Source organism: Metamycoplasma subdolum (genome assembly GCF_033546815.1).
In the GTDB taxonomy this organism is placed as follows: domain Bacteria; phylum Bacillota_I; class Bacilli_A; order Mycoplasmatales; family Metamycoplasmataceae; genus Metamycoplasma; species Metamycoplasma subdolum.
This window is the reverse complement of record NZ_CP137846.1, coordinates 115,343-173,013: the sequence shown is the minus strand read 5'-3', so window position 1 is coordinate 173,013 and position 57,671 is coordinate 115,343. Positions and strand designations below refer to the sequence as shown.

Below are 57,671 nucleotides of genomic sequence, written 5' to 3'. Positions count from 1 at the left end.
GCAAAGCAATTAAAACAGCGCCAATACTAGTAATTAAACTAACTACAAGTGAGCCTCAAATTCCATATCCTTCACGAATATTGCTTGAAAAGAAAATTGTTTTTCAATTTACTTTCATAGCAGGGAAAGCTTTTTTCAGAATAAAACTAAACATGGCAACTAGTGCAATAATTGAAAAACAAGAAATAATGAAAATTATTATTTTCAAAGCCAAGTCTTTTTGCATACTTTTGCCAATTGTTTTGTTGTTCAAAATAAACCTCCTTTTTAAAAAAGCCCAAAAGCGTTAAAAAAACACTTTTGAGCTTATAAATTTGTCTTTAAGAGCAATACAAAAAAGAGCCATTTTGTTAATTAAAGTGCATCTTTTTTGTACCTTCGTTCTTTTCATACCTTATATAATATCAAAAAATAAATTTTTTGAAATTTTTACAAATATAAAAGCTAAAAATTTTTTAGCCTTTATATTTTTTTAGTAAATTTCTATTAAGAATTAAATTTTTAAACCGTAAGCTTCTTGGTTGCTTCCAACAGTTTTAAATTTCTTTAAAACATCTGGTTGGTCTTTGATTGAAGCAAATAATTCTGCATCACTTTTTGTTAAATCTTTTTGTAAGTCTTGTTGTTCTTTTGTTAATTCAACAAAGTCAAGTGATTTAATAAATGCTTGTACTTTTTCGCTTAGTAAAAATTTAACAAATTTAACTGAATCTTCGTTTGTTTTATCAAAAATGATGTTGAATGGTCTAGTTCATTTGTATGTTCCAGCAGTAACATTTTCCATTTTTGGTTCTCAAATTTCTGATTCACTAATTTTTACTTTAGCAAGTTTAACAGTGTCGTTTGCATTTTTAACACCAAAACCCAATGATACATAAGTAATACCAACTTTTTCTTTAACAACATTGAATGCTGCTGAGTTAGCTTCTGGAGTTAAGTTTTCTGCTTTTAGAGGTTTATGATTTTCGTATTCTTTTTCCTTAGCTTTTTGTTCTTCAGCGGTTCCTGTGAATGTGATTCCACCTAATTTAACAAGTTTGCTCATGAAGCCATCAGCGGTTCCTGATGCACCTTTCCCACCTTCACGGCCAAATACAACAGCATCGTCATCACCAGGAGCGTCCAAGTTAGCAACAAGTACTTTTCATTTAACTTTTTCACCATTATATGCTTTAGCAAGTTCTTTGATGTCAACAATAGGGGTTTCATCATTTTTGGTTTTATATCCATCAGGTAGGTGAATTGCAAGACCAATAGCATCAAGTGCTCATGTAACAGTTCTTAAATTTTTGTTTTCTCAACTTTTGCCATCAGCAGGGGTTTTGCTTGAACTTGTCATTCCAAATTGTTGTTCTGGAGTAGCTTTGTTCATTGATTTGAAACCACCACCTGAGCCGGTTGATTTATATTGTAAGTTTCCGCCTGAAAGTTCAGCAATTTTACTAATAATAGGAACAACAGAACTTGATCCTTGTCCTGCAATAGCTTGTGTAATTCCTGAATCTTCTCATTTTACTCCAGTCTCATTGCCTGGATTTGGTTTATCTCCGTCGCCACAACTTAAAGCAATTAGCGGCATTGAAATAACAATAGGGGTTGAAAGTAAACCTAATAAAATTTTAGATTTTTTCATAGTTTGTAAATTTTTCTCCTTCTTTTTACTCAGATTTTTTAGATCTAAGAATTTTGTGCATATCCTTTACACACCCCAAATATAACAAAAAAATAAAAAATAACAGATAAATTAATTAAAAAATACATAAAAATAAATGTTTTTTTGCTTAAAATCCAAACTTTTTGGTTATTTTTTAATCTAAAAATTGATTAGTTTTAATTTAAAAATAATGAATAAAACTTTAGTTTTAAAGAAGTATCAATTTTTGAATTAATCCTTAAAAATAATAGGATTTTTTGGTTTTAAAAGAAAAAACACACTATTAAGTGTGCTTTTGGTCAATCAAATGAAATGGTACGCCCTAGAGGATTCGAACCTCTGACCCACTGGTTAAAAGCCAGTTGCTCTACCTGCTGAGCTAAGGGCGCATATCTGGTGCCCGGGACTGGACTTGAACCAGCACGGCCATTACAGCCAACGGATTTTAAGTCCGCAGCGTCTACCATTCCGCCACCTGGGCTTAGTTAAATGCCTTATTATTATAATATATTTTTAAATTAATGATTTAATATTTTTCAAAAAACTTTGAAGATTTTTTTAATGATTTTTAGCAAGGAAAAAAATAAATAAAAACTTTGTTTTTTAAAGCTAAAAATTTGTAAATTTGTGCTTTATGGCGTTAGTTTTTTAAATTTCGAAATAGGACAAAAAAACTCAAAATTCAATTAATGAACTTTGAGTCTTTTTTTATAAGGATAATTAATTAAGGTATAAGGGAAGATAGAGGTTTATATTGAATTGAGAATTTTTTATATATCTTAAAAGTTTTTATTATTGGTTATTATTATATAAGTTTTGGCTTCTATAACAATTGCGATTGAAGTAAAGCGACTGCTTTAAATTGTCTTAAAGATTTAATCTCCGGCTTAAATAATTAAGAATTTTGAATTTAAAGTAGTCTGAGATTGTTTCTTTATAGTTAGAAACTAACTGTTTAATTAATTTTGATATTCGCAGCAACAACGCGTTTTATCATTAAAACTTTAACTAAAAAGACATAAATTAAATGTTATTGCTGCGGAATTGTATTGTTTTGTTTTAAATGTTTGATCTAAAGTTGTTTATTAAACTTTTTGTCCTTCAACAATTTTAGTTTTTAATAAAGCGTAGGCATTTTCTGCATCTTTTTTAGCTTGAATTGCTTTGTCTTCATCAGAAATACTTTTAGCTTTTTTTCAAGCTTTTTCATATTCATCTACATCTTTTTTAAGAACCTTAAATGTTCCTTTATTATATGTTGTAGGATCTAATGATGCTGCATCAACAATTTCAACATCTTTTAAAATTCCACTTGAAATTAAAGCATATTTTCTAACTGTTTTTAAATATTCATTAAGAAGGTCAACGTTGGTTTTTTTGGTTCCTTCTTTTCTTGCGACCTCTAAAGCAGCCTTAGCATCTTCAAGTTTTTTAAATTCAGCATCTTGAACTTTGCTTTCATCAGAAATTTTATTTAGTTCATTTCATACTGCTTCATATTTATCAACTTCTGATTTTAGAATTTGAAATGTTTTTTTATTGTAAGTAGAAGGATCATCTAAAGCGTCTTTAATTGTAACTGTTTCTGGATCTAAAATTCCATCTTTTATTTTAAACTTTGCAATAGTATTTTCTAATAATATAGATTTTAATCTATCAAGTTTTGGTGTGCCAAATCCACCATCAGTAAATTCAACAACATCAATTTTTGCTTTTAAAAATTCAAGTTTATTTGCTTCATATGTTGATTTTTTGATTACTAATTTTTTAATATTTGAATTTTCAAATGCACCATCACCAAGAGTTATATTTTCTGGCAATACTAATTCATCTACATTAAGATATGATAAGTTGTTATCTTCAATTGTGAGTGTAGCTTTTGGATTCATAATTACAAGTTTTTTTAAGTTTAAACTTGACTTTGAACTAATATATGCTGGACCAAGTCTACCTAATATTACATTTTCCATTTCTATGTATATGCTTTCAATAAATGTTGTTTTTCTAAATCTTAGAATATCAATTTTATTGATTTCTTGTCCGCCCATAGTTAAATTATTTTTAAATACTAATTTTGGCAATGTTGGATGTTCACCATTTAAATAGTCAAAATAATCCTTGCCTGAAGCTTTGATAGTTAATACTTGACCGCTATTTCTCATATATTCAGTAATAAATTTATCGCTATCTTCTCTATCTTTTGTACTAATTAGACCTTCTTTAGTACCAGTAACAATTTCAGCTTTTAAAGCATCAATTGCATTTTGCAAGGTTTGTTTTGCTGCTAAAGCTTTACTTTCTTCATTAACTGCTTTGGCAGTGTTAAGTGCAGATTCATAAGTAGTTTTTGCACTTAATCTAATAACTTTTTTACCTTTTTCAATAGTGTCAGCTGCTGGTTTATTTGGAATATTTAATACTTCTACTCCTGCAAGTAATGTATCAACTGAAGAGTTTTTAATTAATTCTCTTAAGGCATCTAAGTTTGGAGTTGAAACTTTTATTCCTTCAACTATTTTTGATTTTAAAGTATCAATTGCATTTTGTAAGGTTTGTTTTGCTGCTAAAGCTTTGCTTTCATCATTTACTTTATTTGCTTCAGCAAGTGCTGCTTCATATTTAGTAACTTCTGATTTTGCAATTTGTTTTTTACCTTTTTCAAGTTCGCTTGCTGCTTTAGGTGTATCAACTTGGTCAACGCCTACTAAAAGTTTGTCAACAGATGAATTTTTAATTAATTCTCTTAAGGCATCTAAGTTTGGAGTTGAAACTTTTATTCCTTCAACTATTTTTGATTTTAAAGTATCAATTGCATTTTGTAAGGTTTGTTTTGCTGCTAAAGCTTTGCTTTCATCATTTACTTTATTTGCTTCAGCAAGTGCTGCTTCATATTTAGTAACTTCTGATTTTGCAATTTGTTTTTTACCTTTTTCAAGTTCGCTTGCTGCTTTAGGTGTATCAACTTGGTCAACGCCTACTAAAAGTTTGTCAACAGATGAATTTTTAATTAATTCTCTTAAAGCATCTAAGTTTGGAGTTGAAACTTTTATTCCTTCAACTATTTTTGATTTTAAAGTATCAATTGCATTTTGTAAGGTTTGTTTTGCTGCTAAAGCTTTATCTTCTTCAGTTACTTCTTTTGCAGTATTAAGTGCTGCTTCATATTTAGTAACTTCTGATTTTGCAATTTGTTTTTTACCTTTTTCAAGTTCGCTTGCAGCTTTTGGCACATCAACTTGGTCAACACCAGCTAAAAGTTTGTCTACTGAAGAATTTTTAATTAATTCTTTTAGAGCATCTAAATTAGGGGTAGCAACTTTAGTACCAGCAACCATAGCTGATTCAACTGCAGTTTTAGCGGCTTTAAATTCAGCAAGTACTGCATCTGCTTGTGCTTCATCAGTTAAATTAAATGCTTTGTTGTAAGCATCTTCAAATAATTTGGCATCTGACTTTTTAAGACCTTTTTTGCCTTTTTCAATTTCACTTGCAACAGGGGCTGCGTCAGTTAAAATAACATTTTTAAACACGATGGTAGGGGTATTTTCTGAAATGTATGTTTTAAGGGCATCAAGCTTTGGAGTAGCTGTAGGTGAGCCGCCTTCAATAAATTCAATAGTTTTGATTTCTTTTGCTTGAGCAAGTGCATCTTTATGATTTAAATAAAGTGCTTTGCTAATAACTAATTTATTAATTGTTGCATTTTGGAATGCAGTGTAATTAATTTCTTTTACAGTTTCAGGTAATCTTAGTTCGCCAATATTTGATGAGGCAAAAAAGAACGCTGGTATTTTTGTAATTTTTCCAAGTTTAACTAATTTGCCAATGTTTGCGTGACTGAAAGCATTGCCTTTGTAATATTCACCTTCTGTATCAAAATCAGTTTGATTATCTGAGAAAATAAGTTCTTGAATTTGAGTATCTGCAAACATTTCAGAATGAATTCTATCAACGTTTTCTAAAAATCTAACAACTTCAAATTTAGAATTATATCCAAATCCCTGATATTCGCTTGCTTCAATTCTTGGACAAATTATTAATTCTTTAATATATTTAACGTCATTAAATACTCCTTGTCAAATAGAATTTCATTTGAATTTTTTATCTTTTTGATTATTTTGTGATCCTCTAATTCATTTTGGCAAGACAAATTTTTCAATTGTTCCACCTTTATAATCTTTAAGATATTTAGCACCATATGCTTTGACTAGCATTAAGTTACTTGAATCAACACCTAAATAAGTGTTAATAATTTCAATACTTTTTTCTAAATCTTGTAATGTATAAGGGGCATCTGCAGGAATAATTGGCCCTTCGTGAGTTCCTATTATAAATTTAGTTTTAAGATCTTGTATTGCTGCTTTTAATTTATCAAAAGCGTCTTTTGCTTTAACTTCATCATTTTGAGCAAGTTTTGCTTCATCAAGTACTTTTTTATAGGCTTCTTTATCGCTTCATAAAATAGCCTTAACACCTTTTTCAATTTCATCAGGGTTTGGTTTTGTGACAATAGTTTCTGATAAAATTTCAACTTCTTTTAAAATTACATTAATTTCTGCAGAATAAATTAAATCTTTTAATTGATTTTTTCAAGAACCAACGCCAGTAACAATTTCATCTTTTAATTTTTGGATTGCAGCTTGAAGTTTTGCAATTGTAGCATCTGCTTTTGATTCATCATTTACAGCAAGAGCTTCATTGTAAGCGGCAATATACTCTTCTTTTGCTAGTTTACGAACCACTTTTTTGCCCGATGCAACTTCTGAACTATTTGGTTTATTAGGTTGATCTAATACTTCTACATCTCTTAAGATTTCATTTACATCAGCTTCGGGACTAAGCAGTAAGGTATAAAGTTTTTTTAGATTTGGTTTTTTAACAGGTGATCCACCTTCAATAAATTCAATAGTAGCAATGTTAGCTTGTAAAATTTTGGCTTCATTTGCTTCATATGTTGATTTTTTAATAATTAATTTATTAATTGTTGCATTTTGGAATGCAGTTTTATCAATAGTAGTAACAGTTTCTGGTAATCTTAGTTCACCAATTTGTGCATTGTCAAATACTAGAGCACCAATAGTAGTAATCTTTCCTAATTTTACTAATTTGCCAATTTTTGCATTCTTGAATCATTTAATTTTATGAATTTCTGCGCCTGGTTTAGTGCTAAAGTCACCTTGATTTTCAGCAAAAATTACTTCGTCAATGTCGCAACCATCAAAAGTTTGTTGACCTAATAAATTAATATTGTCTAAGAAAATAACTCTCTTGAATTTTGATTTTTGAAATGATGCATAATAAATTGCATCAAATTTGTTAGTGAATACAACATCATCAACAAATGTTAAATCTCTTAATATCGCTTGGTGCACTTCATCAATTTCTCTTCCGCCAAGTTCATTTGGAATTACAAGTTTTGAAAGATGCATTTTACCGTTTTCTTCTTTCAAGTATTTATTTTCATTGTTAGTTGATAGTGTTGTTCCATCAACATTTAAATATTTTTCAAGAAGTTCAATGCTAGTTTGAAGTTCACCGTCAGTAAAGTAACCATCAAATTCTTTAGTGCCAACAACAATTTCGGCTTTAAAGGCATCAATTGCTAAGTTAAGTTTTGCAATAGCAGCATCAGCTTTGCTTTCATCTTTTACAGCTCTTGCTTCTGCAAGTGCCGCTTCATAAGTTGTAACAGCAGATTTTAGAACAACTTTTCAATCTTTATAAAGTGTGTCAGCACTTGGCTTAGAGGTTGAATCTAGAATTTTTGCTTTTCTACCTTTGTGTAAAATCTTATCTACAGTAGAATCATTAATTAAGTTTAAAAGTTTGTCAAGTTGAGGAGTTGCAGCTCCGCCACCAATTCATTCAATTTGATTAATATGTGCTTTTGCAAAAGCAGCAGAATTAGCTAAATATAGATCTTTTTTGATAATTAATTTATCAATTTTTGCATTTTTAAATCCATCAACATGAATTTTAGTTACAGTTTCAGGCAATCTAAGTTCATCAATTTCAGCATTAAAGAAAAAGTTTTCTGGTACTTGAGAAATTTTTCCAAGTTTAACAAGTTTTGAAATCTTTGCATTCATAAATGTTGAACGATCTTTTTCGGTGTAAGTTGTAAACTCTTGGTCATCTGAGAATGCAACTTCTAAGAATTTATGATTTATTGCAGGGTTAGCAATATCAAAAATACCATTTCCAGTTTTGTCAACATTTTTTAAGAAAACAACTCTCCTAACTTTTGATGATCCAAATACTAAGCTATATGTTTCTTCAATTTTTTCTTTAAAAATAACATCTTTAATTTTATCAGTTTCATAAAATAGATAAGAACCAATTTTTTTGATTTGTTTTCCATTAAGTGTTCCAGGAATAATTAATCTAGCAACTTCTTTTTTTATGTTTTGTAATGAAGTTCCAGACTTTTTAGTTAAAGTTCCTTCTTTATTAACTGTAAAGTATTTGTTTAAAATGTTTTCACTAATTGCTTCATCTTTTGGGTCAAATCATCCAAGTGGCATTTCTTTGGTTCCAACAACAATTGCTGCTTTTAAAGCTTTAACTGCATCTGAAAGTTCAGTTAATCCAGCTTTTGCTTTATCTTCTTCTGTGATTTTGTCAAGTTTGTTTCATACTTCAACAAATTTATCTTTTTCTATTTTTTGTATTTGTTTTAAACCGGTTGGAATAGTGGTTGGATCAGGTTTGCTAAGAACATCAACTACTTCAACACCTTCTAATAATTTGTCGGCAGTGTTATCGTTTAGTCAGTTTCTAAGTCTTCCTAAATCACCAACTAATTTCATCTTTCCGACTACGATTGCGTTTTTAAGGTTTTCAATTGCTTTTTTAAGTTTATCCAATGCTTGTTTAGCATTTGATTCGTCGTTTACTTTTTTAGCTTCATCTAAAGCTTTGTTAAATTCATCAACTGCTTTATTTGAAACTTGTTTTTTTCCTTCTTCAAGGTCTTCAGCCTTCTTAGGACTGTCAACTTGTTCTGCACCATCAAGGATGTCTGAAAGTTTTGTTTTAGAAATAAAATCTTTTAGAGCGTCCAAGTTTTGGGTGTTTCCACAACTTGCAGAAATTAATGCAACAGTAGGCACAATTGTCAATGTTGCGATCAATATTTTTTTGAGTTTCATTAATTTTTTTCCCTTCTTTTTTTCATATAAATTAGCTAAGGTCGTTAACTAATCGCAAGAGTTATAACAAATAATTAATCGCAAAAATAAAAAAAAAAAAAAAAACAGTTCAATTTACAACAAAAAAAGTGCTATTTTTGCTTTTTAAAATGTTTTTTTTGTTTTTGATTTGAGCCATTATTTTTAACCCTTATTTTAGTGAAAATAAGCTATTTTTTTATGATTAAACTAGCCAATTTTTTAAGTGTGAAATTTAGTGAAATTTGAGTGCAAAATTTTATTACTTATGCGTTAAATTTTTGGATTGAAAAAATAGTGTCTAAGTAAAAATAAGGTCTTATTTAAAGCAAAAATTGAAGAAAAGGCAAATAAAAAAAGCAGAAATTTCTGCCTTTAATAACTCTAAATTTATTAACGTCTGTTGTAGTATTCAACAATTAAAGCTTCGTTAATTTCTTTAGCAAATTCGTTTCTTTCTGGAAGACGGCTATAAGTTACCTTAAATCCATCTTTTTTTAGTCATGAACTTACAGTCATAGCTTCCATAGCATCTTTAACCTGAACATTGGCTTGAAGTGATGGTTTCATTTCAATTACATCACCTACTTTAATTTGCATTGAAGGGATGTTTGCTTTGTGCCCATTTAGTAGAAAATGATTGTGAACTACGAATTGTCTTGCTTGAGCACGGGTTCTTGCAAAACCTGCTCTAAAAACTAAGTTGTCTAGTCTTGATTCAATCATTTGTAACATGATGTGACCAGTAACACCAGTTTTTTTAGAAGCTTCTTTGTAAATCTTTTTGAATTGTCTTTCGTTAAGTCCATACATAAAACGAACTTTTTGTTTTTCATATAAGTGAAGTTGGTAGTCAGAAGGTTTTACTTTTTTGGCTCCGTGTTGTCCAGGTGCTGTAGTTCTTCCTTTTCCTTTAGTAAATTCTTTGTTATTTTCTAAAAGTGAAATACCATATCTTCTTGATTTTTTAAATATTGATTTTAAATATCTTGACATAATAAAAAAATATCCTTTCTTTAAAGCAAGGATTTTAGTTAATTCCTTACTATCTTTTTGCTTCTAATGATTTCGGCTTATAGCTTTCTTACTTTCAAATTTAAACAAAAGCAAACTTATATAGTAAATATTAACTTGCTAATCTTGCAATAACAATTTTACACTAAAACTTTTATTTTGAAAATAAAAGATTAATTGCTTTCTACTTTTGCTGCTTCTTTTTCTTTTGTTTCTGTGAAGTCTTTTTGATCAGTTTCTATTAAAGTAATAAATCTTGCAAAAAACTTTTTAAGTCTTTTGAAAATATTTTCTTTGGTTTTTTCAGTTTCAGTAACTTCAAAAATTAATTTATTTTCTTCAAATAGATATCTGATTAAAACAAACTCATTTTCTTCAAATGTTACTTTTGCTAAATAATAAAGTTTAGTATTAGCAAACTTTCTTAAATCATCTTTTTTGTTTACTTTAATTTTTGCAAGTTCATTTGTTAAAAATAATTTAGTTTCAAAGCCTTCAAGTTTGTTAATATCAAGTTTTAAAGTAAATATTTTAGTGTATAGTTTTTCTTCGCCTTTAACAATTTCTTCATAAATTTCATCAATTGTTTTATTTTGTGTTTTGATGTAATTTAAAATATCAGTTAAAACTGAAAGAGAAACCATTTGATCATATTTTCTGAAGTGTTTTTTGCCTAAAAATAGATGCCCTTCTTCGTCAACATAAATAATATTTTTATCTTTTAAAAGTTGAACTTTTTCGTCTTGAATAATTAATGATTGATTAGTTTCAATTTCATATTTTTGTTTAAAGTTTAAAAATATTTGCTTTAAAAGTCCAGGACCATAAATTACATGTTTAATAGGTTCAAATTCTTCATTTGTATTTTGATTGGTTAGAGCAAATGATAGATAAACTGCAAAAAGTTTGTTAAAACTTACTAAATTGTATTTTGGGAAAATTTTATTTCTATTTCATTCATAAAAATAAATTTTTTCTTGATCTTTTGAAAAGCGAACAATGTAATCTAATTTTTTGAAACAGAAAAAGTTTTTATATAGTTTTTCATAAGTTTCTTTTTTGTTTTTTTCTTTTAAAATCGTGTAATAAATATCATTTCTTCCAAGAATTTTTTGAACAAATCTTAGGTTAGTTATTGATGAAAAAACACCAATTTTGATTAATTTATTACCGCTTTTTTTGAAATTATAAGTTTCAACGCTAGTAGCATATTCATCAAGCAACTTTTTAGTATCTAAATAAATTGGTTCATCAATAAAAACTTTAATTGTTAAGGCGTTTTGTTTTTCATAATTTTCTAAAATTTTTGATAATTTATCATTTGTAAATCTTAAGCTATTATTTTCAATGAAACTTAATGCAAATTCAGAGTTTAAGTTGGAATATTCAGAAAAGTAAATTGTTGTTTGAATTGTTTCAGTTTTTTCTAAAGTAAATGATAAAAAGGATTTTGTAACAGGAATATCATCTTTAAAACGAAGAACTTTAATTCTTTGAGCGGCTAAAACTTCAGCAAAATAATCAAGAATTTTGTTTGAGTTCTTGCTTACTTTATCAGTTGCTAATAAAACATAATAAGTTTGAAGATCAATTTTGCTTTCTTTTAAAAAGTTAACAAATTGACTTGCTATTAGTTTTACTGTAACTTCGTTAAATGCGTTAAGTCCAAGGCCTTCTTTGGCAATTATTTTGCCTTCAAAAGTTTTAAAAAGATTAAAAAACGTTAAGTTAACATTTTTTAGTTCTTGTTCCTGCAACTTACGCAAGATTTTTTTAGAATTTGCATAATATTCTAATCAATTTTTAATATCAGTCATATTTAATATTTTAGTTTAATTAAATTTATCTTGCTTTAATTATTAAATCTTTTTTTAGTCTTCTGAAAATGAAAGATGATAAAGTTTTTCATAAAAACCTTTTTGAGCAAGTAAAGTGTGGTGTGTTCCTTTTTCAATAATTTGACCATCGTTTACTACCAAAATTAAATCTGAATTTACTATGGTTGAAAGTCTATGGGCAATAACAAATGAAGTTTTACCTTTCATTAAAGTCAGCATAGCTTCTTGTAGTTGTTTTTCAGTTCTTGTATCAACGTTTGAAGTTGCTTCATCTAGAATTAAAATGTTTTTATTAGCAAGAATTGCACGTGTAATTGCTAAAAGTTGTCTTTCACCTTGTGAAAGATTTGAACCACCTTCATTAATAATTTCTTGATATCCATTTTCTAGTTGAGAAATAAATTCATGAGCTTTTGAAAGTTTTGCCGCTTCATAAATTTCTTCATCAGTTGCGTCAAGTTTTGCATATCTTAAATTTTCTAAAATAGTTTCTTTAAATAAGAAAGTATCTTGTAAAACAATCGAAATTTGATCTCTTCAACTTTGTTCATTTATTTGAGTTGAAGAAAAATTGTCCATTAAAACTTCGCCACTATTTGGTACATAAAATTTAGATAAAAGATTTATGATGGTAGTTTTACCGGCCCCAGTTGGTCCAACGATTGCAATAACATCACCTTTTTTAGCTTTCAAGTTTGCATTTTTAAGTTGTAAAGTCGGGCTATTTGGATCATATGAGAAGTTTACATTTTTAAATTCAATATTTCCTTCAACTTTTTCAGGCATATTTGCTAATGTAGTTTGGTCTACTGGAGGTTTTAAATTAATTAAGAAAATTACTCTAATTGCTGATACTAACGTCATTTGAATTTGAGCCATATTTTCGATCATTCTAATAACTTGATTAGTTGTACGACGAACAAAAATTAAAAATGAAGTTAATGAACCAATTGTATAAGCAGTACCTCATCCAGTTCCAATATTAGTAATTAGGAAAATTGAACCAATAATAGTAACAACAAATTGTAAAATCATTGAAGCTGAAAAAGTGTAAGGATAAATTATTCCTGAAAATAAAGAAGCTTTGAAGTTAGATTTAAAAAGCTTTTTGTTTTTAATGTTAAATTCATCTTCAATATTTTTTGCTTGACCGTATGCTCTTATTAAATGTTGAGCAGCTAAGTTTTCTTCAATATAGCCATTAATGCTTGCAATTCTTGATTGTTGCTTACCAAAATGAGGAATGGCTTTAGCCATTAAAATTGCAACTAATAGATATAAAAGAATCATTATTCCTATTGAAATTAAGGTTAAATATAATGAACTATATAGCATAAAACCTAAGGTGGTTATTGATATAAAAAGAGTTTGGAAAACAGGACTTAAACAGGCAGTTAAACCATAAGAAATATTTTCAATATCGTTTGAAAAAATAGACATTAATTTTCCAGCATCTTGACTTTCAAAATAAGAAATTGGCATTTTCATTAAAGCTTTATACGCCTCATCTCGCATAATGAGCGTTGTAATTGCCCCAGATTTAGTTGAGAGCGTTGCCGAAACAAGAGTTATTATTTCTTGAATTAAATAAAAGCCAGCAACTAAACTGATTGCACCTCAAAATTTAAAGCCATCAAAATTATGCATTAAAAAGTCGGTGTTAATAAATTCATCTAGAACTAGTCCTATTCCATATGTTGAACCAGTTAAACAAATTGCAGATATAAAGTTTAAGAAAATAACTCAGAAAAATAATCCTTTTCTTTGATTTAAATAACTTAAAAGTTTTTTGAAACTATATTTCTTTGCTTTTTTAAGAATAGCAAAATGTTTGCGTCTTTCTTCAACGCTCATATCCTTAACTTTTTTCTTAGGATCGACAATAGTGTTATTTAAATCTTGAGATGAAGAAGAAAAAAGTTGTTCAATATCAATGTCTTGATTTTTGATCTTTTTACTCATTTTCACCTCCTAGTTGCGTTAATGCTATTTCTTGATAAAGTTTGTTTTTACGCATAAGTTCTTCATGCGTTCCAATATCTTCAATAATTCCGTGATGTAAAACGGCAATCTTATCTGCATTTAAGATTGAACTAATTTTTTGAGTAATGATAATTGTGGTGATTTTTTGCTTTGAAAATTCTTCCTTAATTTGATGTAAAACTTGACTTTCAGTTTTAGTATCAAGTGCACTTGTTGAGTCATCTAAAATTAATATTTTTGGACGTCTAATTACACCTTGAGCAATTGATAAACGTTGTTTTTGACCGCCAGATAAGTTAGCACCTTTTGGTTCAATTTTATGATCAAATTTATCATTAAATTTATTAATATATTCTCAAGCACAAGCAATTTTGCAAGCCTTTTCAATATCATCAAAATTTGCATCGTTTTTAGCAAAAAGTAAATTAGATTTGACCGTTCCACTTAAAATTACTGGCTTTTGATAAATATGGCTTATATTTGATCTTAATGAAGTAGTATCAATTTGTAAAATGTCGTGATCATCAATTAAAACTTGACCATCATGAGTTTTGAAATCTAAGCTCATAAGTTTAGCTATGGTTGATTTACCAGAACCAGTTGGACCAATAATTCCAAATACTTCCCCAGGGTTAACTGAAAAGTTAATATTTTCAATAATGTTTTTTTCAGCATGTTCAAAATATTTAAAAGTTACATTTTTAAATTCAATCTTGCCTGAAGTTACTTTTTTATCTGAGCTAATGAATTCAATATCAGGTTTTCTATCTAAAATTTCATAAATTCTTTTAGAAGAAACACGCCCTCTATAAATATTAAATAATACAAATGCTGTCATGATCATTCCGTGTGTTACAACCATGACATAATTAACAAAAATATTTACGTTTTTTATTTTATTTGAAATTAAAAGTGCACTTCCAACATTTCTCGAAGTAGCTCCTACAATCGCTACAACAAATAAAGTTGCAATGTTTGCAATTAACATAATTATTGAAAAAAGACCATTGAAACCAAATCATTCTTTTTGATTTAGTTTTGCAATGTTTAAACTTTCTTTGTAAAACTTTGCATGTTGATTTTTTTCAAGGTTATAAGATTTAATAACTTTAGCCCCTAAAATATTCTCTTGACTTTGAATATTAATATCATCTTGAGCTTTTTGTTCTTGAATAAATGCAGGAATGAGGATGCGTGAAAATATTCCCATAAAAATTAGAATTAAAGGAATTAAAACGGCAAAAATTATTGAAAGATGAAGATCGGTAATTAGTGCAAAAACTAGACCAATAACCAAATTAATTGGGCCAATTAACATCGTTCTTAAAAATGACATTATTGCAAATTGAATTCTTTGAATGTCAATGGTAAAACGAGTCATTATTTTAGCATGTGAAAAATCTTCAATATCTTTTTGTGACAAGGCTCCTAAATGCCTTCAAAGATAAAGTCTTATATCTCTTGAACCGACTGCTGATAAATAGTTTGCAAGATATGAAGCAGAAAGGGATGAACTAGTCGCAACGAACATTACCCCAACAAAAGCTGCTGAGACAATGCCAATTGCTGTTTTAGCATTTATGCTTTTTACTGTCCAAATTTTAAAAATATTGATATCAACTAGTTGACTTGGATTACCCGTAGCTGAAATTTGATATGCTATTTTAGTAATTTCACCAATCAAAACAGGCACTGTTAAAAATGCAATAACACTTATAACAGTTAACATACAAGTTAAAGCTGATAATCATTTAAATTTTGGTCTTAGTAGTTTAAATATTTTTATCATTTTGCCCTTTCTTATTTTTATAAAATATTAAATTTACTTAAATTTATTTGCTTCCTTTGCAATTAATAGTTCTTCATTTGCAGGAATAATATAAATTGGAATTAAGCTATCTTTTGAAGAAATTAAAGTTTCTTTTCCACGAGGTGCGTTTTGATTTTTTTCTTCATCAATTTTTAAATTAATTAATTTAATTTTTTCAATTACTTTGGTTCTTAAATTTTCTTGGTTTTCACCAACTCCAGCGGTAAAAACTAAAGCATCAATTTTTCCTTCAATTTTATTTAAATAATTAATTAAGTATTCACTAATTTTTGTGCAGTAAAGTTCAAACGCAAACTTGGCATCTTCATTGTCTTCGCTAATTTTTATATTAAGTTCTCTAAAATCAGATGTTAATTTTGAAACGCCGTAAAGTCCTGATTTTTTATTTACAATATCCATAACTTCATCGATAGTTAAGTTTTTGTGCTTCATAATATAAGGAATTAAAGATGGATCAAAATCGCCTGTTCTTGTTCCCATCATAATTCCAGTTAATGGAGTAAATCCCATTGAAGTTTCAATAGATTTTGAATTTTGAACAGCGCATAAACTTGCACCGTTTCCAATATGTAAAATTACTAAATTAACTGATTTTTTACCTAAAATTTCTTGCATTCTTTGAGTTACATATTGATAATTTAAGCCATGAAATCCATATTTTCTTAAATTAAGTTCTTCACAAAGTTTTGCATTCAAAGGATAAGTATATGCCAACTTAGGTAAAGTGGCGTGAAATGATGTGTCAAAATGAAGTGTGTGTTTTGCTTTTGAAAATAAGCTTTCAAATGCTTCAATTGCTTCTAAGGCACCAGGGTTGTGTACTGGAGCAAGATCAATTGCTTCTTGAAGATATTTAATGGTTTTGTCTGTTACTTCAACGGTTTCTCTAAGCTTCGGTCCACCGTTAACAATACGATAAGCGACATGTGAAATTTCATCAAAGTTTTTAATTACATTGTGTTCTTTTCATTGCTCTACCATCTTTTTTGTCGCAGCAAAAAAGTCTGAAAGTTTAAGTTTGTCTTCATAGACTTTGCCATTAAATTTTAAAGTAACAATTCCTTCAGGTAGTTTGATTTTTTCACAAATTCCATTTGCTTCTACTGAAAACTTATCATCAAATAAAGATCATTTTATTGAACTTGATCCTGCATTAATTATTAATATTTTTTTACTTTCTTTGTGCATAATAAACTAATTATAAAGTAAATAAAAATTATTAAAATTTTTAGTTTAATTGATTTTTGACATTAAAAAATCTTCAAAGTTTGAAACTAAATTAGTTTTTAAACAAGTTAAAGATTAAATATTTATTTTACATTTAAGAGTTTTTCTTATGTTTTTTAACTACATTTCTTAGTTTAACTAAATAATGAGCAAGGGTAGTTTTTGCTTTTATTTCCCCAATTTCTTTCATTTTTAAACTTAAATCATGTAATGAAAGATCAAGATTTTCTTCTTTGAGTCTAAAAAAGTCAACTTCATATTCATGAAAATGATTTAAAAGTTTATGTTCTCTTATATATTTAAGATTTTCAAGGAATTTAGCATTTGCAGTTGCAATTCTTTCTTGATTATAAAAGTCAAAATTTGCAAGTCTTTGAGATGAATTATTAATATCACGTTCTATTTTAATTTCTTCAAAATCCATATATGCTTGGAAAGCACCTATTGCTTTTAAAAAATCGCAGATATTTTCAATTTTCTTTAAGTAAAGAATAAATTGCGAATTTCTTTTTAATAGATGAAAATCAAAGTCATACTTTGAAAGAGATTCTTGTACTTCATAAGCTTTGTTTTCTTCCTGAAATCTTATTTCTAAGTGATATGAAGTTGATTTTGCATCACTGATTGAACCTGCAATTATAAAAATTCCGCTATAAAAATCAGTTTGTTTAATAATGTTTTCAAAATCAAATGTACTAACGTCAATTAAAAAAGAGTTTTTTCTAGGCTTAGAGTATGGAATATTTTCTTTGTTTAAGGCATTTTCTAAATAAGTAAAAATTTCTAAATTATTAATAGTAAGTTTAATTTTTTGATTTTGGATTTTGCATGTTTGAAAAATTCCAGCAAGTAAACTATGTCTTGCTTTTGGATTAAGTTTTCTGCTAATTATTTCGTTTTTAATAATTAAAGAAAATGATTTAGACATGCAAAATACCTCCCAAAAAATAAAAAAGCAACGCCCTATTTTCCCCTACGGTATCGTCGGCGCTGAAGGGCTTAACTGCTGAGTTCGGAATGGTATCAGGTGGAACCCCTTCGCTCTGGTTGCTTTAACTATTATAAACTAGAAATTTTAAATTTCACAAAAAAAATATTTTTTTAATCAAAGTTTTAAAAACTAGTTTTTAACGTTTTTTAACAATCATTGAACTTAAAGTTCCATATGCGTAATTGTTAAATGAAAGCATCACGAAATCGTTATAGGTTTTGATATTATGAACTTTTTTGATTTGTACTATTTCATAAGTAAAGATCGCCACATTAACAGTAATTATAGCGACTATTGCTACTGCTAATAATCTAGTCAAGGCATAAAGTGAATCAGGATTACCATCATTGTATAAAACTGCACAAACGATTAAAGCACTAACTACAAGCAATGGTGAAATTAAATCAAAAATGAATGCTTTTACATAAGCATCTTTTTTAGTCTTTTCAATGTTTGGATCTAAGTATCCATGTTTTGCAAAATCTTCATTAACTTCATTAATTAAGTTTTTATATTCAATACTATTTTCAGTGTATTTAAAAATCTCAGCAAGCTTTTGAATATATTCTTCTTTAGTTCAAGATTTCACTTTATCATAGTAACGATCTAAAAATCTTCTGTCTTTTACAGTTATTAATTTTGAACGATGTTTCAAACTATGAATATAGGCATAAAATGAATAAAAATCTCTGATTCAAGCTTTTTTGATTATATTTAAGAATATAAATGAAAAAACAGTAATTACAATTCCAGTGAGAACGCCGACTACAACGGCAATAATAATATCATTTACTATTGAAAGCACTTTTGTTGCAAAAATGTTTTTACTAATTACAGCAAAATAAATCAAAAGTGAAGTGGCAATTAAACAAGCAACCATAATCAGAACTCAAAATCAAAGAGAATTCATTTTTAATTTTTTCAAAATGGCAAGTTCTTTCTTTCTAGTTTTCACTTTCTCTCCTTATAATGTAAATTTTAAACTATAAATAAAATTTAAAAAAATTATAGTATAAAAAATGCTAAGCAATATTGATACAAAAATTGAAATATTATAAAAAAAGTATACAATAAAGTATCCAATAAAATTAGTTAGTTTCTTGTACTTGAAAAATAAAAAAGCCGCTTCATTTTTTTTAATGAAACGACATGTATTTGGATATGGTGCTCCAGACTGGACTCGAACCAGCATGGCTTTCACCGATTGATTTTGAGTCAATTGCGTCTACCATTCCGCCACTGGAGCAAAGCAAAATTATTATAATTCAAAAGTAAGTTTTTACCTTAAAAAGAAAAACAAACTTTTTTATTTACTATAATTCTAACTATGAAAATTAAATTAGAAAAGATATTTGAATTGCAACGCGAACTTGATGAATCCTTGAATGATAAAGTGAAAAGCATTGGTGATGAAAACATAGATGTTAAAAGAATTATTGCTCTCTTAGTTGAACTTGGTGAATTTGCTAATGAAGTAAAACTTTTTAAATATTGAAAAAAGCAAAAAGCACTTAGCTATGACAAGGTTTATGAAGAATGTGCCGATGTGCTTCATTTCATCAGCTCAATTGCAACCAAAAATAACGTAAAGAATGAAATAGAAATCTTAATTTTTAATAATGATTTTTCATTACAACTTGCTGAAGTGTATAAACTTTTTGTCCAACTTTTAGATAATAAAAATGAAGATTCAATTTTAAAAGCCTTTGGTGCATTCTTAGGACTTACTAAAATAGTGAATCTTGATTTGAAAAAGATAGAAGATGCTTATATAAGAAAAAATAAAATAAACCACGACCGAATTAAGAATAATTACTAGTCGTGGTTTTTTATTATTTTTTGGCTTGAACTGACATGTTTCTAAACATCTCGTTTAGTTCTATTAAGTTTTGTCTTGTTAGTTTTACAGGAGCTTGTTCTTTAATAGCCATTAAGTTTGACATAAGTTCGTTTAATGGCGTTACTACCAAGTAACCTGGTACATTATAAATATCTAAAGCTTCTTTATTGTCGCCAACTATTACCAATAAACTGTAGATTGGAATTCCTGCTGGAAGGTATTTTGAGAAAAGCTTAATGTTTTCATCAATTTTCATAATTGGACTTGGGAAAATTTTCTTCTTATTTCCTTCTTTTTTAACTCATTCGCGTTCTAAACAGTTACCTTCAATTTTTGCATCTGAAACTAAATGATAAAGAACGAAAATTCCATTTTTTGAAAGTAGTAAGGGTGCAATGTCGTGAATTTGACCTTCTTCAAATTTTAAAGTTTGTTTTGGCAAGTAAATTGCTTCATTGTATTTACCAAAATCAGTTAAAACTTGAACAAATTCACTATTTTTGCGTGCTTGTTCAGCAAGTCTTCTTTTCTTTGATTTTTTAGCTAAAACAACTATTACAATAATCATGATTAATAAAGCAACAAAACCTGCAATACCAATCCCGATTCATTTAATGTATTCTTGATTCATATTTGATGTCCTTATTTTTTTATTTCATTTTAATTATAGAGAAAATTTATTGTTATTTAAATTGTTTTTCAACTCTTTGTAATTTGGACAAAATCTTTGAACCATTTCTCAAAATTTTTTAGAATGATTGGGATGAAAGAAATGACACATTTCATGAACTACTACGTAGTTTATGATTTCAGGGCTAAAGAAGGCTAAACTCCTTGCAAAAGTAATTAATTTTTTCTTTATAAAATTAGTTCCTCAAGCCACTTTTTTAATATTGATTTTTATCTTAATTTCTTTAAGATGTATTTCCATTTTTTCATTATATTTTCAAACTAAATCAGTTAAAATTTTTTCAAGTTTAGGTAGTAAAAAATTTCAAATTGTTCCTTTGATTTTATCTTCATTAATGCAATTTAATCTAACTATTTTTTCATCAATTTTGAAATAAATTTGTCTTTGTTCTTTTTCAAAAATATAGTTAATTTTTTTGCCAAAATAATAAAAATATCTTTCTTCTTCAATGATGTCAAGTTTTGGTTTTTCAATCTTATTTAAGCTTAACAGAATTGATGAGTCTAAAAAATCTAAAACTTGCTTGGTTTCAAAGAGATCTTTTCTCACTCTAAGTTCAAAAATGTTGTCTTGAATTTTGAAGTAAGTATTAATGTTATTAGTAAAAATTACTTTCACAAAGTAATCTTTTCCATTAATTTTTCGAATAATTATTTTGTCAAACAAAGGCATAATTTAATTTTAACAAGTTAAAAATCTATTTTAAGTCTTTTGTAAAATAAATAATTTAAGAAAAATAATTAAAAACAAAGTTTTTGCTATAAAATAGAAATGCTAATTATTTATAAGCAATAAAGGAGAAAATGTGGCAAATATCAAATCAAAACAAAAAGCAATATTATCTAATCAAAAAGCTAATGCACGTAATTCAGCAATCAAATCTTCAGTAAAAACTGCGATTAAAAAAGCAAAAAAAGCAGCAGAAAACAAAGATCCTAAAACTGCAGATTTTGTTGCAAATGCTCACCACGAAATTGATAAAGCTGTTTCAAAAGGTGTTTTACATTTAAATAACGGAGCAAGAAAAGCTAGCCGTTTAGATGCATTTATTGCTAAAAATAAATAATTATTTCTTAAATCAAATTAAATAAAAATTAGCCATTTATTCAGGCTAATTTTATTTTTATTCTTTTCTTGTTGGATCAACTACTATATCTGAATTGTTATTGTTTTGTTCTTCACTTTTGCTTTTAATAGCAACACTTTCAGAATATTCATCATCAATTTCTTCTTGTGCTGCTCTTTTCTTATCTCTAACACTTGCAACAATTACCATTACAATGATTGAAATAACAATATAAATTACTCCAAAGATAATATCAACATCAGCAAAATTAAATGTTCCACGGTCAGCTCAAGGAATAAAAACAATATCTCTTACTCCCCCGAAAGCCGCTCTATCAATCATGTTTCCAAGTGATCCTGCAGCAATTAAAGCAAGGCCAGGAATGATTCAACGATACATTTTATCTCTAATTAATATTGAGGTTAAAATTGCACCCAAAACTATAATAATTGTTATTGCATGAAGTGCGGGAATTCCTAGGTTAAGTTCAAGCGTTGAACCTCTATGTAAAAGCGAACGAACGCCAAAAATAAATCCTCTATAAGTTACAACTAAATCGCCATCAGTCTTTTCATCATTTCATCTAAAAAGATAATGTTTTGTAAGTAAATCTATAAGTAGACATGTCACAAAAAATGCAAAGAAAATACCTAAATTTATAAGGATAGTTTGTCACCTATATTGCTTTCATCAAGCCTTTGAAAAAATCTTTTCTTTAGACATTGATTACCTCCTTGCAACGCATACAAATTTCATCATCTTTATTGAAGTCTTTTTCTTCAAAATGATTTCAACATCTTAAACATTTAAATGAGTCTTTTTTCTCAACTTTTAACTCATTTCCAAACGTTACTTTTGCTACCATTAAAAGTTTTTCTAAAGGTAAAGATTTAATGAATTTATCATCTGTTTTTACTGTAACAAAACATTCATTTGAACGTTTGATAGTTTGGGCTTTAATTTGTTCTTCAATTGCCTTGTAAATTTCGTCTTTTAAAGCAAAGAATGATTTTCATTTTTCTTCTTCAATAAAGGTTAATTTCCGATTTTTAACAAATGGTAAAAAGTGCACTGAGATTTCTTTATTTTCAACATTGAAATACTTATAAATTTCTTCAGTTGTTGTCGGTAAAATCGGAGCAAGTGCTTTAAGTAAAACTAAAATTGTTTGATAGAAAATATATTGAACTTGTCTTCTTTCGCAATCATCTTTTTTATTCAAATAAAGAATGTCTTTTGTAATAGAAATATAGTAACTACTCAAGTCAATAATAAAGTTATTTATATCCTTAATTACATTGATAAATTTATATTGTTCATAGTAACTTAAAATGTTAGTTTCAAGGTTCATTAGTCTTTCATAAATTAAGGCGTGAATTGAGTCCAATTTTTGAACCTTAAATTTAAAGTCACTAATACCACCTAACATAAATTTAATAGTGTTTCTAATCTTTCTATAAATTTCAACATTTTGTTGCAATATTTTTTCATCAATTGTTACGTCATTCGTATACTCGCTATTAGCAGCTCATAGTCTTAAAATATCACTTCCATATTTCTTGACAACTTCAAGTGGGTCAACAACATTGCCTTTAGATTTTGACATTTTTTGTCCTTTGCCATCAAGTACAAATCCATGTGAAAGTAAGGCTTTAAAAGGACTTTCTCCCCGTCAAACTACTGAGTTTATCAATGATGAGTTAAATCATCCGCGGTATTGATCACTTCCTTCTAAATAAAGATCAAAAGGGGCTTTAATTCCAGAAGGAGTTACACTAATTGATGTTGAACCAGAATCAAATCAAACATCCATAATATCGTTTTCTTTAGTGTAGTTTAAGCCTCTAAATTTTTCAGGTAAAAGTGAATCGGAATCTTTTTCGTATCAAACATTAGTACCTTCTTTTTCAACTAATTTGATTACATACTTAAAAATTTCATTTTCAATTACTGGTTTTTTATTTTCATCATAAAAGATAGTAATCGGAACACCTCAGCTTCTTTGTCTTGAAATACATCAAGTGTTTCTATTTTCAAGCATTAAACTTAATCTTTTTTTAGATCAATCGTTATAGGTTTTAACTTTCTTAAGTGCTTTTATAATATCTTTTTTAATTGAAGTTAAACTTACAAATCATTGAGGGGTTGCACGATACATTATAGGTTTATGTGTTCTTCAGTCGTGAGGATATTGGTGTTTGATTTTGCTAAATGAAAGTAAAAGGTTTTCTTCTAGTAATAATTTTGTGATTAATGGATTAGCATCGTCATAAAACATTCCTTTAAATTGAAGTCCATTTTCATTTAAATTTCCATCATCTTCAACGTGCATTATTTTTTTAAGGTTATATTTATTGCCAATAATAAAGTCGTCTTCACCAAAAAGTGGAGCAATATGAACAAGCCCAGTTCCCGCTTCTAATGTAACATGATGTCCTAAAACTACTGGACAAATATTTTTATTTAATGGGCTTTCATATTCTAAATTAAGTAAATCTTTGCCAGAAAATTCTGATATTATTTCAACATTTTCAAACTTAGCAGCAGTTTTAACAGATTCTAAAAGATCACTTGCGATTACAAAATTTCTTCCTTCAACAGAAATTTTTTTGTATTTAAATTTTTCACTAACTGCAACAGCTGAGTTTGCTAAAAGTGTTCAAGGCGTAGTTGTTCATATTAAAAGAAATTCATTTTTATGTACAATTTCATTACCTTTTTTAACTTTAAAAGCAACAATAACTGAAGGTGAAATATGGTCAGCATATTCCACTTCTGCTTCTGCTAAAGCTGATTGTGAAGATGGTGATCAGTAGATTGGTTTCAAGTCTTTATAGATAAGTTTATCCTTCACCATTTTTCAAAAAAGTTTAAGTTGTTTTGCTTCCATTTTTTTGTCAAGAGTAATATAAGTTTTTGAAAAATCAGTTAAAAGTGAAAGCTTTTTAAACTGTTCTTTTTGAATCTCAATTTGCTTAAGTGCATAGTCTTCAGCGTTTTTTCTAAGTTCAACAATTGAATAATCTTTGGCTTGCTTTTTAGCCTCAGAAAGCATCTTGTGTTCTATTGGAAGCCCATGTGTATCTCATCCTGCTTCAAAGGGTGAAAAATAACCTTGCATGGTTCTAAAACGAACAATAATATCTTTCAAAATTTTATTAAGTGCATGACCACAGTGAATTGAACCATTTGCATAAGGAGGGCCATCGTGAAGAATGAATGGTTTATTGTTTTTATTTCTTTTTAAAAGTTTCTTATATATTTTATTTTTCTCTCAAAATGCAACATATTGTTCGCCTTTAGTTGCAAGATCAGCCTTCATTGGAAAATCAGTTTGTGGCATTAGTAAGGTGTTTTTATAATCTTTTTTATTTTCTTCCATGCCTTGTACCTTTCTTATAAATTACTAGTAATATTTTATATTATTTAATAGAAATTAAAAGTATTTTTATTAATTTTTAGAATTAAAATTTTTAAATTAATTAATTGCTTTTTATTCAAATTTTATTCATTTTTATTACAATAAAATTTTTAAATTCCTTCTTAAAAAAAGAATAAATTTGAAATTTTAATAAAAAATTCTTGGAACACCAAGAACTTTATTTATCAATTGAATTATTTTTGAATATTCATGAAAAGATCAAACGCTTTTGTTACACCATCAGGTTCGCCAATCATAGTAATTATGTCATCTTCTTGTAAAACAAAATCACCATCAGGAATATAAGAACTTACACCTCTTTTAACTAAAACCATATTTACTTGATATTGACTTCTTACATTTATTTCTTTAATTTTAGTGTTAAAGAATTTTGGATTTTTAATGTTTACTGACCCTACAACGAATCCATCTTGTACTTCATGCAATGCCTGAGAATATTCTAAGAAAGAAGGATTTGCTACTAAAAGTGCTACCCTTTCTCCTGCCTCTTCTTCTGGCGAAATAATAGTAGAAACACCTATTTGTTTTAATACATTTGCATGTCTTTTGCTTGTTGCTCTTGCAATAATTTTTTTAACTCCAATTTCACTTAAAGCAGCAACTATTTCAATGTTATCTGAACTAGCAGCAATTACAACATCATAGTTATCAATATTAACAGCTTCAAGGGTTTTTCTTTCAGCAGTGTCAGCAACATAAATTTCATCAACATCATCTTTAAATTTAGATAAAACTTTTTCGTCTTTGTCAAGCAATGCAAGTCTTATTTTGTGTTCACGATCTGCTAGCAAAGCTTCAGTAATTGCAGATCCAAAACGTCCTACACCGATAATGCAAATTGTTCTAATTTTTTTCATTTTAAGCTCCCTTAATTACTATTTTATTTTACTATTATTTTCAGTTTTTTAATTATTTAATAATCTACTTTAATAAATATAAAATGAAGAATTTTGCGTTTTTTTATTTTTTTGTGTTTGTGGTATAATTTTTCATTATTATGAAAGCACAACTAATAAGACATAAACGTTCAAATCGCTTTTTTAATTTCTTTAAAAGGCTTGGCGTTATTAAATATATTTTTATTGTTTATATTCTTGTGATTCTAATTGCATCTTTACTTTTATATTGACCTATTAGTCATAACAAAGAATATTTAACTAAAAATAATTTAAAGGTTACTTACATGAACTGCTTCTTCTTGGCAGCTTCAGCTTTTAGCGACACTGGACTCACTACGATGCCCATTGCTTTTACTTTTAACATGTTTGGTCAAGCAGTAGTTGCAATCGCTATTTTAATTGGTGGACTTGGTGTCTTTACTTTAAAGTTCTACATCTTCACTACTCTTTTTAGTTTTAAACTAAACATCTTTAATAGCGAGCAGATCCAGAGTGAACGTGGCGGGGGAAATAATATTGGTGAAACTAAAAAGATCATAAAAGTTTCAATTACATTTCTTTTGATTGCACTTTTAGCCGGTTTTATTATCTTTAGTTTGATATTTTATACAAGTGGCGACGGACTTTTTAATAATAAGAAATACGAATTTGGTCCAAAATGAGAAGACGGAATGACTTTAAGTCAAAAAATTAAACCTGGTGAATTCAACCCTTATGAAATTGAAAGTCAAAATCCATATAAAAACTTTTCACTTTCATTTAGATATGGTGTCTTTCATACAATTTCTTCTTTAAATAACGCAGGATTTGACATTATTGGAAGTAAAAGTTTACAACCTTATTACAAAAATTATGCCTTACAAATTTTCACCATGATTTATATCTTTTTAGGCGGAATTGGTTATCCAGTAATTTATGATGTTTACTCAAAAATCAAAAGTTTAGATAAAAGAAACCCACGTCATAGATTTACTTTATTTACAAAACTTTCATTAGTAACTTATCTTTTTGTTACAACAATTGGTTTCTTGCTAGTATTAACTTTCTCAGCAACATCAAAAATTCACAACCAATTTTGAAATAACCAAAACTATGGAACGCATGGTGAAAAGACATGAGCAATCTTTTTTCAAACAATTTCAACCCGTTCAGCGGGCTTTGCCACAGTGGATATTTACCACTTTAACCATCAAAGTATTATAATTTTAGGTATCTTAATGTTTATCGGATTTAGCCCGGTATCAACTGCTGGGGGAATTAGAAGTATAACAATTGGAGTAATCTTCCTTTCAATTATTACCATGATTATTGGTAAAAAACGAGTTACCGCTTTTAAAAGAGAAATCGGCAAAGAAACTTTATACAAAGCAATTAATATTTTAGTTATTGGTTGCTTGATCATACTTATTGGAACCTTAATTCTATATTCAAATGCTAATTTAAATGATGCCTTAAATGGTAAAACTTATGATCTAACTCATGCATTTTTTGAAATTTGTTCAGCATTCGGAACTTCGGGGCTAACTGTTGGACTAACTGCTCAAACTAAAGTAGCAAGTAAAATTCTTTTAATTATTTGAATGATAATTGGACAACTTGGAATTCAACAAACTGTTTTAATTTGAGGACGCGGAAAAAGCAGAAGCGAACATTACAGAAGAATTTATGAAGATGTCGCTATCGGATAGGAGATAAAATGAGAAAACAAAATCGAGGTAAAAAACTGGTCTTATTAAGTTCTTTGCTTATTGCAACAACACCTGCACTTATTGCTGCAAAATGTAACGAAAATAAACCAGAAAAGCCAAACAAGATTGTAAACAAATGGCAGCGAGCTATTAAAGGTGATGTCAAATTTGTTGCTCTTGGTGATGACACAAGTGGCGGTCAAAACCTTAACGGAATAAAAGATCAAGCAAACTTTTTAGATACAACAACAAATCAAATTCAAGGTTTAAGCCAGTCATCATATTTAGCTGAATCAATTAACCTTGCCGGAAGCAAAGAAACTAAATTAAAAAGTTTCTATAATTTCTCACTTTCAAAAGCAAAAATTGATGATTATCTTTTCTTAATAAACCCAACTAAATATAGTCTTTCAGATGCAAGCAAACAAACATTTGCATTAAACAAAAAGATTGCAGAAGTTTCAGATAGCAAAATTCAAAAAGAATCTAAAACAAAGAAGCTTTTCAATGATTTTATTCCTCAACAAAATGGTTTTTCTTTCTTCAAAGATCAAATTAAAAACGCTAATTTACTTACATTGAATTTAGGTTGAAATGATTTAGTTGATAGCAAGAAATTAAACAGCTTAATGTTTGAACTAATTCACAAAAAAGAAGTAAATGAATCATTTAAAAAAGAAATTGAAAAACTTTTAAAAGAAAATAATAATAAAGTTGTTGAATTTCTTAATAAATTTATGGCTTTAATTGATGAAATTAAAACTATTAATCCAAACATAAACGTAAACATAATTGGTTACAACACTCCTAATCTAAAATTCGCCCAACTTGTTAAAAACACTTTTGAAAAAAATTACATATTTGAATTAACTCAAAAAATTAATGAAAATTTAGCAGTCGTTGCCAAAAGTAAACAAGTTAACTTTATCATGCCTTTAAGCGAAGAATATTTACTAAAAAATGTAAATAAATTCTCAGATAATTTATTCGCAGAAACTTTGAATTTAAATGGAATCAAAAAGCAAGCTCAAGAAATTTTTATGAAAATGGCACTTGGAAAACATGACTTTTCAACCTTAATTTCTCCTGCGAAAGAAACTGGTCTTCAAGCTAGCGAAAGTTATGAAACAGCACTTGATTTTAATCAAAAAGCATCAACAATTAAGTCTCTAGTTCTTGGCTTAACAGCAGAAAATATTGATACTTTCAAAAAACACTTCCCTCTTGAATTTAATGTTGAAAATCAAAAAATAATTAAATCAATCAACTTAAATGGACTTGCTTTATTTAAAATAAGTGAAGTTGAAGCAGCAAGTCAAGATAAAAACTTAGTTATCGCTGCCATGGATAATGCTTTTGCAGCCATTGGCGTTAAAAAGGAAAGTTTTAAATCATTTTACAATGAACTTCAAAAATTATTAACTAGCGAAAAAGAAGTGCATCCTCTTGTTCTTTTTGCTGAAAGTTTCTTCACAAGCAAAGTTTTAAATAGTAAATTCTTAAAAATTAATAGTGAAGTTAACCAACTTTTCAAACAAAAACTATTAAATAAAATTTCAATTCAAGATGTTAAAAATATTTTTAATCAAGAATTTTCATCTTGACAATCAATTTTCGAACTTGCAAGCGAATTTTTAATAAACTATAGCGAAAAAACTACTGATAAAAGTGATTTAAAAAATCTATTTAACGCACTTGCTGATGATATTATTTCAAAAGAAAATATCAATAAATTAATTAATATCGATTCAAAAATCCTTAATGGACTTTTAGAATCAGAACCTTTAGTTAATAAAGCAAAAGAATTTATTAAAAAAATTCGAGAAAAATTAATTGACACGCCTCAAAAATATCTAAAAGATAAATCAGTTACTTTAGCAATTTCACTTTTAATTAATGATTTAAAAGTTGAAGCAAATGAACTTTTAGAGATTTTTTCAGCTACTCTTAAAGAAAAACCAGAAGTATTAAGTTTAATTGTTAGCCAAATTATGTCAAGTCTAACTGAAGAATACGATATTCAAGATGAAGATAAAGCTGATATTGCTTACTTTGTAGAAAAACTTGTAACTAATAGTTCTAAAGCAAATTGATCAAGCGAATTTTTAGCAGCACTTGCAAATTCATACATTGAAATTCATAATAATTTAACTGATTCAAAAGCAAACTTTAATAAAGTTTTAGTTCAAACTATTAGCAAAATTAATGACCCAGATAAATTTGGAAATAGTTTTGATAAAAACCATAGTTTAATGTTAAAAATAATTTCAACCGACTTTCAAGATGTTGATGGCATTAATCTAGTCAAATTTGATTCAGGTCTTGAAAAATTAGGTATTTCAATTTTTAGAAGCCAAGCCTTTTTCAAGCCTGAAAATATTAATGGAATTCTTGATGGAAGATATAGAGAACATATCTCAAAACTTATTATCGATATTGTCAAGAATAAAGACAAGCACTTAACTTCAAAAGGTAAAACTTTCATTAAAAAGTTAATTCAATACTTTACTAATGATATTTCAAAAGATAAAGGTTTAATTAATGAACTTGTTAATACCATTGCTTCAATAGTTGTTGTTCGCCCAATTACAACTTACATTAATAAAAATGGTTTAAGTAATCTACTTTTAGCAGGAGATCCTAGTTCAAAAACCGTTGAAGAATTTGTTGCTAAAATGTTCAACGAACTTTTCAAAACAATTAAAAGTAAAAGAATTATAGACTTCTTAAATAGCTTAATGATCTACACAGTTGAAAAGGGTGAAAACTATAATTTTGAAACATTTGAAGAATTATTTGTTGCTATATTAAAAGATAATAAAAACAATAAATTATTTGATTTACCTGAAATAGTTATTGATGAACTTGGAAAGAACCAAGAAATTTGAAATAAAGGCTTCAAACTACTATTTGTTTGAATTGAAAATGAAACAAAGGCGACAATTACTGATGATGAAGAATTAAAAATCTCAAGTTATATCAAAAATGTAATTACTAATATTCCAAAAAGTGCCTTGTTCAAAGATCTAAAATCAAAAATTCAGCATACTTTTGAGACACTTCCTGCAAACAAGAAAACATTCAAAGATATTGGTGAAGAATTTAAAACTTTATTCAAAAATTATATAAATCCAAATTCAAATTCAGAACTTGTTAGATTAGTATTGGATGTAATTTTAGGTAAAAACGCTAATGGCACAAGTGGCATTGAATTCAAAGAACTTATTAGAATAGCTCACATCTTATTTAGTAAAGAAGAAATCAAAACTTATATTCTAAATAAAATTGATGTTAAAAACTTAATCAAAAACGAAACCAAAAAGCTTGAAGATTTAATTGTAAAAACTGATGGCGGAAGTTTAGAACTTGCTCAAAAAATAACTGCAAAATTAAATCATATCGTTGATGAAACAGCCATTATTGATGATGCTTTAAATGGATTGCTGAATTCATTAAAAGACATTACAGATCCTGAAATTGATTCAATGAAAAACTTAAATGATTTAGTTAAATATTTTGCTGAGAAAAATAAATCAATAATTAGAAACTTCATTGTAAACACATTAAAAGAAGCAGTTAGCGATCAAAAACTTTGAAAAGACACAATCAAATTTGTACTTAATATATTTGTTCAAAAATACAAGTTAGATACAACTAGTGCAAACATTGAACTTGTTGCTTCATTTATTAAAAGAGTAAGTGTTAAAATTACACAATTTGATTTCATCGGTAATTTAATAGATTGTGTAATCGATACAGTTGCAAGTGCCGAAGTATTTGATGATAATAACAATTTTGATAAAGCAAAAGTAATAAATAATATTCTTACTGCACTTAAAACGATTGATCTTACAAAATATGTAAAAGAAGAAGAAATTCAACAAATTATTATTACAACTCTAGCTGATTCTGAAGTTAGTGATAAGCAAAGAGAAAATGAATTAACCGGAGTTTATTCTTTTGTTAAAGAATTTATCGGCAGAGTTGGCAAGAGCAAAAATACATTAGCAACGCTAACATATAATAAAGATGATCTTCTAATAGTAATTGAAAGAGTTCTACATATTGTTATAAAAGGAATAAATGGTTCACTTTCTAAACCAGAACATACTGGTGGAATAACAGTTGCATCAAACGTTGCTTATTCAATACTAGTTGATCAAATTAAAAACTTAAAATTAGATACTCTAATAGTTAAAGATCTTGGCGTTCCAGTTCAAAAAATTCTTAATAAAGCAATTACTCTTCCAATTGCTAAAAAGCTTATTAACGATTTATTTGCAGATATTTTAGGTGGAAGCAAGGTTAGCGGTGAAACTTTAGGAAAAGCAATAGGTCAAACTCTTGAAAAAACTAGAGCAAACTTAAAACTTAATTTAACCGCATTTATTAAAGAAGTATTAAATGACGAAGAAATCCTAAACATTGCAGTCGATTTAATCATTAGCAAATTAGGATTAGTTGGAACCGATCAACATGATAAAGATTTCTTAAAAGATTTAATTAAAAGAATTGGTACATTAGTTGTTGACCACGAATGATTCCAAAAGAAAGTTTTAAATCGTTCAATTACTCAATTTATCAAACACGCAGAGAAATTCAATTTAAAACAACCAATGGAATTTGTAAATGCTGCACTTAAAGATATCAAAGCAGTATTCGGCCAATCAGACATTGGACTAGCTAGTTTAATAATTGGTGAAGATAAAATTATTAATGGACCTGCTCTTGTTAAATTGATTAACTTATTAGTTGGAAAAAGTGATTTACAAGAATCATTCTTATACAATAAGTTAAGAAATATTAACATGGGTGAAAAAAGAACTACTATGGCTGATTTCCGTGACTTAATTAAAGGCAGCATGGGAAGTGGGGGAAGTAGCCCAACACCTCCTCCTTCAACACCAACTGACCCTGATTTAGTAACATTTGAATTTGCTCCTTTAAAATTACTTGACAAATTATTCCAACTACTTGGTGCTGAATTTACAAATGAAGCAAGTGCAGCAGGAATTGAACTTAAAGTTGAAAACTTTAAGAAATATTCAAAACTGCCATCATACAAAGCAACATTCCGTTTATTAATGATAATAAACTATGCAATCTTTGAAATGTATGGACGTGAAACTTTAGTTAAAGATAGAGAAGCTAAAGGTTTAAACTTCGGGCTTTATAGAAGTTCAATATCATTATGATGAGAAGTTCAAGAAGCAGACTTTTTACAATTAGCAGCAGGGCAAACTGGATTCTGAGGTATGAAAAAATACTTTGATAATGACCATATAAGAAGACAATTTACAAACTATCTTGTTAACAAGGTATTGAAATCAACTTACTATGAAGAAGATACTTACACCCCGGATAGTTTAATGCATATCTTATACACTTCAGGTTATAACCAAGCAGAACAAAACTTATTAACTAAATTTAAATACAAAGTTACTGAAGATGGTAAACCTAATGAAATAAGTAAAAAAGAATACATTCTTCTTACTATAAAAGAAGGTGGATACGGTAAATTCATGAAGATGAATAAAGTTAAATCTTTATCAAAATGATCTGGTATGGATAAAGTAGAAATTGACGATTTTTACTAGAATGATAATTTTTAAAAAGTGGCTTAATAAAAGTCACTTTTTAATTTTTAATTGCAATAAAAAAAGCCAACATATAAGTTGACTGTCAAGCTATTATTTTTTATTTTCAAGAATCTTTCTTTTGATTCTTATTTCTTCAACAATTGAATATTTCTTTTGAGCATCTTCAATCATCTTTTTTCTTTCATTCGAAAGAGGATTTGTATCAATTTCATTCAAAATTAGATATAAAACATCATCTTTAAATTGAGCTATTCCATGATCTACATAAAAGGTTTTTCTTTTATCAGTATTCTCAAAATTAATATAAAGTTTCGAAGGAACAATGGCGGCCATAAATTTAGTAGCACCCGGCATAAGGCCAATATAACCTTCAGAAGTTTTAAAAGTAACAATGTCAACTAAATCATCAAAATAAACACCTTGTGGTGTTGAAATAATTAAGTTAATTTGTACTTTTTCTTTTGCCATTATTTACCTTCAATTCTTTTCGCTTTTTCAACTACATCTTCAATTGTGCCCACATAAAGAAATGCTTCTTCTGGCAGTGAATCATAATTACCTGAAAGAATTTCTTTAAATGAATTTACAGTTTCTTTTAATGGAATATATTTTCCTTTAATGCCTGAAAACTTTTCTGCAACGAAGAAGGGTTGAGATAAAAAGTTTCTAATTCTTCTTGCACGAGCAACTATTTTCTTATCATCATCGCTAAGTTCATGCATACCTAAAATAGCGATAATATCTTGTAATTCTTTAAATCTTTGTAAAATACTTTGAACTTCACGAGCAGTGTTGTAATGTTCTAAACCAATAACATTTGGATCCATCATTCTTGAAGAAGAAGCAAGAGGATCAATTGCAGGATAGATTCCTAAAGCAGCAATATCACGATCTAAAACTGTCTTAGCATCAAGGTGAGTAAATGTTGTTGCTGGGGCTGGGTCAGTCAAATCATCTGCCGGAACATAAACTGCTTGAACTGAGGTAATTGAGCCTTTGTTAGTTGATGTGATTCTTTCTTGCAGTTGTCCCATTTCAGTGGCTAAAGTTGGTTGATAACCAACGGCAGATGGCATACGTCCTAAAAGTGCTGAAACTTCAGAGCCAGCTTGGGTAAATCTAAAGATATTATCAATAAATAAAAGAACATCTTGTCCAAGTTCGTCTCTAAAATATTCTGCCATTGTTAAAGCACAGAAAGGTGCTCTCATTCTAGCCCCTGGAGGTTCATTCATTTGCCCAAAAACAAGTGCTGTTTTTTCTAAAACGCCACTAGCTTTCATTTCATGATAAAGGTCATTTCCTTCTCTAGTTCTTTCACCAACTCCGGCAAAAACAGAAAGTCCGCCATGTTCTTTTGCAATGTTATTAATTAGTTCTTGAATTAAAACAGTTTTACCAACTCCGGCTCCACCAAAAAGTCCAATTTTTCCACCTTTAATATATGGTGTTAAAAGGTCTATAACTTTAATTCCGGTTTCAAAAATTTCAAGAGTTGATTTTTGTTCTTCATAAGTTGGAGCGGGACGATGGATTGGCATTAACTTAGCCTTTTCGATTGCCCCTTTTTGATCGATTGGTTCACCTAAAACATTGAACATTCTTGAAAGTACTTGATTGCCAACAGGAACAGAAATTGGGCGTCCTAAGTCAACAACTTTCATTCCTCTTTTTAACCCAATTGTAAGGTTCATTGCAATAGTTCTAACAGAGTCATTCCCAATATGTTGTGCTACTTCTAAAACTTGAGGAGGAGCAAATTTATCATCTTGAACAACCATAAGAGCATTTAACATATTTGGAGTTTTTCTATCTTCAAACTTAACATCAATAACAGCACCTAAAATTTGAGTAATAACACCATAATTTTTACTATCTTGTTTAATTAATTTTGTAGTAGTTTTTGATGTTGTTTTTTTAGTTGATTTTACAGATGCTTTTTTGACTGTTGTTTTTTTAATTTTCTTCTTTAATTCAGTAGTTTTTTCAGTTTTTGCAGTTAATTTTTTAGTAGCCATTTTTATCTCCTTTTTATTTGTTAGCTCCAGATACAATTTCGGTTATTTCTTGAGTTATTTTACTTTGACGAGAATTGTTATATTCGTGTTCAAGTTCTTCGATTAAATCTTCAGCATTATCGCTTGCTTGTTCCATTGCTGTTCTTCTTGAAGAAGTTTCAGCAAGTTTTGAATTAAACAATGCATTATAAATTGAAGCTTCGAAAAATAAAGTGAATGAAGTTGTTAGAATTTTTTCAGCACTTGGTTCATAGGTTTGTTTATCTTTTTCATCAGTTATAATTTCTTCTTTTTCTTTTGAAAAAGTTACAGGGAAAATTTCTTCTACGATTGGTTCTGATTTAATTGCATTAATATATTTTGTATAAATTATTTTTACAGATTTAAGTCATGAGATTTCAAGGACATCATAAATTTTTTGACTAATTATTTGAGCGATTTCATAGCTTGGATTATCACCAATTTGAGTTAATGTTTGAATAATATGGAAGTTTGGGTTTTTGTTGATTATTGAAAGAATTTTTGATCCAATTACAATTAAAATATCTTTGCCTTTTACTTCTTCATTAATCTTTTTTATCAGGTTGGAATTATAACTTCCACAAAGTCCTAGGTCGCTTCCTACAATAATATAAAGATTACGTGACTTTTCAAATTTATAAGCTTTTACATTTAAAAGTGTATCAATATCTTGGGTTGAATTTTTCATCAAGTTAAAGAAGACATTTTGAACTGTTTTGTAATATAAACTAACATCTTCTAGTTTGTTTTTAATCTTTCCATATTTTGCAGTTGCTACAAGTTGCATTGCTTTAGTTATTTTTTTGGTTGAATTAATTGAATTTATACGATGCTTTATTTTTTGTAAACTCTTCATGGAAGTTCTGGTACAGGGATGTAATTTTCAGGATTGTAATGAGCAATTGTTTTAATAAAGTTTTCATTAAAACGTAAAATTTGATCATAAATTAATTCAACTAATTCTTGAGTTAAGTCGGTTGCTTGTGTTAACATACCAGCAACTTTCATTGATTGTTCATCTTGTTTAAAAAAGTTTAAAAGTTTATCACGATAGTTTTGAATTTCTTCAACTGGAATTGGATTTGTTAAACGATATTTTGCACAGAAAAGAATTAAAACTTGACTTGTTAGTGAATATGGTGAATATTGAGGTTGTTTTAAAAAGTTGTAAACTTTTGCACCATGATCTAGAATATTTCTAGTTGATTGATCAAGGTCTGATCCAAATTGAGCAAAAGAAAGCATTTCATTATATTGAGCAAGTTCAAGTTTCAAGCTTGATACAACTTTTTTCATAAGTTTAGTTTGTGCTACACTTCCAACACGGCTAACTGAGTAACCTACATCAATTGCTGGACGTTGACCTGCATTAAATAAACTTTCTTTAGTAAATATTTGACCATCAGTAATTGAAATTACGTTTGTAGGAATATATGCTGAAATATCTTCTGCTTGAGTTTCAATAATAGGAAGGGCGGTAATTGAACCATTGCCATTTTCTTTATTCATCTTAGCAGCTCTTTCTAAAAGTTGAGAGTGTAGATAGAAAACATCGCCTGGATAAGCTTCTCTTCCAGGAGGGCGACGTAAAAGCAATGATAATGTACGATAAGCAACAGCATGTTTCGATAAGTCATCATAAATAATAAGCACGTCTTTGCCTTGATGCATTCATTCTTCAGCGATAGTAACACCTGTATAAGGTGCAATATATTGTAAAGGCGAAGAATCTGAGGCAGATGTTGTAACAACTGTTGTATATTTCATTGCTCCATGCTTGGTTAGATTGTCAACAATTTGAGTTACTGTTGAAGATTTTTGTCCAATTGCTACATAAATACAGTAAACGTTTCTGCCTTTTTGATTAATAATAGTATCAACGGCAATTGCGGTTTTTCCAGTTTGTCTATCGCCAATAATAAGTTCTCTTTGTCCTTTTCCAATAGGAATCATTGCATCAATTGCTAAAATTCCAGTTTCAAGCGGATCATTTACTTCTTCACGCGTCATAACACCAGGTGCTATTTTAAAAATTGGACGTTTGGTAGTACTATAAATTTCACCTTTTCCATCAATTGGCTTTGCCAAAGCATCAACAACTCTTCCGAGTAAATTATCACCAACTGGCACTGAAATAACTTGGTTTGTTCTCTTAACACTGCTTGCTTCAATAATTCCAAGGTCATTACCTAAAATAGCAACACCGACTAGATGTTCTTCTAAATTAAGTGCCATTCCAAATACGCCAGATTCAAACTCAACCAGTTCACCGTATTCAACTTCATTTAATCCACTAACTAAAGCAATCCCATCACCAACTGTGATAACTTTTCCCACTTCACCTTGACTAATTTCTTTGCTAAAGTTTTTGATCTGAGATTTGATAATCATAGAAAGATCATTTGGTTTAATTGTCATGTTTTTCTCCTTTCTGTTTTGCTACAAACTTTTTTAAATTTTTAAGTTGATTATCAACTGAATTTTCAATTACATAATCCCCGATTTTGATTTTAATTCCAGCAATTAAATCTGGTTTTAAAATGTTTGTTAAATGAACTTCGCTTGAAAGTTGTTTTGAAAGTTTTTTCTCAAAAGCTTCTATTTGTTTATTTGTTAAAGCAATGGTTGTGTAGATATGACCATATTTAACATTCATTTTGTTATTGCAAAGTTCTAGGAATTTATTTAAGATAATTAAAAGTAATTTTGCAATGTGTGCTTCAGAAACTAATTTAATAAAAATAACTATCTTTTCATCAAATTTTCCAAAAGCTTCATCAATTAAATTCATCTTTGTTTTTGAATTAATATTGAATGAATCTAAAATGTTCAGATATTCTTTATTTTGCTTTAAAACTTTTTCAATAGCACTTACATCATCAGCCATTTTTTTGATCTTATTAAGTTCACACGCTAAATCGAATAAGGCAAAAGATCAATTATGGATTAATTGATTAATTTCATTCATGTTATTCTTTCATTATTTTGTCAATCATTGCTTGATGATCTTTCGGTTTTAACTCTTTGCCAATGATCTTTTTCGCAATTTCAATGGCAGAGTTCATGATTATTTCTTTTTGCTTCAATTCGAATTCTTTTTTGTGTTTTGCAACTAATAAATTCGCTTGTTCTAAAATGATTTCAGCCTTTTTATTAGCAGATTGTGTGGCAGCAAAAATTATCTTTTCACTTTCACTTTTTGCACTCGCAACTATTTCATTAGCGTGTAAATTCGCATCAAGAATTTGTTTGTCAATTGTTTCTTTTGTTTCCAATGCTTTTTCTTTAGCCTTGATTGATTCATCAATATTATTTTGAATAAATTCTTGCCGTTTTTTTAGCATCTTTTTTAGTGGTTTGTACACTAAAAGAGTTATAAAAATTGAAAGTACAATCAATGTTGCTAAAGCAAAAACAAAGAATGGTCAACTGAATGTAAGGTTGGCAAAAGTGTTGTTAATTTCTTCACTAACACCACTTTTAGCAGCCATAATTTTGTTTAAAAGCATTTTCTTTTCCTAGACAAAGATTAAAAGCAATGAAATAATAAAACAATAGATTGAAGCAGTTTCAACGAAAGCAAGCCCGATAATCATAAGACCACGGATTTTTGCTGTAGCTTCTGGATTTCTTCCAACAGCATCAACGGCTTTTGCAACAGCAATACCTTGTCCAAGTGAAACAATTCCAGTTCCACCAATTGCTAAACTAGCAGCAATCATAGTAAGACCATATGCTAAATTTCCTTCGCTAGCATTAGCAGAATGGTATGCATTAACAATAGGTTCAATGTTCATATTTTCTCCTTAAACGTTGGATTTTTCGCCAACAGATTCTTTATTTTTAATAATTTCTTGTTTTCATTCTTTAATTTTCTTACGATGTTTATCTTTTACATTTTCTTCACTTGCTTGAGATCAATAAGATATCGTTAATGTCATAAAGACAAAAGCTTGAATACTTCCGGCAAAAAAGTCAAAATATAGATTTAAAAATGGTGTGACTATAATTGCCAAAGGATTAATTACACTTCAAGATTCTTTTGAAACTTCAGTACCAATAATTTTTCCTCAAATATGATTTAGAAAAGCATGAGTTAAAACAGTTAAAACAACTCCACCAATAATGTTTCCAAACATACGGAAAGTAAGAGAAATTATTGGAGTTACCATTCCTGCAATTTCAAGCGGATTAATACATTTTAGAAAGAAATGAATTTTTTGATAAAAAATATTTAATGAAATTGTAACAACTCATGTAATTGCAGTTGCTGCAAGCACTACGCTAACAGCACCTCCAACTGGTGCAATTCCAAAAAGTGAAAGCAGATGTCCAAATAAAAAGAAAATAAATAGCGTAATAAAATAAGGGTTAGCTTTTTCTAACTTTTTATTATGCATTTCATTTGAAAAAGTATCAAGTGAAACAAATGCTGATTCAACTAAAACTAAAGCTTGATTTGGTGCTTTTTCAACTTTTTGTCTTTTAATTGCAATGTAAATTAAAATTGACAAAATAAAGACAATGACAATTAAAATTCCAAGAGTAAAAATTTGATTCTCTTGGATTTTGCTTGAACCAAATCAATTAAGTTTGAGCAATCTGTCCATCTTCTTTTCCTTTCTTACGATCAAGTCTTACCAAAACAATTTCCACTATTGCTGATATTAAAATCAAAGTGTAAGGTGTAGCAAATGTAATAAGATTTATTGGTCAAAAGCCAATAGATTGGTAAGGATTTTGAGTTCTAAGTAAATAATTGAGACCTGCACATCCAAAAATAATCAAAGTGTTTACTAATGCAATTAAAAGAAATAAAACAACCTTGATTGATTTAGTCTTTTTAATACTTTTTTCACCTTCTTTTTGTTTATTTTCTCTAAAAAGCAAGCTTATACTAAGAGAAAAAAATAAAAAACTAACAACACCTGCTAGGTGACCTATTACAAGCGAATAATTGAAATAACTAACTGTAATATAACCAAGAAGCATTACTAGATTTAATGTGAAAAATATAACTCAGTGTCTCTTATTTAATGTGTCCTTCATGAAAACTCACGGTTATAAATAACCTTATTTGAATTATAAGACTTTTTTAAAAAAACTAAATTTAATATTAAGTATTTTAATAGTTAAAAAATAACTTTATATAAAAAGAGTTTTTTAAGCAAAAAACTATCCTTGAAAATTTAGCACTCTTTTTGTGTGAGTGCCAAAAAAGGTGCTATAATTTCAATATAAACATGATGGAGGTATTAGAAAATGAATGCAACATGAGAACCAAATGATTCAAGAAAAGCGATTGAAAAATATGGAAAAGATTTAACTAAACTTGCTCAAGAAAACAAACTTGAACCAGTAATTAATCGTGATGATGAAATAAGAACTTTAATGAGAGTTTTATCTAGAAAAATGAAAAACAATCCTGTTTTAGTTGGAGAACCTGGAGTTGGAAAAACTGCTGTTGTTGAAGGACTTGCTAGAAAAATTGTTGAAGGAAAAGTTCCAACAAACCTTAAAGGAAAAAAGATTATCGAAATTGATTTAGCAGCAATGGTAGCAGGTACTCAATATCGGGGAATGTTTGAAGAAAGACTGAAAGGTTTAATTGATGAAGTTGTTAAATCTGATGGCGAAATTATTCTTTTCATTGATGAAATTCATAACATTATTGGAAGCGGTGCAGTTGGTGAAAATACAATGGATGCTGCTAATATTTTAAAGCCAATGATGGCAAGAGGAACATTGCATTTAATTGGTGCAACTACACTCGATGAATATAGAAAACATATTGAAAAAGATGCAGCATTTGAAAGAAGAATGCAAAAGGTAATTGTGAGCGAACCTTCAATTGAAGACACAGTTACAATCTTGCGTGGAATTAAAGAAAGATATGAAACTTTTCACAAAGTAAAAATTGAAGATGAAGCATTGGTTGCTGCGGCTAACTTATCTTCAAGATATATATCAGATAGATTCTTGCCTGATAAAGCAATCGACTTAATTGATGAAGCAGCAAGTAACATTAGAACTGAGATGAATTATTTGCCCGAACCTTTGGAAAAAGTTGAACAAAAAATTGCACAACTTGAAATTGAAAAAGCGGGATTGCTTGATTCAGATAAGAAATCAAAAACAAAAAAAGATGAAGAAAAAATTAATGAAATAAATAAAGAACTTGTTGAACTTAAAAAAGACAAAAAAGAACTTGAAGAAAGATTAAATTCAGAAAAAGCTGATATTCAAAAAATAAGTTCATTAAAACAGGAAATTGATGATTCAAAAGCCAAACTTGCTCTTCTTCAAAGTGAAGGAAAATACGTTGAAGCATCTAAAATAATGTATGTACTTTTACCAAGTATGCAATCTGATTTGCAAAAGCTTGAAACTAAGTTAAGAAACAGTAAAAATAGATTAATTAAAGAAGTAGTTGATGCTGAAGAAATTGCAAATATTGTATCAAGATGAACTAAAATTCCAGTTACAAAATTACTTGAAAGTCAACGAGAAAAACTATTAAATTTAAAGGAAACTTTAGCTAAAAGAGTCAAAGGTCAAGACGAAGCTTTAGAGAAAGTTAGTGAAGCAATTCAAAGAGCAAAAGCTAACATAAATGATCCAAATCGTCCAATTGGTTCATTCATATTTTTAGGCCCAACAGGTGTTGGAAAAACTGAAGTTGCACGTAGTTTAGCTGAAGCTTTATTTGATAATGAAAATCATATTATTAGACTTGATATGTCTGAATATATGGAAAAACAATCAGGCTCAAAAATGATTGGTTCAGCACCAGGCTATGTTGGTTTTGAAGAAGGTGGACAACTAACTGAAAAAGTAAGAAGGCTTCCTTATTCAATCGTGCTTTTTGATGAAATTGAAAAAGCTCATCCTGATGTTTTAAACCTGCTCTTACAAATTTTAGATAACGGACAACTTACTGATAGTAAAGGAAGAAGCGTAAACTTTAGAAATACAATAATCATCATGACTTCAAATATTGGAAGTGAGTTGATATTAGATAAAAAAGCAAATTATGAAAATCTAAAAAGACTTTTATTAACTAAAATGAAACCTGAATTTATTAATAGAATTGATGAAATTATTATGTTTAATAGTTTGGATCAAAAAGTTACAAAAAGTATTGTTCAACTTGAAATTAATAAACTTAAAAATAGAGTTAATAAAAATCAAAGTATTTCTCTTGAAGTTGACCAAGAAGTTATTGACTTTATTGCGAAAGAAGCATATGATCCTAATTTTGGAGCAAGGCCAATTAAAAGATATATTCAAAAAAATATTGAAAATAAACTTGCAATCTTGATTATTGACAATAAAGTTAAAGAGGGAGACAAAGTATTTGTTTTTCTTAAAAAAGATGAAATTGTTGTTTCAGATCAAGAAAATGATTTAAATTAAAAAAAACGCCACTACCTTAAGTGGTGTTTTTTATATGGTACATCCTGTGGGGCTCGAACCCACGACCCAGGGATTAAGAGTCCCTTGCTCTGCCAACTGAGCTAAGGATGCTCTAAAAGCATTAGAAATTATAAATCATTTTGCTTGAAAATTAACTATTTTGTTGCTTAGCCTTTTCACCTTTAAGGTGACATTTTCTGCATCTTGCTTCATATTCATCTTCATCGCCTAAAAGATGTTCAATTTTAGAAGACACTTTTCTAAAAGAAGTCGAAGCAGCATGTTGACAAATTGTACAAATTGCTTGAAGTTTAGTTACTCTTTCAGCAATTGCCATTAAAGACGCCATTGGTCCAAAAGGTTTTCTCATAAAGTTTTGATCCAATCCTGCTACTATTACTAAATAACCACGATTAGCAAGTTCATCTGCAACTTCTACAAGGCCATCATCAAAAAAGTTTGCTTCATCAATTAAAACAGCCTTGTAGCTATCCTTCTTCAATAGATCAAAAATATCTTTTGAATTTTTTATTGTAAAAGTTTCATGACTTACGCCAGAACGGCTTACTATCTTTTCTCGAGAAAAACGTGAGTCAAATTGTGGCTTAACAACTAATGGTTTTAGTTTAGCATATTCTAAAATTCTTAGTCTTTTTAAAAGCTCTTCACTCTTCCCTGAAAACATTGGTCCTGTTATTACTTCAATCATTCCTTCGTTAAAATTCTTATACATTTATATCACCCTAAACCATTATTATAACGAGTTATAAACTTTAAATTTGAAAATTTTGAAAACTTAATAAAAGGTTTAAAAAAATCTATTTAATATATAATTGTAAATAATATTTAAGGAGGCAAAATGTCACTAAAAGCTGGGATTGTTGGAATGCCAAATGTGGGAAAATCTTCACTTTTTTCTGCCTTAACTTTAGTGGAAGCAGAAAGTGCAAATTATGCCTTTACTACTATTGAACCCAACGTTGCTATTGTTAATTTAGAAGATGATAGACTTTTGAAATTAGCAAAGATTGTTAATGCTAAAAAAATAACACCAGCAACATTTCAATTTGTTGATATTGCCGGTCTTGTTGAAGGAGCAAGTAAGGGCGAAGGGCTTGGAAATAAGTTTTTGGCAAACATCCGTGAAGTTGATGCAATAGTTCATGTAATAAGATGCTTTGAAGATTCAAATATAATGCACGTTGCCTCTTCAATAGATCCAATTCGTGACTTGAATATAATTAATTTAGAGCTTATTTTAGCTGATCTTCAAACTGTTGAAAATGTTATTTCAAGGATTGGCAAAAAAGCAATAAATTCTAATGACAAGAATTTGAAATTTGAACTTGATACATGTATAAAATTGAAAAACTGGCTTATTGAAGAAAAGATGGTTAAAAATCTTGATTTAGACGAAAAAGAAAAAGCAATTATTAAGTCATATCAACTCTTAACTTCTAAGCCAACAATTTATGTTGCAAACCTTAGTACAAATGATTTTAAAAACTTAAATGAAGCAAAACATTATTTAAAATTAAAAGAATTTTTAGATAAATCAAATGAAAAATTAATTCCAATTTGCATTAAACTCGAACAAGAACTTTCAACCTTTTCAGGCAAAGAAAAAGAACTTTTTTTATCTGAGTATAATATTCAAGAATCGGGTTTAAATCAAATTATTAAAACAAGTTTTTACATTTTAAATCAATCAACTTACTTCACTGCTGGCGAAGTTGAAGCTCGTGCTTGAGTTTTTAAAAATGGTATGAACGCAGCAGAATGTGCAGGAATTATTCACACTGATTTTGAAAAGAAATTCGTTAAAGCAGAAGTTATAAAATATGATGATTATATTGAACACAATGGTGAAAAAGGTGCTCGTGAAGCTGGCAAGATAAACCTTGAAGGCAGAAATTACATAATGAAAGATGGAGATGTTTGCTACTTCAAAATTGCAAAATAGCTCCTTTTTTATAATCAAATTTTTGGCATGTAAAAAAGTGTTATAATAGTGTAAAAAGGTTTAGTATGAATTATCCAGTCAAAATTAAAGAATATCGCGAAAAAGTTTTATGCACCCAAGAAGAATTAGCAAAAAAGCTTGGAGTTTCTTTTGCTAGTGTAAATAGATGAGAACAAGGGTTATTTGAACCTACTATGAAATCAAAAAGAAAGTTAAAAAAGCTATTCGAAAAAGAGGGAATTTATGCATAAAAAATTGGATAACTTTGAACAAATTAACTTATTTAATGGTTTTGATGAAAGCATCTCAAGAAAAAATAATGAAAGTTACCATAATAAGCCCGCAAAAGCATTAAACAAGATAATTATTTCAAGACTTCAAAATTATAGTTTAGATTTATATATTGAAGACGTAGAAAACATCGGCTTAGAAACTACATGAGACTACATTTGTGCATTTGTTCTTCAAAATGGGGAAGATAAAAAATTCTTAACTATTTCAAATTTTGGTGAAATGTATGAAATTGGTTTGGCAATTCGCGATAAATTTTTAAAGAAAAAAAGTGGTCAATACTATACCCCTAATGATATTGCTAATGTAATGGCTAATTGATTTGATGAATGCAAGGAAGAAAATGTTTGTGATGTTGCTTGTGGAACAGGCAAGCTTATTCTTACTTATCTTGAAAAGCTTGGATATCAAAAAGCAAGAAAACTAATTAACTCCGGAAAATTATATTTATACGACTTAGATCATATCGCCTTAAAAATTTGTAAAACGTCTATTGCTATAAAATATAAAATTGATGATGATTCAGTTATTCATGATTTTTATTGTGATTTTTTAGACCCAGATATTCATCTTCCTAGAAATTCCAAAGTAATATCTAATCCACCTTACGCTGCGATTAAAACGATTGAAAATTATTGAGCACCAACTAAAGTGTTGCTCGACACTAAAGAACTTTATTCAACATTTATGGAAAAAATATTCAATGAAGCTGACTCAACTGTGATTATTACGCCGTTTAGTTTTATATCTGGCAACAAGTTTTATTCTTTAAGAAAGAAAATGTGCGAACTAGGTTACGGATTTGTTGTTTCATTTGATAACGTTCCTGGAAATATATTTTATGGCAGAAAACACGGTATTTTTAATACTAATACTTCAAACTCTGTGCGGGCTGCTATTACTGTAATGCATAAAAATGTCTCAAGAAAAGGTTATAAAATTTCACATCTTATTCGTTTTAAAAATGAGGAAAGAGAAAAATTGCTTAAATGTGAAGTCTTAGAAAAAACTCTATCTCATGAGTATCAAATTGTAAATGAACAAAATACATATTTTAGAAAAGTACAAGCAGAACTAGAAGAATTGTACAATGCTTGAATTAAAAAATCTAACTACAAATTATCTGATTTTCTTTCAAAAAAGGATAGTACTTATTTTGTTGATATGCCAAACACATGTAGATATTTTACAGCAGCATCATGCAGAAAGTTAGATAGAACAGGCTCTTTAAAACTTAATCTTGAAAATGAAGACTCACTAAATTTTTTATATTGTCTAATTAATTCAAGCTTTGCATATTGATGATGAAGAATTTACGACGGAGGAATTACTTACCCTTCTGGGCTACTAAGCAAAATGCCAATTCCTTTTAATTTATTGTCCAAAGAAGATATGATCTTTTTTAAGGAAATGAAAGAAAAAATGTGCAACGACGAGAAAAAATACATTATTAAAAAAGTTAACGCTGGCATCGTTCAAGAAAATATTAAATTTCCAGATCATTATAGAAACTTAATAAATGAAAGAATTGTTAAAATTATAGGTATTGAATATAAGCAAAATATGTTTGAAAAAGTTCATGCTAACCAATATTTCAAAAACAAATGATAGATAAGGATAAATGATGATTAATAAAGAAACCCCGCTTACAAAAGCACAGAAAGAAATTATTACTGAATTTTACAGTCACAAACCTGTGAAAGTGATCTTTAATAAAGAAGAAAGAGATAATTTATGAAAACAGTTGACTGACAAAACACAAAATTTTGATTTTAATGAGTTAAATGAAAAATGCCCTGCATTATCACATCAAATTAAAAAAAGTTATGAAAATCAAAATTATATTCAATCAGCAGTTTTTAGTGAATGTGTTTATGCACAAGCCCTTGCAAAATTATTCAAATTAGAATTATTTATTAATTGTGATATAAATAATTCTTTCCTTTCAGGCGAAATTATCCAATTACTCCATTCTTATAATTTGGTCCCACGTTATGTTTATTCATCTATAGATAAAAGTAGAATGCTTATTCAAGCAGGCGGAAGCAGGGGAATAGACAGTGCTCTCATTACTATTATCAACCCTGTAATTTTTAAAATCGAATTTAAAGAGCCAAGTGCTAAAACAAGTGAACCCGATTTACCAAAATATGGAGAAGATGGAATTTTAAAAATTAAAGATGAATTTTTAGAAAAAAATCCACAGTTTGACTTAATGTTAAAAGAGCAAGTAGGATTAAATTTCTTTAATTCTATGGGGTCTAATATTAATAATTTTTCATTTGAAAGTATTGATTTTGCCGTTTCAAATAATTATTGCAAATCAAATAATTTTTACAAAAAGGATGCAGATGTTATTGTCACTGAAGATATTGATGGCTCTTTAACAATGATACCCGCCAATCAAGTTAGCAGATGAGCTGAAATTCAAGGTGAAATAAGACCGGCGGGAAGAAATCATTATTGTGTATGAACTCCAAATGCTTTAAGAAACTTTTTAAATAAAATAGGTGCAAAAGTTGATGATCATCAAGCTATAGTTAATAAAGACGTTTTAGATTTTAGAATAGCAAGGGGCAGTGATGGCAAAATTTCAGGATATAAAATTAACCCATTATTTTTTGTATTTTTAGATAATTGTAAGGATTTAGGTTCAAGTGTAAAATTTGATATAAATTCTGTTCGACAGCTTAACCCTACCATTGCGGGAAAAATTTTCTTCAAAGAATTAAAATATAGCTCTGTTAAAAAATATTATATGAAATTGAAGTAGAAAATTTTTACATTTTTTATTGGCATTATTTAACCACATTATTCACTTTAAATTCATCAATGAATTTCTTTTGTGTAACAAAATAATTAAAAATGTTTCACATGGAGGTTGCAATGGCCGAAAATTACATCACAATAAGAAATGAAATAAATTCAATTACTGAAACAATTGAATCTCTAGTTCATGGATCTATAGAAATAAGACAAACGAATAACAAAAAGTTTATTTACGTTCATTTTAGAACAAGTGGGAGACTCCAAACAAAATATGTTGGTGAATTTAGTGACGAACTTTTTAATTTAATTCAAAGAAATAATTTGAAAGTAAGAGTGCTCAAGAAAAGATTAAAAGAGCTTAGAAAAAGAACTGATTCTTTAAATTACAAACCTAAAAATTTAAACGAAAAAGTCAAACTAAATATTGATCTTGCAAGTAGAAACCTAGTCGATTCAATCTATAAGCAATCAAAACTTGAAGGCATTTTCATAACTTATGCTCAAATAAAAACTCTTTTAAACGGCGGAAGAGTCAATGATATGAATGCTTTGGATGTTCAAAAAATATTAAATTTAAAACATGCTTGAGAATTTATTTTAGATAAAGATGTAATAACTTATCCTTCAAATTTTTCAATTCTTTGTCAAATCAATGCATTGGTCCAAGAATCAATTTCATATGATGCTGGCAAAATTAGAAAAGTAGCAGTAACAATAAGCGGTTCAACTTATTTACCACCGCTTCCTTTTGAAAATCAAATTAAGGAAAATATTGAAACAATAATTAAAAACAAATCATTTTCAGATGTTGAAAAAGCTGCTCGTCTAATTTCATATTTAATGAAAGTTCAAACATTTTTAGATGGTAATAAGAGAACTGCTGTAATTTTTGGAAATCATTTTTTAATTAGTAAAGGTTTGGGAATAATTGTAGTTCCAGTGGATAAGCTTGATGAATATAGAGATTTACTTCTTGAATATTATGAGAATAAATCAGAAAAAATTATTAATTTTTTAATTGAAAATTGTTATTTAGAACTAAATCAATAAAAACATACTGTAACGCTTTTTTGCAAAGTTTTCCTAAATTCGTTATTAATTTAACTTATTTCTTATAATTTTAAATTATGAAAAAAATCAAGAAAATACTTATGCTTTCGCCTTTAATTTCAGTGCCAGTTGCTCTTCCTATTATTAGTGCATCTTGCAATGTTAAATTACCTGAAAAATATTTAACTAAACCAATGGATGATCCAACATTCAAAATTGCTGATGAAGAAATTAAAAATCTTAAATTTGAAGATTTTGAAATTCCTCAAGAAAAGGACAAATATTTTATTAGAGATTATCATCAAAAATTTTTAAATCAAAAATTAATTGATAGTACTTGAATCAAACCAACTTCTTTCTTTTGAACAAAAGTTGATAAAGTTGATTTTAAAAAAAAATATACTATCGTTATTTTTTCATATGTTTTAGATGATTTAAAAATGAGATTTGAAATTTTCATTACTCCAAAAGATAAGGCAAAACATAACTTTGAAGGAAAAGATTATTACTTCATTTATTCATCTCATAAAATTGATGTTAATGGATTTAAAGATGAGGCGAAAATAAAGGCAAAACTTGAAAAGAGAGCAAAAATTTACAAAATAGTTCAATGAACAGTTCCCTCAATTATAATATTTTCAATAATCTTATATGTAATCATAAAAGCAATTATGAGAAAGAAGAAAGGAATGGGAAATGTTAGCCACTACTAATAACAAAAAACCAATTATTTTTTCAGACATCGATGGCACTTTATACACTAGAACTTTTCATGTAATGGATGAAACTTTAAAAGACATTGAATTTGCTATAAAAAATGGTGCTGATTTTAATCTCTGCACAGGAAATCCTTTTGAAGAAAGAATGCAAAAATTGATTCAAAAAGTTCCTTCAAGATATTTTATAGGTTCATCTGGAGCACAAGTAATTGATTTAAAAACTAAAGAAACTATTTACAAAAAAGCAATAGATTTTAAGATCTTTCAAGAAATTTATGAACTTAGTAAAAAGCACAATTATCTTCTAATTTTTTGAGATGAAAAGGATTACTATTTTTCAACCAAAGAAACAATCTGATTAACTGAGATTTTTGATTACCATTTTACTGGTGAAAAAACTAAAAAAATAAGACCTAAACTATATAGCGGAGAAAAAATTAATCCTTTAAAAATTGAAGTCTATGCCGGCGAAAGAAAAACCTATCACGCTGATTTAGAAAAATTCAGAGAAGAATTAAGCAATATCAAAGGGATTGAGATCACTCACACATTTGTGAATTTAGAAATTTTAGAGGAAAATGTAAGCAAGGGTGATGCAATAGTGTGAATGTCAAAAAACATTTATAATAAAGAAGAAATTCAATTAAATGAGTATATGACAATTGGTGATTCTAACAATGATCTTTCAATGATTGAATTAACCGACTTTTCATATGCAATGTCAGGTAGCTCTGAAGCAATAATTAAAACGGCAAAATATCACACTTCAGCACCTGATCAAAATGGTGTTGGAGAAGCAATTTTAGATTATCTATATAGATTTAAAAATGTAGTTAAAAAATATATGTTCGCTGAATTTGAAGATAAGCAAAATAAATAATAAAATTATTATAGGTGGAATTATGGAAAACAAAGAAAAAAAGAACAAAGACAAGGCTAAAGAAATAGAAGAAAAAATCAATAAATTATTTGACAAAATCGGCGTTGATCCTCAAAAAATGAACGAGGATGAAATTGAAGGTTTGCTTAACGATTTTAAGCCAGATGCTTTAGACTCAATCTTCAAAGAAGCTGAAGAACAATTTATGAAATCAATTGAAATTGTTATTCAATCAATGAAACAAGATGGATGAAGCGACGAACAAATTAGAAACTATTACAAAGACCTTGTTAATAATGCCAATAAAGTAAGAGATTTACTTCCTCCAAACTTTGTAAATGATGAAAGAATGCAACAAGAATTTGCTGATAAACTTTTTGATGCAGTTGAAGAAATTTTAGGAAATAAAAAGAGTAAAAAATCATCAAAAAGTTTCACTTCTGAACCTTTTAAAAACAATCCAGAAAATGATGAAGAAGACAGCGGAATCTTAAATTAATTGAACTTAATAAAACAAAAAAAGTGGCCAAGCCACGTTTTTTTTGTTGCTTTCTTGATTATTAATTATTATCACTAAAATTACTTTTTATTTCTTTTTTGTGCATTTCAAGTTGAGTAGTATTTGCTTGATATTCAATTAAAACTGAAGCAGCTTTTTGAATTTGTTCATCACTTAAAATGTCGGGTAAAGTATGGTAATTTTTATAAAAGTATTTTATGTCAAAAGTTCATTCAGAAAATAATTTGCTTCCATCTTCAATATTTGAAAAAAGCACAAGATTATAAACTTTGAAATCATAATTTAAATATTTGCTCAAAACTCCACAATGCTTTTCATTTTGCTTAACGGGATTTTTGTGAAGTTTACTCTCTTTCCTCGCATCTCTATAAATTTGAATTCATTCTAAATCTGCATCATTTCCAATAATTTTACCTATTCAGTTTTTGATTTCAATGCAAAAAATACCTTTTCTTGTTATTAAAATGCTATCAATTTCAGTATTACCTTTTCTAACTGGCAAAAGTACATTTGTTAATAAATATTCATCATTTAGAACCAAACGATTTAAATAACTATTTACAATATTTTCACCTTGAATTCCTCTAATCTCATTCATTTCTTTACCAGTTGCTTGATCGAAGGGCTCTGTAAAAAATGATTTAAAATTCAATTTAGATTCATTATTTTTAGTTTTGTTATGATCATTTTTCTTCTTTAGAAGGAAAAATAAGAGTAATACTAAAATTACAGCAAATATTGCTACTGCAAATACTATTGCTAAAATTTTTCAATTCATATCTTTATCTTTGTTTTGTTTTAATTTATTTAATTTCTCGTTCAAAGGTTATAATCAAGCGAACAACTCATCTCATTCAATAAACAACGCTGGTCACTTTTCAACCTTCTTTTGCCATTAAATTCATTTTATACTCTGCATCTTTTGATGATGAAGCATCCATGACTTTATATTCATACATTTCATTACCGCCTTTTCTTATAACCGCAAAAATTATAGCAAATTAAAAATTGAAATCAACCTAATTTAAAGTAGTTTTTTATATAATTGTTTAATTATTTTTTACGAGAAAAAATAATTAAAAAATGTGGTTTTTAGCCACATTTCTATTTCGCATTTTTCATTGACCGCATAACTTGTTTAATTTGGGATTCACTTGCTTTTCTTCCCATTTGTTGGAACATTACACGAATCATTTTTTCAGTAATAGGGGGGTTTTCTTTTAATGTTTTTTCATATTTCTTTTTAGCTATAGTTAGTCCAATAAATATTCCACCAGCAAGGGCAATAATAGGAAGAAGCACCATAAGTGGAATAGCTCAATTCATTGAAATCATGTTTTCTCCTTTTAATTTATTTTTTTACTTTTTTAACAATTATATAGATGATAAATGGAATTACTAGTAAAACTAGAATACTTATAAAAAATACTTTTGCTCAAAATTTATGTGCATTACTTTTTTGCACTTGAAGTTGATTGTAATCAATAACTTCATTTGAAAAAAATGATTGAATATCAGTTAGTCTTTTCTTTCTTAAAATAGTGCCAACTATAAATAGAATAATTGCAGAAGCCATAACGGCACATAAAATATATACAACATTGTTGGGATTTGGAAAAGATTTGTGAATTCATTCTTTTCATTTTAGAGCACCTCAAGTTGCATCTTGCAAGGCTCAGAAAATTAATGTGAAAAGTCCAACATAAAATAATATTGCAACCAAAAGTCATGTTCTTCTCACTTGCTTCATTATTAATTTTAAATAAAGCTTAGGAATAAAAGCGGGCGTAGATATTTGACCAATTCTTATACTATCTCGATAGGTTTTAATTTGATTGTTAATGCCCAAAAGTTCAATAGTTTCTATAGTAAATATAGTAAATGTGATGATTCCTAAAGCAACGGGAACAATATATCAAGTTCAAAGAATTTTTTGTTCACCTTTTACAAAAAGTTTAGGAAATGCTGCAAAAAGAATACAAATTATCAAACAAGAAAAGGCAAATATTAAGTTTAAAAGCAACATTGAAAGTTTAATTCTTTTTTCAAGTCTAAAGAGTCTATAAACTCCATTTGGAATCACGCCTTCAGGATCAAGCATTTTGCGATTAACTTTAGAAAGAGCACGAGTTTCAATTGTTTCATCGTCACGTTGTTTTCCGAAAATTGGCTTCTGTGTAACGTTAAATTCGCTTGTAGCAAGTGCAGGATTTTGAACATTAATTTGACTTGCAACACTACTTTCATTGAGAGTAATATTGTTAATAATCTTTCCTTCACCACTAATAATTGGTTTTAAATCCATACTACTCCTTCTTCTTTCCAGTGTCAGTTTTTAAAATTGCTAGAAATGCATCTTGAGGAACTTCAACGGTTCCAATTGATTTCATTCTTTTCTTTCCAAGCTTTTGTTTTTTAAGTAATTTTTGTCTTCTAGTAACGTCTCCACCATAAAGTTTTGCAGTTACATCTTTTCTATATGCTTTTATTGTTTCTCTTGCTATTATTTTAGCACCAATTGCAGCTTGAACTGGGATTTCAAAGTTCTGTCTAGGAATAACTTCCTTTAATTTTTCACAAAGTTCACGACTTTTATTGTAAGCAAACTCGCGGTGTACAATCATTGCGAGTGCATCAATTTTTTCACCATTAAGTAAAATATCAACCTTAACCAAATCGCTTTCTTTTAGTCCAATGTGATCGTATTCAAAAGAAGCATAACCTTTAGAATAACTTTTCATCAAATCAAAGAAATCAAAGATTGTTTCATTAAGTGGAAGTTCATAAATTAACTTTCTTCTTCAAGCGTCAAGATACTCAATTCCAACATATTTTCCCCTTTTTGTTTGACAAAGTTCCATAATTGGACCTAAATATTCATCAGTTAAGTAAATACTTGCACGAATATAAGGTTCCTCAATTGTTTTAATTAAAGATCTATCTGGAAAAAGAGAAGGATTTGTTATATATTCAATGTCGCCGTTCGTAAGGGTTACAACAAATTCAACTGATGGAGCGGTTGCAATAATATCTAAATTAAATTCTCTTTCAAGCCTTTCTTGTAAAACATCCATATGTAGCAATCCAAGAAAACCAATCCGAAAACCAAAACCAAGTGCTTTTGAAGTTTCAGGCTCCCAAATAATTGATGAATCGGATAAACTTATTTTTTCTAAAGCATCTTTTAAATCATTATAATCACGGGTATCAACTGGATAAAAACCAGTATAAACTACAGGATTAAGTTTTTTATAGCCAGGAAGCGGAAATGCAACTTTATTATTTTGTAAAGTTATTGTATCTCCCACAGCAACTGTTTTAACATCACGAATAGAAGCGGCAATTCATCCAACTTCGCCTGCTTCTAGTTTTTCTTTTTTAATTTCGCTTGGATTTTTAACTCCAAGTTCAGTGACAAAATATCTTTTTTTAGTTTGCATAAAGTAAATTTCATCACCAACTTTTACCTCACCATTAAATATCCTAGCAAGCACAACAACACCACGGTAATTATCAAAATAACTGTCGAAAATTAATGCTTCAAGAGGTTTGGTTTTATCTGCTTCTTTCGGAGCAGGAATTCTTTCAATTATTGCTTCAATTACTTTATCAATATTTTGACCAGTTTTTGCTGAAATTAAAATGGCATCTGAAGCATCAATTCCGATGATTGATTCAATTTCATTTTTAACTCTTTCTGGGTCAGAAGAAGGAAGATCAATTTTATTAATTATTGGGACAATTTCAAGGTTGTGTTCCATTGCTAAATAAACATTAGCAAGTGTTTGAGCTTGAATTCCTTGTGTAGCATCAACTAATAAAAGTGCACCTTCACATGCTGCTAAAGATCTACTAACTTCATAAGTAAAGTCAACATGTCCTGGAGTATCAATTAAGTGAAAAATATAGTCTTTGTATTTAATTTGAATTGCATTAAGTTTAATGGTAATTCCTCTTTCTTGTTCAAGGTCCATTGAATCAAGAATTTGAGGTTTAAGTTCTCTTGCAGAAATAGTGTTTGTATATTCTAAAATACGGTCAGCTAAAGTTGACTTGCCGTGATCTATATGAGCTATAATTGCAAAGTTTCTAATTTTATCATTAGTCATAATCTTTTAAAATTATATTGAAATAATTAAATCTTAAAAATAAAAAAGTGCAAATTGAGTTTTTCATTGCACTTTTAATGATGAGTTTGATTTTAAATTTTGTTCTTTTATAAAGAGTTTTTTTAAATTTTTGATGCAATAAATTTTAAGCTTAAATTTTAATTAAATTTATTTGTAAAAATTATTTAACTCCAGCTCTTTTTGCCATCTTTTTAAGAAAACTTTTTGGGGGTTGAATTAGTTCAAATGTTGTAATTTTGCTTTCTTTTTCATGGCGTTTTGCATAGATTAATAAAGCCATTTTGTATGCGAAATAAATTGGAATTAGAACAAGTGGCATGCATAAAGAAATTGCAACTAATTTACCATTTTGACTAAGATTTTCTACTCCTCTAAATACTCTGGCAATTGGGCTTATAAAGGCAACAATTAATAAGAAAACAATTGAGAAAATTACTGATGCATAAACTTTTCAATAGTAAAGAGGATTTGATAAAATTATTGGTTTTTTGCTCATTAAATTAATAGCATTAAATGCAGCTGAAATTCCTAGCACTAGAAACATTGCAGTTGAACCTGCTCTTATTCAATCTCCATTAGCAATATTTCCTTTTTGAATGGTTATAAAGGCTCCTAAATAATAAGCAACAAGAGATAAAATTCCAATTAATATTCCTTGTCATAAAGTGTTAATCCCCATGCCTCTTGCAAAGATAGATTCATACTTAGAAATTGGTCGTTTATCCATATAATTTTCTTTAGAATCTTGTATGCCTAATGCAATGGCTGGAAAGCCGTGAGTAAATAGATTAATTCATAAAAGTTGAGTGGCTGAAAGTACCATAAATTGTTCACCTTCATTAAGACTTAAAATTTCATTTTTGAAAACAAATTTGAAAATAATTAATCCAAAGAAAACTGCGATAATTTCAGCAACTGAAGTAATAAGTAAATTTTGAATAACGTTCTTTATTTTTTGGAAAACTGAGCGACCGTTTTCTACTGCTTTAACAACTGTAGCAAAATTATCGTCTGCCAAGACCATATCTGCTGCCTGCTTTGAAGCTTCAGTTCCGGTTATTCCCATTGCACATCCAATTTCGGCTGCTTTTAAAGCAGGAGCGTCATTTACTCCATCGCCAGTCATGGCAACAACTTGGTATTTACTTTGTCATGCTTTAACAATTCTAAGTTTGTCTTCAGGTACAACACGAGCATAAACTGAAATTTTTTCAATAATATTTTCAAGTTCTTTATCGCTTAATTTAGTAAGCTCAGCCCCTGTCATGGCAATGTCACCTTCATGGTAAATTCCAATATTTTTTGCAATTGCAATAGCAGTATTGATATTATCGCCTGTAATCATAACTGGTTTAATACCAGCAGAAATACAAGTTTGAATTGCTTCTTTTGATGATTCACGAGGTGGGTCAATCATAGCAATTAAACCTACAAATTCTAGATTAGATTCAAGTTCTTTGATTTGTTCATCTTTTGAAAGTTTAAGTACTTTATCAAGTTGCGTGTTGCTTATTTTTTTAATAGCAACTGCTAATACACGGCAAGCTTCATTTGCTCATTTTTGATTAGTATTTAATACTTCTTCTCTTTTGGTTTTATCTAAAGAAAGACAATGATTGATAATAATATCTGGAGCACCTTTTACTATTACAACGTTTTCTCCATCTATTTTATTAATAGTAGTCATTAGTTTTCTATCTGAATCAAAAGGTAATGTTTCAAGACGGGGATAAAGTTCCATAAGTTCTTTTTTAGTTTTAATGTTTGTATATTTTTTAAGTGAATAAATTAAAGCAACTTCAGTAGGATCTCCTACTTCTTTAGTTTCACCATCTTTTTCGACTATGTTAGATTCATTGCAAAGGGCTGCAAATTTAACAAGTGGAAGAAAAGTTTTTTCATTAAATGCACTAAGGCCAAGTTCCTGACTTCGAGAAAATAAATTAACTACAGTCATTTTATTTTGAGTTAGTGTTCCGGTCTTATCTGAACAAATAACCGCACAAGATCCAAGTGCTTCAACAGCAGAAAGGTTATCTTTTATAATGGCTTTTCTTTTTGCCATTCTTTGTACACCAATTGCTAAAATTATTGAAGTAAAAGCAACAAGCCCTTCTGGGATAGCAGCAACTGCTAAAGAAATTCCGCTAATTATAGTAGTAGATCAAAAGACTGTGCTTGAAAAAGGAAGTTTATCAATTGCTTGAAAAATAATTTGGACAATTACACTTACTAAAAATAATCCAATTCCTGCAAAAGCAAATACTTTTCCTAATTTATTAATTTTAAGTTGTAATGGTGAAAGTGTTTGTTTTTGACTATTAACAAGTTCGCTTATTTTTCCAAGTTCAGTATTTTTTCCAGTATGAGTTACAACAAAGTATGCTGTTCCTTTTGAAACAATTGATGAAGAAAATACCATGAATTTTCTATCAGCAATATTAATGCTCATATCTCTTGGAGCATTTGCATCTTTTTCAACTGGCAAGCTTTCGCCTGTTAAAGAAGATTCAATTACTAAAAAGTTTGAAGATTGCAATAAAAATCCATCTGCTGGGACAATATCACCCGCTTCAAGCATAACAATATCACCAGGAACTATATCTTCGCTATTTATACTTATAAGTTCATTGTGTCTAATAACTTTAGCTTGTAAGGGGTTTAATTTTTTCAAAGCATCAATTGCTTTCTGACTTTTAATTTCTTGAATAGCACCAACGAGCGAGTTAGTTAAAACAACAAATAAAATGATTGATGGTTCTACAAATGAAACAATAGTTTCAGTTTTGTTTGCAAATTTAGTTTGAATTCCATGTACAATTGCCAAAATATAAGACAGTAAAGTGGCAAAAAGCAAAATGATAACTAATAAATCTTTGAATTGGCCTAAATAAATTAAAAAGCCATTTTTCTTTTTTGCTTCTTCTAGTACGTTTTTGCCATATTTTTCACATCTTATTT

At 28.5% G+C, this 57,671-nt stretch carries 44 protein-coding genes, 4 tRNA genes and 1 rRNA gene (2 of these 49 running past the window's edge); 13 read left to right on the top strand and 36 right to left on the bottom strand.

Going from position 1 to position 57,671, the window contains the following annotated elements:
* The 14 genes from pstA to R9C05_RS00645 all read right to left on the bottom strand — a co-directional run.
* Positions 1–253 carry the 5' end (the start) of a phosphate ABC transporter permease PstA gene (gene pstA, locus R9C05_RS00710; protein WP_121940957.1) on the bottom strand. It extends 1,751 nt beyond the left edge of the window, so the window shows 253 of its 2,004 coding nt (coding positions 1–253); it begins with the start codon at positions 251–253; its stop codon lies beyond the left edge, outside the window.
* A 240-nt stretch (positions 254–493) separates the two neighbouring features.
* Positions 494–1,633, bottom strand: coding sequence for a substrate-binding domain-containing protein (locus R9C05_RS00705; RefSeq protein WP_121940956.1), 1,140 nt, complete (start codon positions 1,631–1,633; stop codon positions 494–496).
* Positions 1,634–1,967: 334 nt separating this feature from the next.
* Positions 1,968–2,043, bottom strand: a tRNA-Lys gene (locus R9C05_RS00700).
* 5 nt (positions 2,044–2,048) lie between these two features.
* Positions 2,049–2,135, bottom strand: a tRNA-Leu gene (locus R9C05_RS00695).
* Positions 2,136–2,739: 604 nt separating this feature from the next.
* Positions 2,740–8,805 carry a leucine-rich repeat protein gene (locus R9C05_RS00690; RefSeq protein ID WP_318613930.1) on the bottom strand — a complete coding sequence of 2,022 codons (6,066 nt, stop codon included), beginning with the start codon at positions 8,803–8,805 and terminating at the stop codon, positions 2,740–2,742.
* A gap of 411 nt (positions 8,806–9,216) precedes the next feature.
* The gene (rpsD, locus tag R9C05_RS00685) at positions 9,217–9,819 is read right to left on the bottom strand and encodes a 30S ribosomal protein S4 (protein WP_121940675.1); all 603 of its coding nucleotides are present in this window, start codon (positions 9,817–9,819) and stop codon (positions 9,217–9,219) included.
* Between the two features lie 191 nt (positions 9,820–10,010).
* Positions 10,011–11,654: a hypothetical protein gene (locus tag R9C05_RS00680; protein ID WP_121940674.1), complete on the bottom strand. Its 1,644-nt coding sequence runs from the start codon at positions 11,652–11,654 to the stop codon at positions 10,011–10,013.
* Positions 11,655–11,708: 54 nt separating this feature from the next.
* Complete coding sequence (locus R9C05_RS00675) at positions 11,709–13,637, bottom strand: ABC transporter ATP-binding protein (RefSeq protein ID WP_318613929.1); 1,929 nt, start codon at positions 13,635–13,637, stop codon at positions 11,709–11,711.
* Complete coding sequence (locus R9C05_RS00670; RefSeq protein ID WP_121940673.1) at positions 13,630–15,447, bottom strand: ABC transporter ATP-binding protein; 1,818 nt, start codon at positions 15,445–15,447, stop codon at positions 13,630–13,632. Before R9C05_RS00670 ends, R9C05_RS00675 begins: the two co-directional genes overlap by 8 nt.
* Positions 15,448–15,480: 33 nt before the next feature.
* Positions 15,481–16,677 (bottom strand): acetate/propionate family kinase, encoded by a 1,197-nt coding sequence (locus tag R9C05_RS00665; RefSeq protein WP_121940672.1) that lies wholly within the window; start codon positions 16,675–16,677, stop codon positions 15,481–15,483.
* Between the two features lie 133 nt (positions 16,678–16,810).
* Positions 16,811–17,644 carry a DNA-binding protein WhiA gene (whiA, locus tag R9C05_RS00660; RefSeq protein WP_121940671.1) on the bottom strand — a complete coding sequence of 278 codons (834 nt, stop codon included), beginning with the start codon at positions 17,642–17,644 and terminating at the stop codon, positions 16,811–16,813.
* 22 nt (positions 17,645–17,666) lie between these two features.
* Positions 17,667–17,771 (bottom strand): 5S ribosomal RNA (rrf, locus tag R9C05_RS00655).
* 72 nt (positions 17,772–17,843) lie between these two features.
* Complete coding sequence (locus tag R9C05_RS00650) at positions 17,844–18,662, bottom strand: hypothetical protein (RefSeq protein WP_121940670.1); 819 nt, start codon at positions 18,660–18,662, stop codon at positions 17,844–17,846.
* A 207-nt stretch (positions 18,663–18,869) separates the two neighbouring features.
* Positions 18,870–18,953: transfer RNA gene (locus R9C05_RS00645), tRNA-Leu, on the bottom strand.
* Between the two features lie 81 nt (positions 18,954–19,034).
* Between R9C05_RS00645 and R9C05_RS00640 the strand changes: the two genes are divergently transcribed.
* Positions 19,035–19,526: a dUTP diphosphatase gene (locus R9C05_RS00640; RefSeq protein WP_277870174.1), complete on the top strand. Its 492-nt coding sequence runs from the start codon at positions 19,035–19,037 to the stop codon at positions 19,524–19,526.
* Between the two features lie 13 nt (positions 19,527–19,539).
* On the opposite strand, the gene R9C05_RS00635 is transcribed toward R9C05_RS00640, so the two are convergent.
* Both R9C05_RS00635 and R9C05_RS00630 read right to left on the bottom strand, forming a co-directional pair.
* Positions 19,540–20,178, bottom strand: a complete 639-nt coding sequence (locus tag R9C05_RS00635) for a nuclease-related domain-containing protein (protein WP_121940669.1) — start codon at positions 20,176–20,178, stop codon at positions 19,540–19,542.
* A gap of 33 nt (positions 20,179–20,211) precedes the next feature.
* The gene (locus tag R9C05_RS00630; protein WP_211320121.1) at positions 20,212–20,856 is read right to left on the bottom strand and encodes a YgjP-like metallopeptidase domain-containing protein; all 645 of its coding nucleotides are present in this window, start codon (positions 20,854–20,856) and stop codon (positions 20,212–20,214) included.
* Positions 20,857–21,043: 187 nt separating this feature from the next.
* Here R9C05_RS00630 and rpsT point away from each other — a divergent pair, with 187 nt between their 5' ends.
* A complete protein-coding gene (gene rpsT, locus R9C05_RS00625) occupies positions 21,044–21,304 on the top strand; it encodes a 30S ribosomal protein S20 (protein ID WP_121940667.1) in 261 nt (86 codons plus the stop codon).
* 57 nt (positions 21,305–21,361) lie between these two features.
* On the opposite strand, the gene R9C05_RS00620 is transcribed toward rpsT, so the two are convergent.
* From R9C05_RS00620 to R9C05_RS00610, 3 genes are all read right to left on the bottom strand, one after another.
* The gene (locus R9C05_RS00620) at positions 21,362–22,027 is read right to left on the bottom strand and encodes a signal peptidase II (protein ID WP_121940666.1); all 666 of its coding nucleotides are present in this window, start codon (positions 22,025–22,027) and stop codon (positions 21,362–21,364) included.
* Positions 22,020–24,686 carry an isoleucine--tRNA ligase gene (ileS, locus tag R9C05_RS00615; RefSeq protein ID WP_121940665.1) on the bottom strand — a complete coding sequence of 889 codons (2,667 nt, stop codon included), beginning with the start codon at positions 24,684–24,686 and terminating at the stop codon, positions 22,020–22,022. Before ileS ends, R9C05_RS00620 begins: the two co-directional genes overlap by 8 nt.
* Positions 24,687–24,919: 233 nt before the next feature.
* On the bottom strand, positions 24,920–25,603 hold the full coding sequence (locus R9C05_RS00610) for a potassium channel family protein (RefSeq protein WP_121940664.1): 684 nt from the start codon (positions 25,601–25,603) through the stop codon (positions 24,920–24,922).
* A gap of 140 nt (positions 25,604–25,743) precedes the next feature.
* Between R9C05_RS00610 and R9C05_RS00605 the strand changes: the two genes are divergently transcribed.
* A complete protein-coding gene (locus R9C05_RS00605; protein WP_121940663.1) occupies positions 25,744–27,333 on the top strand; it encodes a TrkH family potassium uptake protein in 1,590 nt (529 codons plus the stop codon).
* An 8-nt stretch (positions 27,334–27,341) separates the two neighbouring features.
* Positions 27,342–32,930, top strand: a complete 5,589-nt coding sequence (locus tag R9C05_RS00600; protein ID WP_318613928.1) for a hypothetical protein — start codon at positions 27,342–27,344, stop codon at positions 32,928–32,930.
* A gap of 93 nt (positions 32,931–33,023) precedes the next feature.
* On the opposite strand, the gene R9C05_RS00595 is transcribed toward R9C05_RS00600, so the two are convergent.
* From R9C05_RS00595 to R9C05_RS00555, 9 genes are read right to left on the bottom strand one after another with little or no spacing between them, the layout of a single operon-like run.
* On the bottom strand, positions 33,024–33,401 hold the full coding sequence (locus R9C05_RS00595; RefSeq protein WP_121940661.1) for a F0F1 ATP synthase subunit epsilon: 378 nt from the start codon (positions 33,399–33,401) through the stop codon (positions 33,024–33,026).
* Positions 33,401–34,951, bottom strand: coding sequence for a F0F1 ATP synthase subunit beta (gene atpD, locus R9C05_RS00590; protein WP_404810261.1), 1,551 nt, complete (start codon positions 34,949–34,951; stop codon positions 33,401–33,403). Before atpD ends, R9C05_RS00595 begins: the two co-directional genes overlap by 1 nt.
* A 13-nt stretch (positions 34,952–34,964) precedes the next feature.
* Entirely contained in the window at positions 34,965–35,828 is an 864-nt protein-coding gene (atpG, locus tag R9C05_RS00585) for an ATP synthase F1 subunit gamma (RefSeq protein ID WP_318613927.1), read from the bottom strand.
* On the bottom strand, positions 35,807–37,390 hold the full coding sequence (gene atpA, locus R9C05_RS00580; protein ID WP_121940658.1) for a F0F1 ATP synthase subunit alpha: 1,584 nt from the start codon (positions 37,388–37,390) through the stop codon (positions 35,807–35,809). Before atpA ends, atpG begins: the two co-directional genes overlap by 22 nt.
* A complete protein-coding gene (locus R9C05_RS00575) occupies positions 37,380–37,940 on the bottom strand; it encodes a F0F1 ATP synthase subunit delta (protein ID WP_121940657.1) in 561 nt (186 codons plus the stop codon). The genes atpA and R9C05_RS00575 overlap by 11 nt, the downstream gene beginning before the upstream one ends.
* 1 nt (position 37,941) lies before the next feature.
* The gene (locus R9C05_RS00570; protein WP_121940656.1) at positions 37,942–38,481 is read right to left on the bottom strand and encodes a F0F1 ATP synthase subunit B; all 540 of its coding nucleotides are present in this window, start codon (positions 38,479–38,481) and stop codon (positions 37,942–37,944) included.
* Between the two features lie 9 nt (positions 38,482–38,490).
* On the bottom strand, positions 38,491–38,769 hold the full coding sequence (locus tag R9C05_RS00565) for an ATP synthase F0 subunit C (RefSeq protein ID WP_121940655.1): 279 nt from the start codon (positions 38,767–38,769) through the stop codon (positions 38,491–38,493).
* 9 nt (positions 38,770–38,778) lie between these two features.
* Positions 38,779–39,582, bottom strand: coding sequence for a F0F1 ATP synthase subunit A (locus tag R9C05_RS00560; RefSeq protein ID WP_121940654.1), 804 nt, complete (start codon positions 39,580–39,582; stop codon positions 38,779–38,781).
* Positions 39,560–40,021: a hypothetical protein gene (locus R9C05_RS00555; protein WP_147437878.1), complete on the bottom strand. Its 462-nt coding sequence runs from the start codon at positions 40,019–40,021 to the stop codon at positions 39,560–39,562. The genes R9C05_RS00560 and R9C05_RS00555 overlap by 23 nt, the downstream gene beginning before the upstream one ends.
* A gap of 213 nt (positions 40,022–40,234) precedes the next feature.
* On the opposite strand from R9C05_RS00555, the gene R9C05_RS00550 reads away from it, so the two are divergent.
* On the top strand, positions 40,235–42,388 hold the full coding sequence (locus tag R9C05_RS00550) for an ATP-dependent Clp protease ATP-binding subunit (protein WP_121940652.1): 2,154 nt from the start codon (positions 40,235–40,237) through the stop codon (positions 42,386–42,388).
* A gap of 35 nt (positions 42,389–42,423) precedes the next feature.
* Here R9C05_RS00550 and R9C05_RS00545 read toward each other — a convergent pair.
* Positions 42,424–42,499, bottom strand: a tRNA-Lys gene (locus R9C05_RS00545).
* A gap of 40 nt (positions 42,500–42,539) precedes the next feature.
* Positions 42,540–43,121, bottom strand: coding sequence for a thymidine kinase (locus R9C05_RS00540; protein WP_121940651.1), 582 nt, complete (start codon positions 43,119–43,121; stop codon positions 42,540–42,542).
* Between the two features lie 126 nt (positions 43,122–43,247).
* Here R9C05_RS00540 and ychF point away from each other — a divergent pair, with 126 nt between their 5' ends.
* From ychF to R9C05_RS00500, 8 genes are all read left to right on the top strand, one after another.
* Entirely contained in the window at positions 43,248–44,351 is a 1,104-nt protein-coding gene (gene ychF / locus R9C05_RS00535; RefSeq protein ID WP_121940650.1) for a redox-regulated ATPase YchF, read from the top strand.
* 65 nt (positions 44,352–44,416) lie between these two features.
* On the top strand, positions 44,417–44,602 hold the full coding sequence (locus R9C05_RS00530; protein ID WP_121940649.1) for a helix-turn-helix domain-containing protein: 186 nt from the start codon (positions 44,417–44,419) through the stop codon (positions 44,600–44,602).
* On the top strand, positions 44,595–46,253 hold the full coding sequence (locus tag R9C05_RS00525) for an N-6 DNA methylase (protein WP_121940648.1): 1,659 nt from the start codon (positions 44,595–44,597) through the stop codon (positions 46,251–46,253). Before R9C05_RS00530 ends, R9C05_RS00525 begins: the two co-directional genes overlap by 8 nt.
* A 10-nt stretch (positions 46,254–46,263) precedes the next feature.
* Positions 46,264–47,415: a hypothetical protein gene (locus R9C05_RS00520; RefSeq protein WP_277870173.1), complete on the top strand. Its 1,152-nt coding sequence runs from the start codon at positions 46,264–46,266 to the stop codon at positions 47,413–47,415.
* Positions 47,416–47,528: 113 nt separating this feature from the next.
* On the top strand, positions 47,529–48,461 hold the full coding sequence (locus R9C05_RS00515; RefSeq protein ID WP_170141521.1) for a Fic family protein: 933 nt from the start codon (positions 47,529–47,531) through the stop codon (positions 48,459–48,461).
* A 77-nt stretch (positions 48,462–48,538) separates the two neighbouring features.
* Positions 48,539–49,174, top strand: coding sequence for a variable surface lipoprotein (locus R9C05_RS00510; protein ID WP_277870172.1), 636 nt, complete (start codon positions 48,539–48,541; stop codon positions 49,172–49,174).
* Entirely contained in the window at positions 49,158–50,060 is a 903-nt protein-coding gene (locus R9C05_RS00505; RefSeq protein WP_121940645.1) for a Cof-type HAD-IIB family hydrolase, read from the top strand. Before R9C05_RS00510 ends, R9C05_RS00505 begins: the two co-directional genes overlap by 17 nt.
* Positions 50,061–50,082: 22 nt before the next feature.
* On the top strand, positions 50,083–50,559 hold the full coding sequence (locus tag R9C05_RS00500; RefSeq protein WP_121940644.1) for a hypothetical protein: 477 nt from the start codon (positions 50,083–50,085) through the stop codon (positions 50,557–50,559).
* 61 nt (positions 50,560–50,620) lie between these two features.
* Here the strand turns inward: R9C05_RS00500 and R9C05_RS00495 are convergent, their stop codons facing one another.
* The 6 genes from R9C05_RS00495 to R9C05_RS00470 all read right to left on the bottom strand — a co-directional run.
* Positions 50,621–51,403: a nuclease-related domain-containing protein gene (locus tag R9C05_RS00495; protein ID WP_121940643.1), complete on the bottom strand. Its 783-nt coding sequence runs from the start codon at positions 51,401–51,403 to the stop codon at positions 50,621–50,623.
* The gene (locus R9C05_RS00490) at positions 51,384–51,539 is read right to left on the bottom strand and encodes a hypothetical protein (protein WP_170141520.1); all 156 of its coding nucleotides are present in this window, start codon (positions 51,537–51,539) and stop codon (positions 51,384–51,386) included. Before R9C05_RS00490 ends, R9C05_RS00495 begins: the two co-directional genes overlap by 20 nt.
* Positions 51,540–51,684: 145 nt before the next feature.
* Positions 51,685–51,885 (bottom strand): YneF family protein, encoded by a 201-nt coding sequence (locus tag R9C05_RS00485; RefSeq protein WP_241857237.1) that lies wholly within the window; start codon positions 51,883–51,885, stop codon positions 51,685–51,687.
* A 46-nt stretch (positions 51,886–51,931) separates the two neighbouring features.
* Positions 51,932–52,885 (bottom strand): MSC_0882 family membrane protein, encoded by a 954-nt coding sequence (locus tag R9C05_RS00480; RefSeq protein WP_121940641.1) that lies wholly within the window; start codon positions 52,883–52,885, stop codon positions 51,932–51,934.
* 1 nt (position 52,886) lies between these two features.
* Positions 52,887–54,689 (bottom strand): translation elongation factor 4, encoded by a 1,803-nt coding sequence (lepA, locus tag R9C05_RS00475; protein ID WP_121940640.1) that lies wholly within the window; start codon positions 54,687–54,689, stop codon positions 52,887–52,889.
* A gap of 181 nt (positions 54,690–54,870) precedes the next feature.
* A protein-coding gene (locus tag R9C05_RS00470) for a cation-translocating P-type ATPase (protein WP_121940639.1) crosses the window boundary here: on the bottom strand, positions 54,871–57,671 show its 3' portion. The gene runs 100 nt beyond the window's last position; only the last 2,801 of its 2,901 coding nucleotides appear in the window; its start codon lies beyond the right edge, outside the window; the stop codon is at positions 54,871–54,873.